Annotated in this window: 54 protein-coding genes and 2 pseudogenes (1 of these 56 running past the window's edge); 30 read left to right on the plus strand and 26 right to left on the minus strand. The window is 71.5% G+C overall.

Annotated features, from left to right (window positions below):
* The 3 genes from XM48_RS18280 to XM48_RS09465 form a co-directional block, all read left to right on the plus strand.
* Positions 1–573 (plus strand): DUF6264 family protein (locus tag XM48_RS18280; RefSeq protein ID WP_046455569.1); only part of this gene is annotated, 573 nt, incomplete at its 5' end.
* A 129-nt stretch (positions 574–702) separates the two neighbouring features.
* On the plus strand, positions 703–2,112 hold the full coding sequence (locus XM48_RS09460) for an MFS transporter (protein ID WP_084821093.1): 1,410 nt from the start codon (positions 703–705) through the stop codon (positions 2,110–2,112).
* A complete protein-coding gene (locus XM48_RS09465; RefSeq protein ID WP_046455570.1) occupies positions 2,109–3,602 on the plus strand; it encodes an aminotransferase class V-fold PLP-dependent enzyme in 1,494 nt (497 codons plus the stop codon). The genes XM48_RS09460 and XM48_RS09465 overlap by 4 nt, the downstream gene beginning before the upstream one ends.
* A 57-nt stretch (positions 3,603–3,659) precedes the next feature.
* Here the strand turns inward: XM48_RS09465 and XM48_RS09470 are convergent, their stop codons facing one another.
* Positions 3,660–4,316, minus strand: a complete 657-nt coding sequence (locus XM48_RS09470; RefSeq protein ID WP_046455571.1) for a M15 family metallopeptidase — start codon at positions 4,314–4,316, stop codon at positions 3,660–3,662.
* Positions 4,317–4,395: 79 nt separating this feature from the next.
* Positions 4,396–5,430 carry a 4-hydroxy-3-methylbut-2-enyl diphosphate reductase gene (locus tag XM48_RS09475; RefSeq protein WP_046455615.1) on the minus strand — a complete coding sequence of 345 codons (1,035 nt, stop codon included), beginning with the start codon at positions 5,428–5,430 and terminating at the stop codon, positions 4,396–4,398.
* Between the two features lie 141 nt (positions 5,431–5,571).
* Here XM48_RS09475 and xseA point away from each other — a divergent pair, with 141 nt between their 5' ends.
* Positions 5,572–6,846: an exodeoxyribonuclease VII large subunit gene (gene xseA / locus XM48_RS09480; RefSeq protein ID WP_046455572.1), complete on the plus strand. Its 1,275-nt coding sequence runs from the start codon at positions 5,572–5,574 to the stop codon at positions 6,844–6,846.
* A gap of 74 nt (positions 6,847–6,920) precedes the next feature.
* Here xseA and XM48_RS18510 read toward each other — a convergent pair.
* Both XM48_RS18510 and XM48_RS09490 read right to left on the minus strand, forming a co-directional pair.
* A pseudogene (locus XM48_RS18510) lies at positions 6,921–8,312 on the minus strand (APC family permease); the annotation flags it as partial.
* Entirely contained in the window at positions 8,279–9,679 is a 1,401-nt protein-coding gene (locus XM48_RS09490; protein WP_052961425.1) for an amidase, read from the minus strand. The pseudogene XM48_RS18510 and the gene XM48_RS09490, both read right to left, overlap by 34 nt.
* A gap of 78 nt (positions 9,680–9,757) precedes the next feature.
* Here XM48_RS09490 and XM48_RS16980 point away from each other — a divergent pair, with 78 nt between their 5' ends.
* The gene (locus tag XM48_RS16980) at positions 9,758–10,426 is read left to right on the plus strand and encodes a TetR/AcrR family transcriptional regulator (protein ID WP_052961421.1); all 669 of its coding nucleotides are present in this window, start codon (positions 9,758–9,760) and stop codon (positions 10,424–10,426) included.
* A 12-nt stretch (positions 10,427–10,438) separates the two neighbouring features.
* Here XM48_RS16980 and XM48_RS09500 read toward each other — a convergent pair whose 3' ends face one another.
* Together XM48_RS09500 and XM48_RS09505 are read right to left on the minus strand one after the other, a co-directional pair.
* Entirely contained in the window at positions 10,439–10,873 is a 435-nt protein-coding gene (locus XM48_RS09500; protein ID WP_046455574.1) for a type II toxin-antitoxin system VapC family toxin, read from the minus strand.
* Positions 10,870–11,103: a toxin-antitoxin system gene (locus XM48_RS09505; protein ID WP_046455575.1), complete on the minus strand. Its 234-nt coding sequence runs from the start codon at positions 11,101–11,103 to the stop codon at positions 10,870–10,872. Before XM48_RS09505 ends, XM48_RS09500 begins: the two co-directional genes overlap by 4 nt.
* Before the next feature lie 145 nt (positions 11,104–11,248).
* On the opposite strand from XM48_RS09505, the gene XM48_RS09510 reads away from it, so the two are divergent.
* From XM48_RS09510 to XM48_RS09525, 4 genes are all read left to right on the plus strand, one after another.
* Positions 11,249–11,491, plus strand: coding sequence for an exodeoxyribonuclease VII small subunit (locus XM48_RS09510; RefSeq protein ID WP_046455576.1), 243 nt, complete (start codon positions 11,249–11,251; stop codon positions 11,489–11,491).
* An 8-nt stretch (positions 11,492–11,499) separates the two neighbouring features.
* The gene (locus XM48_RS09515; protein ID WP_046455577.1) at positions 11,500–12,177 is read left to right on the plus strand and encodes a DUF4245 domain-containing protein; all 678 of its coding nucleotides are present in this window, start codon (positions 11,500–11,502) and stop codon (positions 12,175–12,177) included.
* Positions 12,174–12,848 (plus strand): carbonic anhydrase, encoded by a 675-nt coding sequence (locus XM48_RS09520; protein WP_046455578.1) that lies wholly within the window; start codon positions 12,174–12,176, stop codon positions 12,846–12,848. Before XM48_RS09515 ends, XM48_RS09520 begins: the two co-directional genes overlap by 4 nt.
* A gap of 71 nt (positions 12,849–12,919) precedes the next feature.
* Positions 12,920–14,329, plus strand: coding sequence for a class II fumarate hydratase (locus XM48_RS09525; RefSeq protein ID WP_197074184.1), 1,410 nt, complete (start codon positions 12,920–12,922; stop codon positions 14,327–14,329).
* Between the two features lie 87 nt (positions 14,330–14,416).
* Here XM48_RS09525 and XM48_RS09530 read toward each other — a convergent pair whose 3' ends face one another.
* Positions 14,417–17,152 carry a metallophosphoesterase family protein gene (locus XM48_RS09530; RefSeq protein ID WP_046455580.1) on the minus strand — a complete coding sequence of 912 codons (2,736 nt, stop codon included), beginning with the start codon at positions 17,150–17,152 and terminating at the stop codon, positions 14,417–14,419.
* A gap of 137 nt (positions 17,153–17,289) precedes the next feature.
* Positions 17,290–18,510 carry an MFS transporter gene (locus XM48_RS09535; protein WP_156175004.1) on the minus strand — a complete coding sequence of 407 codons (1,221 nt, stop codon included), beginning with the start codon at positions 18,508–18,510 and terminating at the stop codon, positions 17,290–17,292.
* A 56-nt stretch (positions 18,511–18,566) separates the two neighbouring features.
* Here XM48_RS09535 and XM48_RS09540 point away from each other — a divergent pair, with 56 nt between their 5' ends.
* From XM48_RS09540 to XM48_RS09550, 3 genes are read left to right on the plus strand one after another with little or no spacing between them, the layout of a single operon-like run.
* Positions 18,567–19,244: a FadR/GntR family transcriptional regulator gene (locus XM48_RS09540; RefSeq protein WP_046455582.1), complete on the plus strand. Its 678-nt coding sequence runs from the start codon at positions 18,567–18,569 to the stop codon at positions 19,242–19,244.
* A 10-nt stretch (positions 19,245–19,254) separates the two neighbouring features.
* On the plus strand, positions 19,255–20,094 hold the full coding sequence (locus XM48_RS09545) for an SGNH/GDSL hydrolase family protein (RefSeq protein ID WP_084821095.1): 840 nt from the start codon (positions 19,255–19,257) through the stop codon (positions 20,092–20,094).
* Positions 20,091–20,603, plus strand: a complete 513-nt coding sequence (locus XM48_RS09550) for a tetratricopeptide repeat protein (protein WP_046455583.1) — start codon at positions 20,091–20,093, stop codon at positions 20,601–20,603. The genes XM48_RS09545 and XM48_RS09550 overlap by 4 nt, the downstream gene beginning before the upstream one ends.
* Before the next feature lie 4 nt (positions 20,604–20,607).
* On the opposite strand, the gene XM48_RS09555 is transcribed toward XM48_RS09550, so the two are convergent.
* On the minus strand, positions 20,608–21,795 hold the full coding sequence (locus XM48_RS09555; protein WP_231580856.1) for an acyl-CoA dehydrogenase family protein: 1,188 nt from the start codon (positions 21,793–21,795) through the stop codon (positions 20,608–20,610).
* Between the two features lie 86 nt (positions 21,796–21,881).
* Positions 21,882–23,177, minus strand: a complete 1,296-nt coding sequence (locus XM48_RS09560; RefSeq protein ID WP_231580860.1) for a PhoH family protein — start codon at positions 23,175–23,177, stop codon at positions 21,882–21,884.
* 444 nt (positions 23,178–23,621) lie between these two features.
* On the opposite strand from XM48_RS09560, the gene mtnA reads away from it, so the two are divergent.
* From mtnA to XM48_RS09620, 14 genes and pseudogenes are all read left to right on the plus strand, one after another.
* Positions 23,622–24,665, plus strand: coding sequence for an S-methyl-5-thioribose-1-phosphate isomerase (gene mtnA / locus XM48_RS09565; RefSeq protein WP_046455585.1), 1,044 nt, complete (start codon positions 23,622–23,624; stop codon positions 24,663–24,665).
* A gap of 24 nt (positions 24,666–24,689) precedes the next feature.
* Positions 24,690–25,742: a BMP family ABC transporter substrate-binding protein gene (locus tag XM48_RS09570; RefSeq protein WP_046455586.1), complete on the plus strand. Its 1,053-nt coding sequence runs from the start codon at positions 24,690–24,692 to the stop codon at positions 25,740–25,742.
* Positions 25,743–25,816: 74 nt separating this feature from the next.
* Positions 25,817–27,391, plus strand: coding sequence for an ABC transporter ATP-binding protein (locus tag XM48_RS09575; protein WP_046455587.1), 1,575 nt, complete (start codon positions 25,817–25,819; stop codon positions 27,389–27,391).
* Positions 27,388–28,644, plus strand: a complete 1,257-nt coding sequence (locus XM48_RS09580) for an ABC transporter permease (protein WP_231580857.1) — start codon at positions 27,388–27,390, stop codon at positions 28,642–28,644. Before XM48_RS09575 ends, XM48_RS09580 begins: the two co-directional genes overlap by 4 nt.
* Positions 28,641–29,555 carry an ABC transporter permease gene (locus XM48_RS09585; RefSeq protein WP_046455588.1) on the plus strand — a complete coding sequence of 305 codons (915 nt, stop codon included), beginning with the start codon at positions 28,641–28,643 and terminating at the stop codon, positions 29,553–29,555. Before XM48_RS09580 ends, XM48_RS09585 begins: the two co-directional genes overlap by 4 nt.
* Positions 29,552–30,046, plus strand: coding sequence for a cupin domain-containing protein (locus tag XM48_RS09590; protein WP_084821096.1), 495 nt, complete (start codon positions 29,552–29,554; stop codon positions 30,044–30,046). Before XM48_RS09585 ends, XM48_RS09590 begins: the two co-directional genes overlap by 4 nt.
* A gap of 14 nt (positions 30,047–30,060) precedes the next feature.
* A pseudogene (locus XM48_RS18515) lies at positions 30,061–30,354 on the plus strand (response regulator); the annotation flags it as partial.
* 116 nt (positions 30,355–30,470) lie between these two features.
* The gene (locus tag XM48_RS18520) at positions 30,471–31,103 is read left to right on the plus strand and encodes a PIG-L deacetylase family protein (RefSeq protein WP_231580858.1); all 633 of its coding nucleotides are present in this window, start codon (positions 30,471–30,473) and stop codon (positions 31,101–31,103) included.
* On the plus strand, positions 31,103–32,092 hold the full coding sequence (locus tag XM48_RS09600; protein WP_046455589.1) for an ATP-grasp domain-containing protein: 990 nt from the start codon (positions 31,103–31,105) through the stop codon (positions 32,090–32,092). The genes XM48_RS18520 and XM48_RS09600 overlap by 1 nt, the downstream gene beginning before the upstream one ends.
* Entirely contained in the window at positions 32,089–32,814 is a 726-nt protein-coding gene (locus XM48_RS09605) for a PHP domain-containing protein (RefSeq protein WP_046455590.1), read from the plus strand. The genes XM48_RS09600 and XM48_RS09605 overlap by 4 nt, the downstream gene beginning before the upstream one ends.
* Positions 32,811–34,298, plus strand: a complete 1,488-nt coding sequence (locus XM48_RS09610; protein ID WP_046455591.1) for a glycosyltransferase — start codon at positions 32,811–32,813, stop codon at positions 34,296–34,298. The genes XM48_RS09605 and XM48_RS09610 overlap by 4 nt, the downstream gene beginning before the upstream one ends.
* Positions 34,295–34,426, plus strand: coding sequence for a hypothetical protein (locus XM48_RS18605; RefSeq protein ID WP_255350854.1), 132 nt, complete (start codon positions 34,295–34,297; stop codon positions 34,424–34,426). Before XM48_RS09610 ends, XM48_RS18605 begins: the two co-directional genes overlap by 4 nt.
* Entirely contained in the window at positions 34,423–34,767 is a 345-nt protein-coding gene (locus tag XM48_RS09615) for a response regulator (protein ID WP_046455592.1), read from the plus strand. The genes XM48_RS18605 and XM48_RS09615 overlap by 4 nt, the downstream gene beginning before the upstream one ends.
* Positions 34,764–36,584, plus strand: a complete 1,821-nt coding sequence (locus tag XM48_RS09620) for a cell wall metabolism sensor histidine kinase WalK (protein ID WP_046455593.1) — start codon at positions 34,764–34,766, stop codon at positions 36,582–36,584. Before XM48_RS09615 ends, XM48_RS09620 begins: the two co-directional genes overlap by 4 nt.
* Positions 36,585–36,647: 63 nt before the next feature.
* On the opposite strand, the gene XM48_RS09625 is transcribed toward XM48_RS09620, so the two are convergent.
* From XM48_RS09625 to XM48_RS09640, 4 genes are all read right to left on the minus strand, one after another.
* Positions 36,648–37,406 (minus strand): nucleoside phosphorylase, encoded by a 759-nt coding sequence (locus XM48_RS09625; RefSeq protein WP_084821097.1) that lies wholly within the window; start codon positions 37,404–37,406, stop codon positions 36,648–36,650.
* An 88-nt stretch (positions 37,407–37,494) separates the two neighbouring features.
* Positions 37,495–38,814 (minus strand): amidohydrolase, encoded by a 1,320-nt coding sequence (locus XM48_RS09630; RefSeq protein ID WP_052961422.1) that lies wholly within the window; start codon positions 38,812–38,814, stop codon positions 37,495–37,497.
* 32 nt (positions 38,815–38,846) lie between these two features.
* Entirely contained in the window at positions 38,847–39,626 is a 780-nt protein-coding gene (locus XM48_RS09635) for an SDR family NAD(P)-dependent oxidoreductase (RefSeq protein WP_046455624.1), read from the minus strand.
* A gap of 75 nt (positions 39,627–39,701) precedes the next feature.
* Positions 39,702–40,487: an isoprenyl transferase gene (locus XM48_RS09640; RefSeq protein WP_046455594.1), complete on the minus strand. Its 786-nt coding sequence runs from the start codon at positions 40,485–40,487 to the stop codon at positions 39,702–39,704.
* Positions 40,488–40,570: 83 nt separating this feature from the next.
* Between XM48_RS09640 and XM48_RS09645 the strand changes: the two genes are divergently transcribed.
* The gene (locus tag XM48_RS09645; protein WP_084821098.1) at positions 40,571–41,320 is read left to right on the plus strand and encodes a hemolysin III family protein; all 750 of its coding nucleotides are present in this window, start codon (positions 40,571–40,573) and stop codon (positions 41,318–41,320) included.
* Between the two features lie 6 nt (positions 41,321–41,326).
* On the opposite strand, the gene XM48_RS09650 is transcribed toward XM48_RS09645, so the two are convergent.
* Entirely contained in the window at positions 41,327–42,775 is a 1,449-nt protein-coding gene (locus XM48_RS09650; RefSeq protein ID WP_046455595.1) for an MFS transporter, read from the minus strand.
* Between the two features lie 115 nt (positions 42,776–42,890).
* Here XM48_RS09650 and XM48_RS09655 point away from each other — a divergent pair, with 115 nt between their 5' ends.
* The gene (locus tag XM48_RS09655) at positions 42,891–43,553 is read left to right on the plus strand and encodes a TetR/AcrR family transcriptional regulator (protein WP_046455596.1); all 663 of its coding nucleotides are present in this window, start codon (positions 42,891–42,893) and stop codon (positions 43,551–43,553) included.
* Positions 43,554–43,574: 21 nt separating this feature from the next.
* Here the strand turns inward: XM48_RS09655 and recQ are convergent, their stop codons facing one another.
* Genes recQ through mca form a run of 3 tightly spaced genes read right to left on the minus strand, consistent with a single transcriptional unit; the run spans position 43,575 to position 46,602 of the window.
* The gene (gene recQ / locus XM48_RS09660; protein ID WP_046455626.1) at positions 43,575–45,401 is read right to left on the minus strand and encodes a DNA helicase RecQ; all 1,827 of its coding nucleotides are present in this window, start codon (positions 45,399–45,401) and stop codon (positions 43,575–43,577) included.
* Entirely contained in the window at positions 45,398–45,736 is a 339-nt protein-coding gene (locus XM48_RS17905; RefSeq protein ID WP_046455627.1) for a hypothetical protein, read from the minus strand. The genes recQ and XM48_RS17905 overlap by 4 nt, the downstream gene beginning before the upstream one ends.
* Positions 45,733–46,602, minus strand: a complete 870-nt coding sequence (gene mca / locus XM48_RS09670; protein WP_084821100.1) for a mycothiol conjugate amidase Mca — start codon at positions 46,600–46,602, stop codon at positions 45,733–45,735. The genes XM48_RS17905 and mca overlap by 4 nt, the downstream gene beginning before the upstream one ends.
* Positions 46,603–46,687: 85 nt before the next feature.
* On the opposite strand from mca, the gene XM48_RS09675 reads away from it, so the two are divergent.
* Together XM48_RS09675 and greA are read left to right on the plus strand one after the other, a co-directional pair.
* Entirely contained in the window at positions 46,688–47,104 is a 417-nt protein-coding gene (locus XM48_RS09675) for a DUF4307 domain-containing protein (RefSeq protein WP_046455597.1), read from the plus strand.
* A 139-nt stretch (positions 47,105–47,243) separates the two neighbouring features.
* A complete protein-coding gene (greA, locus tag XM48_RS09680) occupies positions 47,244–47,732 on the plus strand; it encodes a transcription elongation factor GreA (protein WP_046455598.1) in 489 nt (162 codons plus the stop codon).
* A 72-nt stretch (positions 47,733–47,804) separates the two neighbouring features.
* Here greA and XM48_RS09685 read toward each other — a convergent pair whose 3' ends face one another.
* The 8 genes from XM48_RS09685 to XM48_RS09720 form a co-directional block, all read right to left on the minus strand.
* Positions 47,805–48,725: an amino acid ABC transporter permease gene (locus XM48_RS09685; protein WP_046455599.1), complete on the minus strand. Its 921-nt coding sequence runs from the start codon at positions 48,723–48,725 to the stop codon at positions 47,805–47,807.
* Positions 48,722–49,378 carry an amino acid ABC transporter permease gene (locus tag XM48_RS09690; protein ID WP_046455600.1) on the minus strand — a complete coding sequence of 219 codons (657 nt, stop codon included), beginning with the start codon at positions 49,376–49,378 and terminating at the stop codon, positions 48,722–48,724. The genes XM48_RS09685 and XM48_RS09690 overlap by 4 nt, the downstream gene beginning before the upstream one ends.
* A gap of 69 nt (positions 49,379–49,447) precedes the next feature.
* Entirely contained in the window at positions 49,448–50,353 is a 906-nt protein-coding gene (locus XM48_RS09695) for a glutamate ABC transporter substrate-binding protein (RefSeq protein WP_046455601.1), read from the minus strand.
* A 91-nt stretch (positions 50,354–50,444) separates the two neighbouring features.
* A complete protein-coding gene (locus XM48_RS09700; protein ID WP_046455602.1) occupies positions 50,445–51,191 on the minus strand; it encodes an amino acid ABC transporter ATP-binding protein in 747 nt (248 codons plus the stop codon).
* 235 nt (positions 51,192–51,426) lie between these two features.
* A complete protein-coding gene (locus tag XM48_RS09705; protein ID WP_052961423.1) occupies positions 51,427–52,395 on the minus strand; it encodes a TAXI family TRAP transporter solute-binding subunit in 969 nt (322 codons plus the stop codon).
* On the minus strand, positions 52,395–53,732 hold the full coding sequence (locus tag XM48_RS09710) for a HAMP domain-containing sensor histidine kinase (protein WP_231580859.1): 1,338 nt from the start codon (positions 53,730–53,732) through the stop codon (positions 52,395–52,397). The genes XM48_RS09705 and XM48_RS09710 overlap by 1 nt, the downstream gene beginning before the upstream one ends.
* Before the next feature lie 39 nt (positions 53,733–53,771).
* Entirely contained in the window at positions 53,772–54,443 is a 672-nt protein-coding gene (locus XM48_RS09715; RefSeq protein ID WP_046455604.1) for a response regulator transcription factor, read from the minus strand.
* 98 nt (positions 54,444–54,541) lie between these two features.
* Positions 54,542–55,310, minus strand: partial view of an APC family permease gene (locus XM48_RS09720; RefSeq protein WP_046455605.1) — the 3' portion only. It continues 644 nt past the right edge of the window; only the last 769 of its 1,413 coding nucleotides appear in the window; its start codon lies off the right edge, out of view — the gene reads right to left on this strand; the stop codon is at positions 54,542–54,544.

Consider the following 55,310-nt stretch of genomic DNA (forward strand, 5'->3'; position numbering starts at 1 on the left):
GCGGTCGCGGCTCCCCCGGCGGTGCACCAGGCCGGCGCGCAGCACTCGGCCGCGCAGCTGCCCACCAGCGCGCCCGGCCAGCAGCAGGTGCAGCAGCACCCGCAGCAGCCGGCTCCCGCCCAGGCCCCGCTGCCGCAGCACGCTCCTCCGCAGCCGACCAAGCCGCGCACCGCGGATCGCGTGATCACGGTCTTCCTGCTCGTGATCGGCGCGTTCGGAGCGCTGAATACGGCGTTCGAGCTGTACCGGTTCCCGCAGGCGCAGCAGAAGACCGCCGAGATGCTCGGCCTCTCGGACTACACGCCGCCGAGCTGGCTCGGCCCCGTCGGCATCGTCTGCGCGATCGTCGTGCTGGCGATCTACGCGGTCAGCCTGATCCTCTCGGTCCGGCGGCTCCGCGCGAACAAGCTCACGTTCTTCGTGCCGCTCATCGCGGGCGTGGTCGCGTTCCTGCTGTTCTTCGTCCTCGCGATCGCCGCCGTGGCGTCGTCGCCGGAGCTCCTGCAGGCATCGCAGGATCCCGACGCGATCAGCAAGCTCCTCGAGAGCATGCGCTCGACCACCTCGAACTAGCACCGGCTCCGACGCCGCAGGCGAATCGCGGGCCCGGGAGCTTCGGCTCCCGGGCCCGCGTCGTTCCCGTCCGCGCGTTCGACCCGTTCGCCGTGCGGCTCACGGCTCCGATCCCGCTACGCTGAGCGCATGGTTTCAGCGACGAATCCCGGCACCGGCGCGGGCTCCGGCCCGAGCGATCGCCTGCCCGGCTCCACCGTGATGCGCTACGCCGCGGGGTCGCTCGGCACGGGCGGCTTCGCCACGCTCCCGGGCCTGGTGCTCGTCTACTACCTGACCGACTCGCTCGGGGTCACCGCGCTCGCAGCCGGCGCCATCGTCACGCTCGCGAAGGTCTGGGACGTGCTGATCGACCCGCTCATCGGCGGGCTCAGCGACCGCACCCGGCAGCGCACCGGCTCGCGCCGCGGCCCCATGCTGCTCGGCGCGATCGGGCTGCCGATCGCGTTCGCGCTCACCTTCGCCGTGCCGGCCGGCACGCCGCCGGCGCTCGCCGCGCTCTGGGTGCTCATCGCCTTCGTGCTCGCGGCGACCTGCTTCAGCCTGTTCCAGGTGCCCTACATCGCGCTGCCCGCGGAACTCACCTCGGGGTACCGCGAGCGGACCCGGCTGCTGACCTGGCGGGTGATCGTGCTGACGATCGCGATCCTGCTGTTCGGCGCGGGCGGTCCCGAGCTGCGCGGCCTGTTCCCCGAGCATCCGCTCGTCGGATACCTGGTCATGGCGGTCGTCGCCGGGCTCGTGCTCTCGGCGGGCATGCTCGTCGCCGCCCGCGTCGCGCCGCGCGGCGCCCCGATGCCCGCGGCGCCGACCGCACCCCGCGGGCGCTTCGGATCCGGTCTGCTCGAGCACTACCGCGAGGGGCTCGCCGCGCTGCGCGAGAGCCAGCCGTTCCGTGCGCTGCTCGGCACATTCGTGCTGCAGGGTCTCGCGACCGGGCTCATGCTGGCCGGCGCGCAGTTCGTCGCGCGCTGGATCCTGGGCGACGAGGGAGCGGTCACGCTGCTGTTCGTCGCGCTGATCGCGCCGGCGCTGCTCGTCTCCCCGCTGTGGCGGATCCTCGCGGATCGGATCGGCAAGGAGCGCGCCTTCCGGCTCGCGAGCGTGGTGTTCCTGCTCGCCTCGGTGCTGCTCATCGGCATGACCTGGGCTCCCGGCTGGTGGATCCTCGCCCCGGTCGCCCTGGCGGGCGCCGCCTACGCGGGCATGCAGACCCTGCCCATGGCGATGCTCCCCGACGTCATCAGCCACGACCGGGCCGGCGGCGCGGACCGCGCCGGGATCTTCGGCGGAGTCTGGACCGCGGGCGAGACCACCGGCATGGCCCTCGGTTCGACCGTGCTGACGGTCGTGCTCGCCCTCACCGGCTACGTCGAGTCGACGGCCGGGGTCCGCGTCGAGCAGCCGGGCTCGGCGATCTCGGGCATCGCGCTCTCGTTCAGCTTCCTGCCCGCGCTGCTCATGCTCGCCAGCCTCGCGGTGCTGGCGCGCTACCGGCTGCGCGAGCACGACATCACCGCGAGCGAGGAGCCCGCATGACCTCCGAACCCCGCCTCGACCCCGCACGGGTGCTCGACCGTCTGCGCGAACTGCGCGAGCACGATGCGCCGACCCACGGCGGCCGGATCCTCGCCTACGTCTACGATCCGGGCCGACCCGAGATCGATGAGCTCGCGCACCGCGCCGCCGAGATCGCGCGGCCGCTCAACGGACTCGACCCGACCGCCTTCCCCTCGATCGCGGCGATGGAGCGCGACCTCGTCGCGTTCGTCCGGTCCGCCGTGCACGGGCCGCGCTTCGGCCCGGGCCGGGTCGTGGGCAGCGTCACGAGCGGCGGCACCGAGAGCTGCCTGCTCGCGGTGAAGTCGGCTCGGGATCGCTGGCGCGCCGCGTCTCCGGATCGCGCGCTCGCCCGACCGCGGCTCCTGGCACCCGCGACCGCGCATGCCGCGTTCCAGAAGGCGGCTCGCGCCTTCGACCTCGACTGGGATCCGGTGCCGTGCGCCGCCGACGGCTCGGTGAGCGCCGAGTCGATGCTGTCGCGCCTCGACGACGATGTCGCGCTCGTCGTCGTCTCGGCCCCGGCGTACCCGAGCGGAGCGGTCGATCCGATCCGCGAGGTGTCAGACGCCGCGCGGGCTCGGGGCATCGACTGCCACGTCGACGCCTGTTTCGGCGGCCTCGCCCTGCCCTGGTGGCCGGGCGTTCCGGTCTGGGACTTCCGGCTGCCGGGGGTCACGAGCCTGTCGGCCGACCTGCACAAGTTCGGGTTCGCCCCGAAGGGCGTCTCGGTGCTGCTGCACCGGGGTCGGGCACGGCACCGCTCGCAGTTCTTCGCGACGACCCGCTGGCCTGGATACCCCGTGGTCAACCCGACGCTGCTCGGCTCCCGCTCCGCCTCGCCCCTCGCCGCGGCCTGGGCGATCGTGCAGCACCTCGGAGCCGACGGCTACGCCGAGCTGACCGCGCGCACCGTCGCCGCGACCCGCGGAATCGCCGCGGCGGCCGCCGCGATCGAGGGGATCGCGGTGATGGGCTCGCCCGTCGGCCCCGCGATCGCGCTCGTCGCCGACGTGTCGGTGCCCGAGGCCGAGCGGGTGGATCCGCACCATCTGGCCGACGCGATGGCCGAGGAGGGGTTCCGGATCCAGCATCAGCCGGGATACGTCCAGGCCGACGGGGTCCGGATCCCGCACAGCGCGCATCTCACGATCACGCCGGTGCTCGACGCGGTCGTGCCCGAGTTCGGCGCGGCCCTGCGCCGCGCCGCCGAGCGGGTGCGGGGCCGCGCTCCCGCGAACCCCGCGGCCGCTCTCGCGGCGATGCGGCTGCTGGGTTACGGCCCCGGCGGCCGGGTCCCGGGCCCGGCGGCTGCCTGGCGGATCCTGCGTCTCGCGGGGGCCGGCGGCGGATCGGGCAGCGCCGTCCCGAGCCGGCTCGCCCCGCTCATGGCGCTCGTCGAGCGGCTCCCCGCTCCCGTGGCCGAGGCGCTGCTCAGCGAGCTGATCGCCCGGGTCAGCGAGCCCTGACGGCGGTCGGGCGCCGGCCGACGCCCGACCGGACCTGCCGGTTCGCACGCCCCGACGTCAGCGCCGGAACGACGGGTCCGGCAGCAGAGCCGGGCACTGACCGGTGCCGCCGTCGGGTGCGAGCTCGAAGTGCCAGCGCTCGTTCTCGAACGCCCGGCAGAGGCCGAAGCGCTGCCCGTTGTCGCCGAGCCAGATCGAGGCGTCGAGCATCCCGACGTCGACCGCGTCCCCCGTGACGTGCAGCGATCGATCGGGGGTGTCCACCCACTTGCTCGCCTCCGCTTCGCTGCCGTACTGCTGCACGGCGGCGTCGAGGAGCTGCTGCTGCAGCTCGCGGCTGCGCCACCCCGAGGTGACCCGCAGCTCGACGCCCGCCTCCTTCGCCCCCTCGGCGGCGCGCAGGAGTGCGGCGTGCAGCTCGGGCTTCAGCCCGGTGATCGCGGCGTGATCGGCGTCGACGGCGATGCCGTTGTCGCCCTGGATGGAGCCGTCGCCCTCGGGCTTCTGCGGTTGCTGCGACTGCTGCGACTGCTGCGACTGCTGCGGCTGCTCGGTCCGCTGCGCAGCGCTGGGTCCGCCGACGGGCATCGTGGTGCCGCCCGGCGCGTGCAGCTTGCCGGAGCAGCCGGCGAGCGCCACGGCGGTGACGGTGGCCGCCGCCGCGATCAGCGCCAGCAGGATCGGGATTCGATTGCGTCGTGCTTCGGTGTGCATGCTCCGATTCCATCGGAGCGGGTGTTGCCGCGGCGTAGCGCACGGAGCATACGCGGACGATACGCCGGAGGAACGGCCGTCAGCCGCGGACGCGGCCGCCGAGCGCGCGCTCGTCGCGCTTGCCGGAGGCGTCCTGGCGCAGCTCCTTCGGCAGCGAGAAGACCAGGTCCTCCTCGGCGGTGACCGTCGCGCGCACGTCGGCGTACCCCGCGTCGGCGAGATCGTCGAGCAGCTCCTGCACGAGCACCTCCGGAACCGAGGCGCCGCTCGTCACGCCGACGGTGCGCACCCCGTCGAGCCACTCCTGCCGCACCTCGCTCGCGAAGTCGACGCGGTACGCGGCCTTCGCCCCGTACTCGAGCGCGACCTCCTTGAGCCGCACCGAATTGGAGGAGTTCGCAGACCCGACCACGATCACGAGATCGGCGCGCGGCGCGATCTGCTTGATGGCGACCTGCCGGTTCTGCGTGGCGTAGCAGATGTCGTCGCTCGGCGGATCCTGCAGCTTCGGAAACTTCTCGCGGAGACGGCGCACCGTCTCCATCGTCTCGTCGACCGAGAGCGTGGTCTGCGACAACCAGACGAGCCGTTCGGGATCGCTCACCTCGAGGGTGTCGACGTCGTCGGGCGAGTTCACGATCGTGATGTGCTCGGGTGCTTCGCCGGCGGTGCCCTCGACCTCCTCGTGCCCCGTGTGCCCGATGAGCAGGATCTCGAGGTCCTGCTTCGCGAAGCGCACGGCCTCGCGGTGCACCTTGGTGACGAGCGGGCAGGTCGCATCGATCGCGTGCAGTCCCCGATCGGCGGCAGCCTCGACCACGGCCGGGGAGACGCCGTGCGCCGAGAACACGACGTTCGCGCCCTCGGGCACCTCGTCGACCTCCTCGACGAAGATCGCCCCCATCTGCTCGAGCGTGCGCACCACGTGGACGTTGTGCACGATCTGCTTGCGCACGTAGACGGGAGCGCCGAATCGATCGAGCGCCTTCTCGACCGCGACCACCGCGCGGTCGACGCCGGCGCAGTACCCCCGTGGAGCCGCGAGCAGCACCTGCTTGGCCCCGTCGACGGGCAGATCCTTCAGCCGTCCGACCTCGCGACGCAGGCGCGGCATCGCGAGGCTCACCACCGGGGCTCCGATGGTGCGCTGGTCCGGCATCTGCGGCGCATCCGCGGTGGTCGCGTTCATGCTCCCCAGTGTAAATGCCCGCCCTGCGCGGAGGCTCAGCGGTGCCGGTCCGGCTAGGCTGGCCCCATGTCCGAGCCCACCGCACCGGCGACGCGAGAGGCGCCCTGGCCCGTCGGCCTGATGAGCCAGAAGATCCGCGACTGGATCGAACGCCTCGGCACTGTGTGGGTCGAGGGCGAGATCACGCAGTGGCAGGTGCGCGGCGGGCACGTCTACGGCAAGCTCAAGGACCTCTCGCAGGACGCGACCGTGAGCTTCACGATCTGGCAGTCGGTCGCGCGGGGTCTGACCGGCGACTTCGCGCAGGGCGACCGCGTCATCGCGCTCGTCAAGCCGAACTTCTGGGTCAAGGGCGGGTCCCTCACGATGCAGGTGTTCGAGCTGTCGCACGTCGGCATCGGCGAACTGCTCGAGCGCCTCGAGCGGCTGCGCAAGCAGCTCCAGGCCGAGGGGCTGTTCGACGCGGAGCGCAAGCGCCCGCTGCCGTTCCTGCCGGGGCTCATCGGACTCGTCACCGGCCGCGACTCCGACGCCGAGAAGGACGTCGTGCGCAACGCGACCCTGCGCTGGCCCGGGGTCCGTTTCAAGATCCACTACAGCGCCGTGCAGGGCGACCGCGCGGCGGCCGAGGTCGCCGCGGGGATCCGCGCGCTCGACGCCGACCCCGAGGTCGAGGTCATCATCGTCGCCCGCGGCGGCGGCGATTTCCAGCACCTGCTGCCGTTCAGCGACGAGGGCGTGCTGCGCGCCGCGGCCGAGGCGACGACGCCGATCGTGAGCGCGATCGGGCACGAGGCCGATCGTCCGCTGCTCGACGAGGTCGCCGATCTGCGCGCTTCGACCCCGACCGACGCGGCGAAGCGCGTGGTGCCCGACGTCGGCGAGGAACTGGCCGGCATCGACGGCGCACGCAGCCGCATGAGCTCGCGTCTCGGGCACCTGCTGGCGCACGAGACGGATCGGATCGCCCAGCTGCGATCCCGTCCGTCGATGCAGCAGCCCGAGCGCATCGTCGACGAGCGCGCGGAGGAGCTGGTGCGCTGGATCGCGCGCGGCACGGAACTCGTCGACCGTGCGGTCGAGGAACGCGACCGCACGATCCTCGAGCTGCGCGCACGCCTGACGACGCTCTCGCCGCAGGGCACGCTCGACCGCGGCTACGCGATCGCGCAGCTGGCCGACGGATCGGTGCTGCGCGACCCCGCCGACGCGCCCGCCGGCGCAGCGCTCAGGCTGTCGCTGGCCGGCGGCCGCGTCGCCGCGACCTCGGACGGCGTCGCTTCCTGGCCCTCCTCGGCAGATTCGGGAGACGCCTCTTCGCCGTTCCCGAGCCTCGCGTAGCGAGCGGGATCCCTGCGCCGCATCCGCACGGCCCACGCGGTACCTGCGAGGCCGAGCACGATCATCGGCGCGACCAGCCAGGCGTTCGCCCACCCGTCCATGCCGGTGAGCAGCTCGAAGTTGCCGAGCATCAGCCAGAGCCCCACCGCCAGACCGACGGCGCCGAGAGCCGGTGCGATGAACACGCGGAACACCCCGTGCCCGCGCCGATCCCTGCGGAAGAACCGGATCACGGCGATCATGCAGAGCAGCTGCAGCAGCACGATGCCGACGATGCCGACCCCGTTGGTCCAGAGCAGCAGGTGCAGATACGGGTCGCCGTTCAGCAGCACCGTGACGAGCACCAGCGCCGCGGCCCCGATCGTGACCGCGAGGCTCGCTCGGGCCGGCGAGGCGAAGCGCGGGTGCGCTGCGCCGAAGAAGCGGGGCATGATCCGCTCCCGCCCGAGGGCGAAGAGGTAGCGGGAGGTCGCGTTGTGGAACGCGAGGGTGGCCGCGAACAGGCTGGTGATCATCAGCACGTCCATGGCCGCTTTGGCCCAGGGACCGAGGTAGTCGCTCGCGAACAGGAAGTACATCCCCTGGAACGCATCGGAGCCCGCCAGCTCCTCGAGGCCGTCGACCCCGAGCGCCGCGGTGGCGATCCAGGTCACGAACCCGTAGAAGATCCCGAGGAAGGCCACGGCGAAGTAGGTGGCGCGCGGAACGGTCCGCGCGGGGTTCTTCGCCTCCTCCGAATAGATCGCCGTGCTCTCGAAGCCGAGGAACGCGCCCAGCGCCATCACGAACATGCCGCCGGCCCCGGAGTCGAACACCCGCGCCGGGGAGAACGGTTCGAGGCTGAAGTGGCTCGTCCCCTCGGTCGCGAGCACGGCGACCGAGATCGCCAGGAGGATCAGCACCTCCGCGCACATCAGCACGCCGAGCACCTTCGCGCCGATCGTGATCTGGCGGTACCCCAGCACCCCGACCACGGCGACGCCGATGAACGCGTAGACCGACCAGTGCAGGTCGATCCCGGTCAGGTCCGCGATCGACGACTGCGCGTAGAACCCGAGGAAGCCGAAGAAGCCGAAGCAGATCAGCGCGTACGAGATGAGTGCGACGATCGCGGTGCCGACCGCGGGCGGACGCCCGAGCCCGCGAGCGACGAAGGCGTAGAACGCCCCGGCGCTGCGCACGTGCCGAGCGAAGGCCGTCAGCCCGGCAGCGCACGCCAGGTAGACGAGACCCGAGAAGACGTAGGCGCCCGCGGCGCCGACCCCGCCCAGACGGAACGCGAGCGGGGCCGCGCCGGCCACGACCGCGAGCGGAGCCGCGGCCGCGACCACGAAGAAGACGATGTCGGCGACGCCGAGCGAACCGCCCCGCAGGCCGCCGGATCCGCTCGCGGAAGCGCTCTTCGCGGGCACCCGCGCCGTCGTGCTCTCGGTCACAGCGCCGGCCACCACTCGGCGCGGGTCCACAGGTCGAGCTCCGCCTCGGCGGCCGCGCCGATGCGGAACACCGTGGCGTCGTCGAAGGTGCGGCCCACGATCTGCACGCCGGTCGGCACCCCGTTCGGCGCGCGGCCCGACGGCACGGCGAGCACGGGAACCCGGCCGACCACGTTGAACGGCAGCGTCATGAGTTCCGAGAAGATCGCGGCCGAATCGGTGCAGGGTTCGTCGGCGGCGAAGCCGGTGTTCGCGATCGTCGGGCACAGCAGCGCGTCGTAGCGCTCCAGCAGTTCGCCGAGGGGCCGGTAGAACGCGCTCTCGGCTTCGAGACCCGGCACGTATCCCCCGGCGCCCGCGGTGGAGGCGATGAATGCGCGGGTGTAGGGCATGAGCTGGTCGACGGTGTCGGGATGCGCCTGCCCGACGCTCTCGATGAACGGCCCCATGACGGCCCCGAAGTGCGCCCACGCCGTCTCGAGCACCCGGTCGGGGCCCCAGGGCAGCAGCGCGTCGTCGATCTCGTCGACGATGGCGCCCCGCGCGCGCAGGGCCTCCGCGAACGCCGCGGTGTTCGCGACGACCGCGGGATCGGGGCGGTACCCGCCGAGGGTGTAGCTCAGCGCGATCCGGACCCCGGCGAGCGACTCGACCGCCCCCGACACGGTGATCGCGGGCCGCAGGGAGGCCGGATCGCCCGCCCACGGGCCCGAGATGACGTTCTGCAGCATCGCGACATCGGCGACGCTGCGTCCCATCGGGCCGTCGGCGCAGTAGGTGTCGCTGTTGAACGGCGCGAGACCGGGCACGCGGGCGAACGGCGGCTTGAAGCCGACGACGCCGCAGTAGGAGGACGGGATGCGGATCGAGCCGCCGATGTCGGAGCCCGTCGCGAGCACGGTTGATCCCGCGGCGAGCACGGCGCCCGAGCCGCCGGAGGAGCCGCCGGGCGTCATCTCGGGGTTGTGGGGGTTGCGGGTGACCCCCCAGAGCTTGGTGTGGGTGACCGGAGCGCAGCAGAACTCGGGAGTGGTCGCGCGCCCGTGCACCACGGCGCCGGCATCGAAGATCCGCTCGACGATGGGGTGGGTGACGTCGGCGATCGTCCCCCGTTCGAGCAGCGATCCCTCTTCGGCGAGCCGGCCGGCGATGGGCTGCTCCTCCTTCAGGACCAGGGGAACGCCCTCGAGCGGGCGCGCCTCGCCCCGCGAGTAGCGGGCCTCGGAAGCGCGAGCCGCGTCGTAGGCCTCGTCGAGGAACTCCTCGGTCATCGCGTTCACGACCGGTTCGGTCGCGGCGGCCCGGGCGACGACCGCGTCGAGCAGCTCGACCGGTGAGAGCTCGCGCCGTCGGAACCGGCCGACGGCCTCGGTCGCGGTCAGGTGGTGCAGATCCATGAGGTCTCCGTTCCCGAGGCGCTCCATCGCACCCCGTACTGCGTACCGTACATTGTACGACCCGTTACGATAGCGCACATGCCCCCGAAGCACGAGCCCCCGTCGCCCCGCCGCAGCACGCGGGCCCGCGGCGCCCTCGACCGCGCTTCGATCGCCGCAGCGGCGATCGAGCTGGTCGAGCAGCTGGGGATCGAGCGGCTCACGATGCGCGCACTGGCGACCGAGCTCGACTGCGGCACCATGACCCTCTACACCCACGTCCGCAACCGGGACGACCTACTGACCGCGATCGTCGAGCAACTGATCGCCGAGGTGGACGCCGACCGGATCGCCGCGGAGAGCGACGGCGCCTGGCGCGGCCTGCTCTCGGGAGTGCTCGACTCCTACCGGGCTCTCGCGATGCGGCACCCGCGCTCCTTCGAGCTGCTGGCACTCGCCCCCTACGACCTACCGCCGGTCGCCCCGCACCTCGAAGGGGTCGTCGCCGCGCTCGAGCGCACCGGGCTGAGCGCGGACGAGGCGCGCACCGCCCTCGGCCTCGCCGACGCCTTCGCGACGGGCTTCCTGGTGGTGTGGGCGCGCACGACGACCCGCGAGGAGACGCCCGGATCAGCGCGCACCGCGGCGGCGCTCGGCGATCTCCGCGCGCCCGAGATGTACGACCGCGGCGTCGCGGCGGTGCTGCTCGGCTTCGAGGCGACCCGGGCCGGATCCGCCCGGGATTCCGCCGAGGGCGCGGCGGACTGAGGGCGACCCCGGTCAGCTCAGCGCGAACTCACCCGACCACGGATCGAAGACCTCGACGCCCGTGCCGACGAAGTCCCGGGTGTTGCGGGTCGCGCAGATCGCGCCCTTCGCCGCACAGATCGCCGCGATCTGGGCGTCCGCCGTCGCGATGGGAAGCCCCGCGCGCTCACGCATCGCGAGGATCTCGGCGTACTCCGCCGCCGCGTCCTCGTCGAACGCGAGCACCGCGCCGGATCCGCGATATTCGGAGACCACGGCCTCCACCCGGTCGCGGAGCGCGATCTTTCGGTGCCCGTCCGGAAGTCTGCGCAATCCGGCGAGCAGTTCGGCGAGCGTGACCGCGGTGATCGCGACACGCTCCTCCGTAGTGACGATCCACGTGAGCACCCGTCCGTCCGGTTCGACCCGCATGAGCTCCGAGACGACGTTCGTGTCGAGGACGATCATTCGAACTCCACCACGCGCGCGACGTCATCGCGCCGTGGGAGGACGAGGTCATCGACCCCGCCGGCTTCGCGAGCCGCGTCCGCCAGCGCGACGCCGATGTTCGGTCGGGCGACGGCCCGCGTCAGGATCTCGCGCACCTCGGCCTCCATCGACCGGCCGTGCAGCCGAGCCTGCGCCGCGAGGCGGAGCTTGACCGACTCGTCGAGCGATCTCACCAGAATCGTGGACATGAGCTCCCCCTCTCGATAGCATGGATGATATCACTTCGATAGCGTTTTGGCTATCACCGCCGGTCGGCGGGCATCGAGCCGCGGAGCGGATCGCTCCCGAGCAGCCCGAGCCCGCCCCCAGCGCGCCACGGGTAGACTGACAGGCATGGCCGCTTCCGACAGACCGGATCCCGACGCGCTCAGCTATGAAGAAGCGCGCGACGAACTCGTTCAGGTGGTGAACCGACTCGAGCAGGGCGGCAGCACCCTCGAGGAGTCCCTCGAGCTCTGGGAGCGCGGCGAACGCCTCGCGGCCCGCTGCGAGGAATGGCTGCTCGGTGCGCGCCGTCGCCTCGAAGCCGCTCGCCGCGGCGGCGACGCGGCATCCGCAGAGAGCCCGGAGGCCTGATCACCCCGATGGCGAAGAAGACCAAGGCACCCGTCGTCGTCGCGGAGCTCGGCCGCCCCGAGACCCCGTCCGAGACCGCGGCGCGCAAGGCGCGCGACAGCCGCCTCTACCGGCAGCGCAAGACCGTCAACAACCTCGTGTTCTCGCTCATCGTGAGCGTCGCCGTCGTGTTCGGCATCTACCTGATGGTGCCCCACGGCACCGGCGGCGACTTCGCCGACCGATCGGTCGACGTCGCGCAACTCGCCTCAGAGGCGTCGCCGACGGCCGGGCAGCCGCTCGTCGCACCGAAACTCCCCGACGGCTGGAACGCGAAGCAGGCCGAGCTGCGCTCCTCCAAGACCGGCGGCATCACCTACTGGTACATCGGATACACGACCCCCGACAAGCAGTACGCCGCGGTCGTGCAGGCCTTCACCGCCGACGGGTCGCCCGTCAACGAGACCTGGATCGCCGAGCAGCTCGAGAACACCTCCGCGACCGGCACCCAGTCCATCGGCGGGGTCGACTGGACCGCGTACGTGCATCCCGACCGCAGCCCCGACAAGAGCAACCTGCGCACGGGGTACCAGACCGTCATCGACGCCTCGACGTTCCTCGTCTACGGCACCGCACCCACCAAGACCATCGAGCAGCTGGCCGACGCCGTCGCGATGCAGGCCGCGCAGAACGGAGCCGCGAAGTGAGCACGCCGCGCGTCACCCCCCAGCAGGCCTGGGACGCCTTCATCGCCGGGAACGAACGGTTCATCAGCGGCGTCTCGAAGCATCCGAACCAGGACGTGGAGCGCCGCTCCGAGCTCGTCAACGCGCAGTCGCCCGACGTCGCGCTGTTCGGCTGCTCCGACTCCCGCCTCGCCGCCGAGATCATCTTCGACTGCGGCCTCGGCGACCTGTTCATCGCACGCAACATGGGCCACGTCGTCGCCGAATCGATCACCGCCTCGATGGAGTACGCGGTGTCGGCGCTGGGCGCCTCGCTCATCGTGGTGCTCGCGCACGACTCCTGCGGCGCCGTCGCCGCAGCGATCGACCAGTCGAGCCGCACGCCGTCGCCGGTCACGGATTCGGTGCGGAACACCCTGGCCCCGATCCAGCCCTCGGTGCAGCAGTTCTGGCTCCGCGACCGCCACGACACCCCGTACGCCGACGCGAGCGAGGTCGACGCGAACGCGATCGGCCGGATCCACCTCGCGGCGACCGTGAACGAGCTGCTGCGCACCTCGCGCACGATCAGCGATGCCGTCGATCGCGGCGAGCTCGGCATCGTGGGCTGCCAGTACCGCCTGACCGAGGGCCGTGCCGTGCCGTACACCGCCGTCGGGCCGCTCGCGCTCGAGCTCGCACCCCTCAGCTGACCGTTCCGACCCCACCAGACCGGTCCTGCGGCGCGGCAGCTCCCGCGGGCAGGACGACGAGAAGAAAAAGGATGACAGTGACCGAAACCGAGTACCGCATCGAGCACGACACCATGGGCGAGGTCCGCGTTCCGAAGAACGCGCTGTACGCCGCGCAGACGCAGCGCGCCGTCGAGAACTTCCCCATCTCGGGCAAGGGCCTCGAGCCCGCGCAGATCGTCGCCCTCGCGCGCATCAAGCGCGCAGCGGCCATCGCCAACAAGGATCTCGGGATCCTCGACGCCGCGATCGCGGACGCGATCGTCGCCGCGGCCGACGAGATCATCGCGGGCGATCACCACGACATGTTCCCGGTCGACACCTACCAGACCGGCTCGGGCACCTCCTCGAACATGAACATGAACGAGGTCCTCGCGACCCTCGCGACGAAGCACCTCGGCGCCCCCGTCCACCCGAACGACCACGTCAACGCCTCGCAGTCGTCGAACGACGTGTTCCCCACCTCGGTGCACATCGCCGTGACCGGCGCGCTCATCGAGCAGCTGAAGCCGTCCCTCGCGCACCTCGCCGAGGCGTTCGAGGCCAAGGCCGAGCTGTGGAAGACCGCTGTCAAGTCCGGCCGCACCCACCTCATGGACGCCACCCCCGTCACCCTCGGCCAGGAGTTCGGCGGCTTCGCCGCGCAGATCCGCTACGGCATCGAGCGCATCGACGCGGCCCTCCCCCGCGTGGCCGAGGTCCCGCAGGGCGGCACCGCCGTCGGCACCGGCATCAACACCCCGCTCGGCTTCCCCGAGAAGGTCATCGCCGAGATCGCCCAGTCGAGCGGCCTGCCCATCACCGAGGCGCGCAACCACTTCGAGGCGCAGGCGAACCGCGACGGCCTCGTCGAGGCCTCGGGCGCGCTGCGCACCATCGCCGTGTCGCTGACCAAGATCAACAACGACATCCGTTGGATGGGATCGGGCCCCAACACGGGCCTCGCCGAGCTCCACATCCCCGATCTGCAGCCGGGCTCCTCGATCATGCCGGGCAAGGTCAACCCCGTCGTTCCCGAGGCCGTGCTCATGGTCTGCGCGCGGGTCATCGGCAACGACGCGACCATCGCCTGGGCGGGCGCTTCGGGCTCCTTCGAGCTGAACGTGCAGATCCCCGTCATGGGCACCGCGCTGCTCGAGTCGATCCGCCTGCTCGCGAACGCGTCGACCGTGCTCGCCGACAAGACCGTCGCCGGTCTCGAGGCGAACCTCGAGCGCGCCGCAGCCCTCGCCGGCATGAGCCCGTCGACCGTGACCCCGCTGAACCGCCTCATCGGTTACGAGGCCGCGGCGAAGATCGCGAAGCACTCCGTCAAGAAGGGCATCACCGTGCGCGAGGCCGTCATCGACCTCGGCTACGTGGAGCGCGGCGAGGTCACCGAGGCCGACCTCGACAAGGCCCTCGACCTGCTCTCGATGACCCACCCGGGCGTCGCGAAGTAACGCGCCGACACCGCAAGAGGACGGGCCCCGGGATCGAAGATCCCGGGGCCCGTCCTCTGTCCTGCGGCCGTTCCGACCGCGCGATCCCTACTGCTGCGCGGCCGCCCGGCGGCGCGCCAGCACGAGGATCGCTCCCGCGGCGAGCAGCCCGGCGCCGACGATGCCGAGCGGCAGCCAATCGGCGCCGCCGGTGGTGGCGAGACCGTCGGTCTTCCCCCCGCCCGGCTTCGAGCCGTCGGCGTTCCCCTTCGTCTCGATGGTCGCCTCGGAGCTCGCGGTCCCGGTGACGTCCGACGAACCGGATGCTGCGGCGTTCGCCCCGGCACCCGCGTCCGATCCGGCTCCGGTGTTCGCTGAGCCGTTCGCGGCGCCGGACGATCCGCCGTCCGTTCCGGCCGCGGCACCGCCGTCGACCGCGGTCACGCTCAGCGGCGCCGAGACCTCGGCCCCGTTCGGCAGCTTCGCGACGATGCGGTGCTCGCCCGCTTCGGCGTTCGCCGGGATCGCGACCTCCTGCGAGAAGGCGCGGTCGTCGCCGACGGTGGCCTCGCCGAGCGCGACCGGGGTCGAGTGCAGCTCGATGCCGACCTTGGTACCCGGGACGAAGCCCGAGCCCGACACGGCGATCTTGCCGCCCTGCTGCACCGAGGCCGCGCCGAGCGACAGCTTCGGACCGGCGGGCGTCTCGACGCCGGCTTCGGTGACCCACTTCTCCCCCGTCGCGTACTTGGTGACGGTGAACTGGTCGTAGAGACCGCCGACCGCGGGGACCTCGTTCGGGGCGTAGACGGGGCGCTCGCCCGCGGCGTCCGGCACGAGCTTGAAGCTGCGGGCGCCGTCGACCTTCTCCGCGAGGTAGGAGCGGTAGACCAGCTGATCGCCGCTCACGTCGATCACCTGGTAGGTGGTGACGTTCTCGCCGCGGAGCACCTGCGTGGCGCCGTTGTTCGTCCACACGTTCTTCTCCTCGGTCGCGAGGTCGTAGTGCTTCGCGCCCGAGTTCGAGACCGCGTACACGGGCCCGGTGGTGAGGCCGGTCGTGCCGGTCTTGTCGGAGTTCTTGTATCCCCGGCCGTAGGTGTGGTCGTGGCCCATGAGCACCAGGTCCACGCCGTTCTCCTCGAACACCGGCACCCAGTACTTGCGGAGCACCGGCTCATCGCGTCCCGACGAGGTCGAGTAGACGGGCTGGTGGAACGTCACGACGTTCCACTTCGACGGGCTGCTCTTCAGCACGTGGTCGAGCCACGCGGCCTGGTACTGGGTCCAGAGCTCCTGCACCTTGGTGCTCGGGCACTCGGCGCCGGTGCAGGCGGGCAGGTTCGCCGGCTTCAGGAACGCGGTGTCGCGGGTCGCGTTCAGCGTGATGAACCGGACGTTCTGGTAGTCGGTGTAGTAGACCGTCTCGGCCGCGAACTCGGTCCAGTGCGCGAAGTACGCCGCGTACTGGCGCGCGACGTCGGAGTCGCCCTGCGCGAGCTTGGCGAGCTCGCCGATGGTTCCGGTGTTCGGCTGGTTGAGGGGGTACTCGAAGTGCGCCTTCCACGACTTGAGCATGTTGTCGCCGCCGGTGTACTCGTGGTTGCCCGGGGCCGCCATCACGTTCGTGCGGGTGGCGGACTGCGCCATCCCCTTGAACCAGTTGTTCCACTCGGTGTCGTTGGTGCCGGTGTTGATGAGGTCGCCGGCGTGCACCGAACCGATCGAGCGGGTCGCCTTCGCCTCGGCCTGCTTGACCACGCTCGGCCAGGTCGTGTCGAGGCCGACCTGCGCGTCGCCGTAGTAGACGAACTGGAAGTCGGTGGCCTTCGGGTCGGCGGTGGTGAACTCGTACCACTCGCTCCAGCTGCCGGGCAGGCCCACGCGGTAGCGGTAGGCCGTGGCCGGGGTCAGCCCGTCGACGGTCGCCGAGAAGTGCTGCTTGGCGTTGTTGTTCACCGTGCCCGCCGCGTAGCCGTCGACGGTGCGGGTGTCCCCGCCGCCCGCCGGACCGATCTCGACCTTCCCGACGGTGTGAGAGACGTCGCCCGCCTGCCAGGAGAAGGCCTGCGAGGTGGTCGGGGTCGCGGTCGGCGTCAGGATCACGCGGCCGGGCGCGGCCTGCACGACCTCGCCGGGCACGGTGCTCTTCACGGCGGTGAGGGACGGCATGTCGAAGTAGGCGTCCGAGGAGCTGTCGCGATCCTGGTAGAGCGCCACGGCGATCGTGTTGGTGCCGTCGTTCAGCAGCTTGCCGTCGACCGAGAACGCGCTCGTCTGGGGGTCGCCCTTGCCGGAGCCCGCGTACTCGAGGTTCGTGGTCTCGGTGATGCGGTCGCCCTCGAAGGTCGCGACCTTGGTGCCGTTGACCCAGACGACGAGCGCGTCGTCGTAGACGACGGTGCTCGCGAGGGACTCGATCTGCTTCGCGACGCCCTGGTCGAGCGAGAAGGTCGTGCGGAAGAAGTAGGTGGGGATCGTCGGCTTGGCGGTGCCGTCGATGTAGTGGCTCAGCTTCGTGGCCGGGGTGAAGGGGCCGACCGGGACGAGCGCGTTGTTCTTCACGCCGAAGCCGGTCGGTGCCGACTTCCAACCCCGGTCGTCGTAGTTCGGTGTCGTCCAGACGCGGAGGTTCGCGTCGCCGCGCGCCGGATCGGTGTTGTCGTCGAGGTACTTCCAGGTGGTGCCGGTGGACACCAGCGGGGCGGTCGGCACCTCGGGCGCCGTCGGAGCGGCGGAGGCTGCGGACACGGCGGCGGGCGCGACGAGCCCGCCGATCAGCGCCGCGACAGCGAGCGCGGTGGCGGTGCGTCTCGTTCGAACTGCAGGGAATGACCGAGTCATTGACTTCCTTCGAATATGCGGGATTCTCCCAGCCGATGGGCGGGGTCCCCGATACTCCACCAGCTAGGAGTGGCCGCACCGTCTCCCCCCGGTGGCCCTGCGGTAGCCGCCGGGTGTCCATGGGGTGTCCCGGCTCGTCAGCTCGGCGCGGCCGCTCCCCGACGGCGCGCCACCACGCGGGTCAGCGCGAGGCCCAGGGCGCCCTGCAGCGCGGCGCAGCAGCCGAGCGCGATCAGCACGATCGACCAGGTGCCGGTGGACTGGTGCAGTGCGCCCGCCCCGAGCGGGCCGAGGGTCGCGATCGAGTAGCCCGCCGACTGCACGACGCTCGACACCCGCGCCGTCTCCTCCGGGCCGTCCCCGAACCCGGCGATGAGCGCGAGCACGAGGGGGAACGCGCACATGCCGAGCCCGATCAGCGCCGCCCAGACCTCGGGTGCGGCAGCGGGTGCGAACAGCAGCCCGGCGAGCGCTCCGACGCTGGACGCGGCGACCAGGACGAAGCCGACGCGCATGCGGCGCGGGCTGCCGGCGAGCGAGACGACCACGACGGTCGCGGGCACCCCGACCGCCATCGCGATGCCGAGGAGCAGTCCGGACCGCTCGGCCGGGATCCCGGCGTCCTGCGCGATGCTCGGCAGCCATCCCATCACGACGTAGCTGAGCAGCGCCTGCAGCGAGAAGTAGGCGGCGAGGAGCAGCGTGCCCGCGGGCAGCGGGATCCGACGACCGCCGACCTCGGCGCCTCCGGCAGCGGCGGGCGCAGGCGGCCCGGGCAGATCCCGCGGACGCGGCATCGCGAGCAGCCAGGCGATGAGCCCGATGAGCGCGGGCAGCGCCCAGGCGGCGAGCCCCAGCGATGGCGATCCGAGCGCGGTCGCGATGGGCACGGCGGTCGCGGCGGCGGCCGCGGAGCCGAGGGACATGAGCGTCGAATAGGCGGTGGTGACCGGACCGATCCGCGTGCCGAAGTGGACTCGGACGACCGCGGGAAGGAGGATGTTCACGATGGCGAGGCCGCCCGTCGCGATCACGGTTCCGGCGACCACGACCGCGGGATCGGGGATCCCGCGGATCGCGAGACCGATCACGAGCGCGACGAGTCCGGCCAGCAGGGTCCGCTCGACGCCGAGCCGTGCCGAGAGACGGGCGGTGCCGAACCCGGCGATCGCGAACACCGCGGTCGGCAGCGACGGCACGATGATCGCGGCGACCGGGGTCAGCGCCCCGCTCGCCGTGAGCGCCGTCAGCAGCGCGCTGGCGCTCGTGACGCCGAGGCGCAGGTTGACCGCGACGAGCAGCAGCGCCACGAGCAGCATGACCGGCCTGCCCGACGCCGGGGATTCCGAACTCCGCACCGCTCCTCCTGAAAGGTCAAACGTCCAACCATTGGACCTCGACTATCCTGTCATACATGACTCTCGACCCGGTTCACCAGTCCTCGCTGAGCGATCAGGTGGTCGACCGGCTCCGCGCCGAGATCGTCGAGGGCCGCTGGCCCCTCGGCGAACGGATCCCGCCCGAGCCCGAACTCGTGGCGGCGCTCGGCGTCGCCCGAGGCACCCTGCGCGAGGCCCTTCGCGCGCTCCAGTACACCGGAATGATCGAGATCCGCCGCGGCGACGGCACCTTCGTCCGGGCCCGCAGCGAAGTACCGGGCGCGCTGGCGCGATCCGGAGCGAGCCTCGCGGAGGTCCTCGAGGCGCGCGCCGCACTCGAGCCCGAGCTCGCCCGCCTGGCGGCGATGCGCGCCGACGCCGACGATCGACGGCGGATCGAGGCCGCACTGCGGGTGCGCGCCGCGGCCGATGACGCGCACTGGGTCGAGGCCGACGTCGCCGTGCACGAGGCGATCGCGAGCGCCGCCCACAACCCGATCCTGTTCGAGGTCTACACCGCGCTGCTCCCGCGGCTCAGGGAGTCCATGGGAGCGGTGCTGACCCGGGAGGGCTTCCGCCGCGACGAACCGCGCGGGCACGACGGGGTGCTCGCCGCGATCCGAGCCGGCGACCCGGAGGCCGCGGCGGCGAGCGCACGGGCCAACCTGACGGCCACGGCGGAGTGGGATCTCGGGCAATCGCCCGCGGAGTAGGCTCGTTCGCATGATGCCCGCACGATCCCCCATCGACGGTGCTCGCGCGCTCTCGACCGCCGCGGTCGCGGGCGTCGCGCGCATGACCGGCTGGCAGCGCGCGCTCGACTGGGCGAACCGTCCGGTGATGGCGCTCTCCGACATGCAGCCGGTCACGGCGAACTGGTGGCGGGGTCGCCGGAAGCAGCCGGGCCGGTTCCACTACCTGGCGCTCGGGGACTCGACGGGTCAGGGCATCGGCGCTTCGGTGCCGGGCCGGAGCTACGTCGGGCAGCTCGCCGACCGCATCGAGGCCGAGCTGGGCGAGCCGATCCGGGTGACGAACCTGTGCGTCTCGGGGGCGACCTCGTTCCTGTGCGCGCGGGACCAGCTGCCGAAGGCCGTCGAGCCGCTGCGCGAGGCACCTGATCTCGTCACCCTCGACATCGGCGCGAACGACATCGCCGAGTGGGATCCGGTCGCGTACCACCGCAATCTCTCGCGGATCCTCGACGCGCTCCCGGACCATACGGTGCTGGGCGAGGTCCCCTGCTTCCACCTGCCCTGGAACGACCGCAAGGTGCACGAGGCGAACGCGATCCTGCGCCGGGTCGCCGAGGCCCGCGGGCTCGCGGTCGTGCCGATCTACGAGGCCACCCGTGCCCGGGGCCTGCGCGGTATCCTCACGGAGTTCGCCGAGGACGCGTTCCATCCGAACGACCGCGGCTACGAGATCTGGGCCGACGCCTTCTGGCCGACGATCGCGGCCCGCGTCGACGCGGTGCGGTCCTCCTCGGCCGAGCGGTTCGGCACGGCCGATCCGTCGGAGTCTTCCGCGACCACCCCCGAACAGCTGGAGCGCAGCGCATGAGCACCGGAACGCACGACGACTGGCAGGACCGCGTCGACGCGGTCTGGAACGATGCGGACGCCGACGAGGCGACCGTGATCGAGCGGATCGCGGCCCTCGCCGCGGAGCTCCCCGCTGAGGATCCGCGCGGGCCGTTCGAACTCGGCGGAGCCTTCGATTCGGGCGGCCGCGAGGCCGAAGCGGCCGAGCAGTACGCGCGAGCGGTCGAGCTCGGTCTGGCGGGTGACGCGCGCGCCCAGCTCGACATCCAGTACGCGTCGACCCTGCGCAACCTGGGCCGCTTCGACGAGGCGGTCGCGATGCTCCGCGAGTCCGAGCGGGACCCCGAGCTCGGCGCGTCGACCGACGCGTTCCTCGCGCTCGCGCTGCACTCGGCCGGTCGCCCGGACGAGGCGCTCGCGGTCGCGATCGAGGCGCTGATCCCGACGCTCCCCCGCTACCAGCGCTCCCTGCGCGGCTACGCCGCGGAATTGCGGTCCGGCGCCGCTGGCGCGCCCGCCGGCGACTGAGCGCTCAGCCGGCGAGACCGCGTAGCGCCGTCGCGGTGAGCGCGCGCGAGCTCGACGGGTGGAACATCCCGGCGAGCACGTCGCGGTAGAGTCGCGCGAGTTCGGAATCCGCTTGGAAGCCGCTCGCCCCCGACGCCCGCATGGCGGCGTCGACCGCGCGGCGGGCCTCGTCGGTGACGCGGTTCTTCGCGGCGGCGAGCGCGAGGAACCAGTCGTCCCGGGAGCGCTGCCCGTCGACGTCGCGGGCGAGGAGCTCGATCGCGTCGAGCGACGCCCGGTGGTCGAGCACTGCCGCCGCGAGACGGGTGCCGGTGTCGGGGTCGTCGAGGCGGATTCCGTCGCCGTCGCCGGCCGGGCGCCGGGCCGCCGCGGTCGCGAGCTCGAGCGCCCGGTCGGCGAGGCCCGCGTACACCGAGGCGGTCAGCAGCGAGAACGACGAGAAGATGCCGAGCACGAGCGGCTGCGCGCCGTCGAACGGCGCGAAGCGGGCGGCCACGTCGGCTTCGGCGACCCGGACCCGGTCGAGCCGGGTGGTCCAGCTCTGCGTCGCGCGCATGCCGAGCGGGTTCCAGGTGCCGGGGTGCTCGATGCGCCCCTCGCTCAGTCCTGCGGAGGCCTGCTCGGGGGAACGGACTCCGACGGCGTCACGGCGGACGAAGCCGAACATCAGCTCGGGATCCTCCCCGGGCGCCTCGCTGCGGGCGTGCAGGCCGAGCCGGGTCCAGACCGGCGAGAGGGTCGTGAAGATCTTGGTGCCCGAGACGAGGTAGCCGGCGCCGTCGCGCTCGGCGGTCGCGCGGGCGTCCATCAGCACCGCGTCGTTGCCGGCCTCCGAGACGCCGAAGGCGAAGACCTCGCCCGCCGCCGCGTCGCGCAGCACCCAGTCGAGGCTCGTGTCGCCGCGATCGTGCAGGAAGCGGGCGACCTGCACCCAGACGAGGTGCATGTTCGCCCCGAGCGCCGTCGCCGGGGCGTGGGCGGCGAGGCGTCGCTGCGCGCGCAGCAGCTGCTCGAGCCCGAGACCGGCACCGCCCAGTTCGACGGGAACCGCGGCCGCGAGATACCCGGATCCTCGCAGCTCGTCGAAGTCCTCGGCGAAGAAGCGGTTGTCGGCGTCGAAGCCGGCCGCCCGTTCGCGGAACCGCCGGAGCATCGGGGCGGGCAGGAGGTCGTCGATCGTCTGAGCGCTCACGATCTCAGCCTACGCCGGGGTGGGCGGGCACCCCGTCATCCTGCGACTCGCAAGCTCGCGCAGGATGACGGGGCCGGCTCCCGCCCTCAGTCCTCCAGCAGTTCGGTGACGAGCGCGGCGATGTCGCTGCGCTCCGATCGGGTGAGGGTCACGTGCCCGAACAGGGGGTTGCCCTTCAGCTTCTCGATCACCGCGGCGATGCCGTCGTGGCGGCCGACCCGCAGGTTGTCGCGCTGCGCGACGTCGTGCGTGAGCACGACGCGGGAGCGCTGCCCGATGCGGCTCAGCATGGTGAGCAGCACGTTGCGCTCGAGCGACTGCGCCTCGTCTACGATCACGAAGGCGTCGTGCAGGGAGCGTCCGCGGATGTGGGTCAGCGGCAGCACCTCCACGATGCCCCGCGCCTCGACCTCGTCGAGCACGTTCTGCGAGACGATCGAGCCGAGGGTGTCGAACACCGCCTGCCCCCAGGGGCCCATCTTCTCCTGCTGATCGCCGGGCAGGTAGCCGAGCTCCTGGCCGCCGACCGCGTAGAGCGGCCGGAACACCATCACCTTGCGGTGCTGCTGCCGCTCGACCACGGCCTCGAGCCCCGCCGCGAGCGCGAGCGCCGACTTGCCGGTGCCGGCGCGTCCCCCGAGCGAGACGATCCCGACCGACTGGTCGAGCAGCAGGTCGATCGCGAGCCGCTGCTCGGCGCTGCGGCCGTGCAGCCCGAAGACCTCCCGGTCGCCCCGGACGAGACGGACGGCGCCCTCGCGCCCATCGACCCGGCCGAGCGCGGATCCCCGCGGCGAGGTGATCACGAGCCCGGTGCCGAAGGGCAGCTCGCGCGCCTCCGCGACGCCGTCGAGCCGCTCCGCGTCCCACAGGTCCGCCATGCGCTCGTCGTCGAGCTCGAGCTCGGCGATGCCCGTGTACGCGTCGTCGTGCGCGAGCTCGGCCCGGTACTCCTCGGCTCCGAGCCCGATCGCAGCGGCCTTCACCCGCATGGGGAGGTCCTTCGAGACGACGGTCACGTCGAGCCCCTCGGCCGCCAGGTTCTGCGCGACGGCGAGGATCCGGGTGTCGTTGTCGCCGAGCCGCATACCGCTCGGCAGCGTCTGCTGGTCCGAGTGGTTGAGCTCGACCCGCAGGGTACCGCCCTGGTCGCCGACGGGGACCGGGAAGTCGAGCCGCAGGTGCTGCTCGCGCAGCCCGTCGAGCAGTCGGAGCGCGCGCCTCGCGAAGAAGCCGATCTCGGGATCGTGCCGCTTCTTCTCGAGTTCGGTGATCACCACGACCGGGAGCACGACCGCATGCTCCGCGAATCGGAAGAGCGCGCCGGGATCGCTCAGCAGGACCGAGGTGTCGAGCACGTAGGTGCGCTCGGCCTGCGGCAACCGCTCGTGCGTGTCGGCCGCGGGTGCTTCCGCGGTCCGGACGGCGTCGGCGCTGGTGGAGTGGATTTCGGCCACGGGGGCTCCCTTGCTCGGGGATCTGCGGATCCCGTCTGCGCGGAGGCCGTTGCCACCGAGGGGGAATTGGCCTCCTCGACCGGGCGCTTTGCCCGATGCACCACACAGTACGCTCGTACGCCGCGAAGCCGCTCCACGACACGCATCGCGCCGGGTGAACGTTTCGAGTCCGGGGCGCGTCCGGAGCGCGAACGGCGGACTTCGCCGCCACGCTCGCGACCCGGCGGATCGCCTGCGCGTACGTATCCCACAACCGTGCCCGGAGACGGCTGGGAATCAGATATTCTGTCGTGGTTGCGCTCCCCGCACCGCATCAGGTCGCGGCGGGCGCGTCACACCGACGACACGCACACAGAAACGGGGTCCTCCGTGCGCACGATCGACTGGATCGATGGAGCCATCGAACTGATCGACCAGACGCTCCTTCCGCATCAGGTGGAGGTGCACCGCGTCACCGAACTGCCCGAGTTGATCGACGACATCAAGCGGTTGGCCGTGCGCGGGGCTCCCGCCCTCGGCGTCGCCGGTGCTCTGGGCGTCGCGCTGATCGCCGCGAGCGTGCAGCGCTCGGGCGGCGATGAGGAGCTCGACACCGTCGAGGTCCGCCGGCAGGCGGCGCTGCTGCGCGAGGCGCGCCCCACCGCGGTGAACCTGTCGTGGGGCGTCGACCGTGCGCTCACCGCACTCGACGCGGGCGCCGACGCCGTGCTCGAAGAGGCCCTCCGGATCCGCGACGAGGACATCGCCGCGTGCATCTCGATGGGCCTGTACGGCGCCGACCTGACGCGCGAGCTCACCGGCAAGGACCGGGTCCGCGTCATGACCATCTGCAACACGGGCAGCCTCGCCACGGTCGAGCGCGGCACCGCGCTCGGTGTGATCCAGACGCTGCTCGAGCAGGGCTCCCTCGAAGAGGCGTTCCCGCTCGAGACCCGTCCGCTGCTGCAGGGCGCCCGCCTCACCGCGTGGGAGCTGCAGCGCATGGACGCACCGTTCCGCCTGCTCGTCGACTCGGCCGGTCCGTTCCTGCTCTCGCGCGGGATCGCCGACGCCGTGTTCATCGGCGCCGACCGCATCGCCGCGAACGGCGACACGGCCAACAAGGTCGGATCCTTCTCGCTCGCCCTCGCAGCGAAGCACGCCGGGGTCCCCTTCATCGTGGTCGCGCCCGAGTCCACGGTCGACATGAGCACCGCGAGCGGCGCCGATATCGAGATCGAGGACCGCGGCGTGGACGAGGTCGCCGGCTTCGGCGGCGTCCGCACGGCCCCCGAGGGCATCGCGGCCGTCAACCCGGCCTTCGACGTCACCCCGAACGAACTGATCACTGCGATCGTCACCGAGCGCCGGGTCATTCTCCCGGGCCGCGGCGAGACCCTGCGGGACACCCCGCTGGGCGAGCTGCGCGCCTGAACCATGCAACGAAAGGAACCCTGCATGTTCTTCACCAAGCGCCGCGCCACTGCGGCTCTCGTCGCCGGCGCCGCCGCCGGCGCCCTGCTGCTGAGCGGCTGCTCGGGCAACGCCACCGATTCGGGGAGCTCCTCGGCCGACGGCCCCTCGTTCGTCTACATCACGAGCGATCCCATCGGTCAGAACGAGTTCCTCAAGTCGGGTAAGACCGGCATCGAGAAGGTCGCGAAGGACAACGACGGCACCGCGAAGACCTTCGAGTCGAAGGACGAGGCGAACCGCCGCTCGAACCTCGAGTCGGCCGTCGCGCAGCAGCCGAAGGTCATCGTCATGCTGGGCTTCCAGTTCGGCGACATGGCGAAGGAGTTCGCCACGCAGTACCCCGAGCAGAAGTTCCTGCTGATCGACACCACCGTCGAGAACGCGCCGAAGAACCTCTACCAGGCGACCTTCCGCGAGCAGGAGCCCTCGTACCTCCTCGGTTACGAGGCCGGCCTCCTGACCAAGACCAACACCGTCGGCTCGGTGCTGTCGCTCGACATCCCGCTGCTCAAGAAGTACTCGGGCGGCTTCGACGAGGGCGCCAAGGCGGCCAAGCCGAGCGTCAAGACCGTCGCACCGCAGATCATCGGCGGCGACAACCCGTTCGCCGACACCGCGCGCGCCAAGGAGCAGGCGATCGCGTTCGCCGGCACCGGCGCCGACCAGGTGTTCGCCGTGGGCGCGGCCGCCAACGGCGGCATCTTCGACGCCGCGAAGGAGAAGAACTTCTTCGCCTACGGCGTCGACGCGAACCAGTGCCAGATGGCCCCGGGCAACGTGGTCGACGGCACCGTCAAGGCGGTCGACAAGGTCGTCGAGACCGTCGTCGGCGAGATCATCGACGGCAAGAGCACTGCCGACGCGACCTCCTCGTTCGGTCTGAAGGAGCAGGGCATGTCGATCGTCAGCCTCTCCGACGGCGCGAAGGACTCGGGCTGCGTGGTCATGGAGCACGCCGACGTCCTGAAGAAGGTCACCGAGGTGCGCGACCAGATCGTCGCCGGCACCATCAAGGTCACCGACCCCACCAAGTAGCACGCTGCGGCGCCGTTCCTCGCGGGGAACGGCGCCGCTCCGTCATTCAGCACCACCCCTTCGAAGGAGCGAGCATGATCCCCGAGGTCGAGATGCGCGGCATCACCAAGCGCTTCCCCGGCGTGCTCGCCGACGACGACGTCCACTTCGAGGTCGCCCCGGGCGAGATCCACGCCCTGATGGGCGAGAACGGCGCCGGCAAGTCGATCCTCATGTCGATGCTCGCCGGCGTCTACCAGCCCGACGAGGGCGAGATCCTCATCCGCGGCGAGAAGCAGCACTTCGCCTCGCCCCTCGACGCGATCGATGCCGGCATCGGCATGGTCTTCCAGTCGTTCAAGCTCTTCCCCTCCCTCACGATCGCCGAGAACGTCGTGTTCCGCAGCGAGCCGACCAAGCGCGGCCTCATCGATCGTCGTGAGGCCAACCGTCTCGTCTCCGAGATCGCCGACCGCTACGGCCTCGCCCTCGACCCGGCCGCCCGCGTCGACTCGGTCCCGGTCGGCGTCCTGCAGCGCGTCGAGATCGTGAAGGCGCTCTACCGCGAGGCCAAGGTCCTCATCCTCGACGAGCCCACCGCCGTGCTCACCCCGCAGGAGACAGAGCGGCTGTTCGACGTGCTCCGCGCGCTCAAGGCCGACGGCCGCACCATCATCCTCATCACCCACAAGCTGAACGAGGTCATGGCGATCTCCGACCGCGTCACCGTGCTGCGCGACGGCCGCAACGTGGCGCAGCTCGTCACCGCCGACAGCTCCCCCGCCGAGATCACCCGCCACATGACGGGCCGCGACGTCGACCTCACCACGCCGCCGCCCGCGCAGGAGCCCGGCGACACCGTGCTCGAGGTGCGCGACCTGACCGTCTCGGGCGACGGCGGCCGCGACAGCGTCGCCGACGCCGCCCTCGCGGTGCGCGCGGGCGAGGTCGTCGGCATCGCGGGCGTCGCGGGCAACGGCCAGGTCGAGCTCGCCGAGGCGATCATCGGAATGCGGCCGGTCGTGACGGGATCCGTCTCGGTCTCGGGCGTCGATCTGAGCCGCGCTTCGATCGCCGCGCGGCGCGACGGCGGCATCGCCTACGTGCCCGAGGACCGCCACGCGGTCGGCAGCGCCGGCACGGCCGACGCGATCGACAACCTCGCACTCGGCCACCACCGCAGCGCCCCGATCATGCGCCGAGGCCTGCTGTCGCGCAGCGCGATGACGGAGCACGCGAAGCGTCTCATCGCCCGTTTCGGCGTCAAGATCGCGAGCCCGACCACCCCGGTCGGTACGCTCTCGGGCGGCAACCTGCAGAAGGTCGTCGTCGCGCGCGAACTCGACTACCGCTCCCCCGTGCTCGTCGTCGAGCAGCCCACCCGCGGCGTCGACATCGGCGCCATCGAGTCGATCCACCGCGAGCTCTGCGAGTACCGCGACGCCGGCGGAGCGCTGCTGCTCATCTCGGCCGAGCTCAGCGAGATCATGTCGCTCTCGGGCCGCATCCTCGTGATGTTCGAGGGCCGCATCGTCGCCGAGGTGCCCCGCGCCGAGGCCGACGAGGCGCTGCTCGGCCTCTACATGGCCGGCCACGAGCCCGAGGAACGGCACCGCCCCGCGGGCGCAGCAGTCCGCGTCAGCGGCGCACAGAACGGAGACGCGCAGTGACCCAGGCAGTGAACGATCGGCCGGGCTCGGGCGTGCTCCCGCGCGTCGGCCGCTGGCTCGCGGGCCCGATCCCCGTCTCGGTGGTGCTCGCGCTCGTCGTGGGCGCCGTGTTCATGCTCGTCGCCGGCGTCGACCCGATCTCGGGCTACCGCGCCATGGTGTCGGGCTCGTTCGGCACCGGCATGGGCCTCGCGAACACGCTCGGCCGCGCCATCCCGATCATCGGCATCGGCATCGGCATCGCCCTCGCCTTCCGCGCCGGGATCATCAACCTGGGCACCGAGGGCCAGGCCGTGCTCGGCGCGCTCGCAGGCGGCTTCGTCGCGGTCTACATGCCCGGCCCCGGCCCGCTCGTCGCGCTCTGCGCGATGGTCACCGGCGTGCTCGCGGGCGCCGCGTGGGGCCTGCTCGCGGCGCTGCTGCAGAACTCGCTCGGCGTGCCGATCCTGCTCGCCACGCTGCTGCTCAACTACCCGGCCCGCTACTTCTCCTCGTGGGTGATCCGGTTCCAGCTGAAGGATCCGTCGACCGACCTCGTCGCGAGCAAGCAGATCGACCCCGGTGTGCAGCTGACCGCGCTCGTGCCCGCCGGCCCCGCCGCCGAGGCCGTGCGTCGCACGTTCGGCCCGATGAGCCCCGTGACCATGATCCTGACCCAGGTCAACTGGTCGCTCGTGATCGTCGCCGTGCTCGTGATCGGCGCGATCTTCGTGAACCGCCGCACCCGCTACGGATTCGAGGCCGGGCTCGCAGGCCAGAACCCGGAGTTCACGCGCTACGGCGGCGTGAAGCCGGGCCCGCTCGTGCTGCGCACCATGGCGCTCTCGGGCGGTATCGCCGGACTCATCGGCGTGCTGATCGTCATCGGCGCCCCGAACACGCGCATGATCGAGGGCCACATCGTCCAGACGAACTACGCCTGGACCGCGCTGCTCGTCACCCTGCTCGCGCTGTACCGCCCGCTCGGCGTCGCGATCGCCGGCCTCTTCTTCGGCGCCATCATCGTCGGCAGCGAGGCCATGGGCCGCGACCTCGGGCTGTCGCCGCAGATCGCCGCGGTGATCCAGGCGCTCGTCATCATCCTGCTCGCCTACCGTGTGGCGCTGCCCCGGTTCCGCAGGAAGCGGCAGGATGCCGCCCCGGAGGATCCGCCGGGACCCGAGCCGCAGAGCCCGGCCGCACCGGCCGCCGTCGCGGCCCGGACCGCTTCCGCCCCCACCGCTGAGACCACCGAGACCGGAGGCGAACGATGAACCTGCTCGCCATGTTCGACCAGGACCTGGTCGCCTCCGTCCTCCGCTCGCTCATCCCAATCCTGCTCGCCGCGCTCGGCGGCATGATCTGCGAGCGGGTCGGCATCTTCAACATCGGTCTCGAGGGCATCCTGCTCATCGGCACGTTTACCGGTGTCGCGGTCTCCTACGGCACCCACAGCTGGATCCTCGGATCGCTCGCGGCGATGGTCGCCGGCATGCTGTTCTCGATGATCCTCGGCTACGGCGCCGTGTACCGCAAGGGCGACCCGATCGTGCTCGCCGTCGCTATGAACATCCTCGCCGTCGGCATGACGAGCTTCCTGCTCCTCGCGATCTTCCACGTCCAGGGCGTGTTCAAGGATCCGAAGATCGACGGGATCCCCACCTGGCGTATCCCCGGCCTCGCCGACCTCCCCGGCATCGGCCCGCTGTTCTCGCTGACGCCGATCGGCTACCTCGCGCTGCTGCTCGTCCCCGTGCTCTGGGTCGTCCTGTTCCGCACGCCCGTCGGTCTGCGCCTGCGCGGCGTGGGCGAGCGCCCGCTCGCCGCCGCCACGCTCGGCGTCAACCCGCAGCGCTACCAGCTGCTCGCGGTGCTCGCCTCGGGTGCCCTCGCGGGTCTCGGCGGCGCGCAGCTCGCGCTCGGCAACGTCGTGCAGTTCACCGAGAACATGTCGGCCGGCCGCGGCTGGATCGCCGTCGTCGTGGTCATGCTCGCCCGCGCGCACCCCGTGGGTGTTCTCGGCGCGGCGCTGCTGTTCGGTTTCGCAGATGCGATCGGCTTCCGCCTGCAGTCCTTCGGCCTGCCGCAGCAGCTGACCGACGCCGGCCCGTACATCGTGACCCTGATCGTGCTGATCCTCATGAGCCGCCGGTTCAAGCAGGCACGAACGGCGCAGCTCGCATGAGCGGGTCCGAGGTCGCGGGCGCCGCGGTGCAGGATCCCGGGATCCCCGCCGAGGCCGCCCGCTGGGTCGCCGCGCTCGGCCTCGAACCCCTCCCCCACGAGGGCGGGCTGTTCCGGCAGGCCCACCTCGACGCGCACTCGACCGCGATCTACTTCCTGCTCGCCGGCGACGACTTCTCGGCGCTGCACTCGCTCGAGTCGGTCGAGATCTACCACTGGTACGCGGGCTCCCCGCTCCGCCTGCTCCTGCTGCACCCCGACGGGCGCGCGGAGGAGCAGCTGGTCGGCGCGGATCCCGAAGCCGGGCTGCTGCCCCAGTTCGCAGTGCCCGCGGGCGTGATGCAGGGCTCGTCCTCGACGGGCGACTGGACCCTGGTCGGCACCACCATGGCGCCCGGTTTCGACTGGGAGGGATTCCGGCTCGGGGATCGCGCCGAGCTCTCGGAGCGATACCCTGAGTTCTCGAACAGGATCGCCGAACTGACCCGCTGAGGAGACCGCCGCCGATGGCCAACGACGCCCCCCGAGTGCTCGTCGTCGATGACGATCCGGACGTCGCCCTGCTGGTGCGCACGATCCTCGAGCGGCGCGCCGGATGCACGGTCGACGTCGCAGCGGACGGCCTCCGCGCGGTGGAGCAGGCGGCCGCGGTCCGGCCCGACGTGGTCGTGACCGACATCGAGATGCCGGGTCTGAACGGGATCGAGCTGCTCACCGAGCTGCGCCGCAGCATTCCGGGCGTCCCCGTGGTCGTGATGACCGCGCACGTGTCGGTGGAGTACGCGGTGTCGGCGCTGCGCGCCCAGGCCGACGAGTTCCTCACCAAGCCGCTCGACAACACGGTGCTCGTCGAGACCGTGCAGCGGCTGGCGGTCGAGGGCCGCGCGCGCGCGGGGCGGAACGTCCGACGGAGACGGTGCTCGCGATCGGCGCGCACCCCGACGACGTCGAGATCGGCGCGGGCGGGATCCTCGCAGCCCACGCCGAGGCCGGCGACCGCATCACGATCCTCACGATGTCGCGCGGCGCCCGCGGCGGCGACGCCGACAGCCGGCAGCACGAATCCCTCGCCGCGGCGGAGCTGCTGGGGGCCCGGCTGTTCCTGCAGGATCTCGTCGACACCGAGATTCCGAGCAGCGGGCCGACGGTGCGACTCATCGAGGAGGTCGTGCGCGAGGTGCAGCCCACCGTCGTCTACACCCACTCGGGGCATGACCGGCACCAGGACCACCGCGCGGTGAGCGAGGCGACCATCGCCGCGACGCGACGCGTGCCGACCGTCGCCTGCTATCAGAGTCCCTCGGCCACCATCGACTACCGGCCGACGCGGTTCGTCCGCATCGAACGGTTCCTGGAGCGCAAGCTCGAGCTCTTGCGCTGCTTCGATTCCCAGACCTCGAGCCGCGACTACCTCTCGCCCGAGTTCGTCACTGCTACCGCGCGCTACTGGACCCGTTTCGGCGGCGGCACCGCCGTCGAGCCCCTCGAGGTGGTGCGCGAGAGCACCGAGCTCGCGCGCACCACCGAGCACCTGCGACTGGAGAGCTGATGACCGCCCGCGTTCTGGTGACCGGAGCCGGCGGCCCCGCCGGTGTCGCCGTGATCCGCTCACTGCTCCGCCGCTCCGACGTGACCGTGTTCGCGGCCGACATGGACGGCTGGGCCAGCGGCCTGTACCTGGTGCCCGCCGAACAGCGCCGCCTCGTTCCCCCGGGACGCGACGATGCGTTCGTGCCGACGCTCGCCTCCCTCGTCGCCGACGACCGCCTCGACCTCGTCGTCTCGACCGTCGACGTCGAGCTGATCGCCCTCGCCGAGCGCCGGGGCGAACTCGCACCCGCGGTGCTCGCGGCGCCCCCGGCCGAAACGCTGCGCGTCTCGCTCGACAAGCTCGCTCTCGCCGACCGCTGCGCTCCCACGGGCCGCTCCCCGCGCACCGTCCTCGCGGGACCCGACGCGCTCGCCGTGGACTGGGAGTTCCCGGTCTTCGCGAAACCCCGTCAGGGCGCCGGGAGCCGCGGGATCCGCCTGGTGCCCGACCGTCAGGCGCTCGAGGCGCTGCCGACCGACGAGGGCCTGATCGTGCAGGACCTGCTGCCGGGCGAGGAGTACTCGGTCGACGTCATCGCCGACGCGAACGGCGGGATCGTCGCAGCCGTCCCGCGCACGCGCGCCCGCGTGGACTCGGGCGTCGCCATCGCGGGCCGCACGGTGCGGGATCCCGAGCTGGAGGACACCGCGGCGGCCGTCGCCCGCGCGATCGGGCTCGTCGGCGTGGCCAACGTGCAGCTCCGCCGCGACCGGTCGGGCCGCGCGATGCTGCTCGAGGTCAACCCCCGCTTCCCGGGAGCCCTTCCCCTGACCATCGCTGCGGGCGTAGACATCCCCTCGCTCGTGGTCGATCTGTTCCTCGGCGAGACGCTGCCGGATCGGGTCGGATTCCGCGAGGTCGCCTCGGTGCGGTTCCTCGAGGACGTGATCGTCGAGGTCGACGAGGTCCTCGAGTCGGCGCACGCCGGACACCAGGACGACGCATGAGCACCGCATCGGCGGCGATGCTCCGCGGCGACCACCACGTCCACTCGACGTTCTCCGACGACGCGGTCTCGTCCCTCGAGCAGAACGTCGCCGCGGCCGCGGCCGCCGGGCTCGATACGCTGCGGCTGGTCGACCACGTGCGCCGCAGCACCGACTGGGTCCCCGAGTACCTCGCGGCGGTCTCGGCGCTGCACGTGCCCGACGGGCTCACCGTGCTGACCGGTGTCGAGGCGAAGATCCTCGACCGCTCGGGCGCGCTCGACATCCCCGCGCTTCCCGCGGGCATCGACCGGATCCTCATCGCCGACCACCAGTTCCCCGGCGCCGACGGCCCCCTCGGCCCGTCCGAGGTCCGCGCGCGCCTCGCCGCGGGGTGGAGCGACGAGGACGCGCTCGACGACCTCGTGCACGCCCTCGTCTCGGCGATGGAGCGCCACCCGGGCAACCAGCTGGCGCACTGCTTCTCGATCCTGCCCAAGATCGGCCTGAGCGAGTCCCGTCTCGGTGCGGAGCGCCTCGCGGCCTGGGCCTCCGCCGCGGCCGCGACGGACACGCTCGTCGAGGTGAACGAGAAGTGGGGCTGCCCCGAGCCGACCGCGCTCATCGCCCTGCGCGAGGCCGGTGCCGGGATCGTCGCATCGACCGACAGCCATGACGCGGCCGAGGTCGGCCGCTACCTGCGGGTGCGCGAACTGCTCGACGCCGCGGAGGACCTCGCGTGAACGCACCGAACGGCTTCGAGATCGCGCTGATCGTCTTCCTGCTGATCTGCGTGCTGCTCGGAACCACCCCGGTGTTCAACACGGCGTTCCAGTTCCTGGTGCTGCCGATCCACGCCTTCAAGAACCACTACCGGCGCGCGGCCCCGTACACGCCGAACATCGCGGTGGTCGTTCCCGCGTGGAACGAGGGGCTCGTGATCGGCGCGTCCATCGACCGCCTCCTCACGCTCGAGTACCCGCCCGAGCGACTGCGCATCTACGTGGTCGACGACGCCTCGACCGACAGCACCCCCGACGTCGTGCTGCGCAAGGCCGCCGAGCACCCGGGACGCGTCGTGCACCTGCGACGGGAGCAGGGCGGCGAGGGCAAGGCGCACACGCTGAACCACGGCCTCGAGCGCGTGCTCGCCGATCCGTGGACCGAGGCGGTGCTCATCATGGACGCCGACGTGATCTTCGCGCGCGACTCGCTGCGCAAGATGAGCCGGCACCTCGCCGACGAGCGTGTCGGCGCCGTCACCGCGTACATCGCCGAGGGCAGTCACGACCGCAACTACCTCACCCGGTTCATCGGCATGGAATACGTGCTGGCGCAGCTCGCCTCCCGGCGCACGCAGAACGTGCTCGGGGCGATCGCCTGCCTCGCGGGAGGCGCGCAGCTGCACTCGCGGGCCAACCTCGAGGCCATCGGCGGCCGGATCCCCACCGGAACCCTCGCCGAGGACACCATGACGACGTTCGAAGGCCAACTGCGCGGCCGCCGCATGGTCTTCGAGCCGCACGCGGTCGTGCTCGCCGAAGAGCCGCGCACGGTGGACGCGCTCTGGAAGCAGCGGCTGCGCTGGGCGCGCGGCAACGTGCAGCTCACCTCCATCTACCGGCGGGTCTGGTTCCGACCGAGCCGGGTCCACCGGCTGGGCAGCCTGTCGTTCGGGCTCAGCTGGTTCAGCATCCTGCTGCTGCCCGTCTGGCTGCTGCTCGCCTCCGTCGCGCTCTTCTCCCTCCTGATCCTGCACAGCGGGATCGCCGAGGCCGTGTTCCGCTTCATGTGGATCCTCGCGGCCTGCACCTACCTCTTCTCGATGCTGTACGCCGTGCAGCTCGACGGACGCACGGGGCGACGGTCCTGGCGCGAAGCGCTGCTCTTCCCGGGGCTCGGCGCGATGATCCTGATGGCGATCGCGCTCTTCCCCCGGTTCTCCGACGCGCTGCTCACCGACTGGCTGGGCACGCTCACCCGCGAGGACCGCTTCGTGTACGCCTCGATCCTCTATCTGTGGGGCCCGATCTCGATGCTCGGCGCGTGGGCCGCCCGCTGGGTCGAGCGCCTGCCCGGCGGGCGCTTCGTCGCGGGTCTCTGCATCTACGTCTTCGGGTACGGTTCGCTGCTCTGCGCCATTACTGTGGACTCGTACATCAAGGAGTGGCGCCGAGCCGACGCATCCTGGGTCAAGACCGAGAAGGTCGGAAGGGTCGTCTCATGAGTCCAGCACCGGAGCTCGACGAGATCGCGCGCGATGCACGGCGCGAACGCCGCCTCGTCCCCCAGGCCCTGATCGCCCTCGCGGTGGTGGCCGCCATCGTCGTCGTCCGAGAGCTGTTCCTGCGATGAGCGCGCCGCTCGCCCTCACGGTCGAGGACAGCACGGACCAGTCCGCCCTGCTCCGCCTGCTGCTCGAGCGCGAGGGCTTCGAGGTCTTCGCGACGGCCGATGCCGAATCCGCCATCGCGGCCTTCGCCGAGATCTCCCCGTCGCTCGCGATCATCGACCTCCGTCTCCCCGGCCTCACGGGCGAGGAGTGCTCGCAGCGCCTGCGCGAGCGGTTCCCCGACTGCTTCATCGTGATCAGCTCGGTGCTGGACCCCGCCGACTACCCCGAGGCCGACGCCGCGCTCCCGAAGCCGGTCACCTCTGCGGCCATGCACGAGCTCGTCGTCGGACTCGCGGCATGAGCGAGGCTCCGCGGAGCCGGCTGCTCCGCTTCTTCGACCGTCCCGGGCCTCTGCTCAAACAGGCACCGACCACGATCGCGCTCCTCGTCGCGCTGGCGCTCGTCCACCTGGTCCCCGGTCTGAAGCCGGTCTCCGAGGGCGCGGCCCTCGCGGGCACCGCGGTGATCCTCGCGGCGACCGCGTACGCCGCCCTGCTGCGCGCGCACCGCGGGCACGAGGGATTCGCGGTGCTCCTGATCCCCATGATCGACATCGTCGGGCTGGGGCTGTTCCGCGCGGGCACGGGCGGCGCGCACTCGATGTTCGGCGCCCTCGTGCTGCTCCCGGTGGTGTGGCTCGCGACCGCCCCGAAGTTCCGGTACGTCGTCGCCGCGGTGCTGCTCAGCTCGTTCACCATCCTGATGCCCTACCTCGCGACCCCGCCCGACAGCCCGGCGGACTGGCTCCGCGGCGTCGTCTCCCCGCTCGTCTACGCGGCGGTCGCGGCCGTGATCCACGATCTCTCGCGTCAGCAGCGGATCCGCATCGAGCAGGCGGAGCGGCTCGTCTCCGAGCGCACCCGCGCCCTCGAGCAGAACGCCGAGATGATCGCCCAGCTGCGCGAGAGCGAGCAGCGGTACCGTGCGCTGCTCGAATCGTTCGAGAGCCTGTGGGCGGCGATCACCGCCCAGGCCGTCATCGCGACCGACTGCCGCGGCACCGTCGAGGCCTGGAACCCGGGAGCCGAGCGGCTCCTCGGACTCACCCAGGCCGAGGCGCTCGACGGCTTCCGCATCGATCGGTTCTTCCCCGCCGACGTGCTCGCGATGCTCGGCGAGGAGCACCCGGATCTGCCGCACCCGCATGCGCCGGAGGATCTGCCGCAGGGCGTGCGAGCGCTGTTCGCCCGGGCCGACTCCGATTCGACGGTCGACGCCGACCTCGAGATCTCGACGGCGACGGGGCTCACCGTGCCCGCGAGGATCACGGTCACCCCGCGCAAGGACGGAACGGGGCAGCAGCGCGGCTACCTGCTGGTCGTCACCGACGAGACCCGCGCCGTCGAGGTCGCGCGCATGAAGGACCAGTTCGTCGGAATGATCTCGCACGAACTGCGCACTCCGCTCAGCGCGATCATCGGGTTCCTGGATCTGCTGCGCAGCGACCCGGAGCGTCCCCTCGCCGAGGAACAGCGCGAGTTCGTCGACATCATCGAGCGCAACGCCCAGCGGCTGCTCGCGCTCGTCGGCGATCTCCTCTTCACCGCGCAGGTCGAGTCCGGCCGGTTCCCGCTCGAGTGCTTCGATTCGGATCTCTCCGAGAGCGTGCGATCCGCGGTCGAGTCCGCGGCACCGCACGCGCAGCGCGAGGGCGTCGAGCTGCGCACCGAGCTCCCCGACCGTCCCGTCATGGTCTCGATCGATGCGCGGCGCATCGGCCAGGCGCTCGACAATCTGCTGTCGAACGCGATCAAGTTCACCCCGCGCGGCGGCCGGGTCACGGCCGAGGTCCGGCCCGTCGACGGTGCGGTCGTGCTCGCCGTGCGCGACACCGGTATCGGGATCCCCGAGGACGAGCAGGGCATGCTCTTCACCCGGTTCTTCCGGGCGTCGACGGCGACCCGCAACGCGGTCCCCGGGATCGGCCTCGGGTTGAGCATCACCCGCGCGATCGTGATCGCGCACGGCGGGCGCATGGAGGTCGCGAGCCGCGAGGGCGAGGGGACCGAGTTCCGCATGACCCTGCCGATGGCGCCGCCTACCGAGGCAGTGCCGAAGGTGCGGATCCGCGCCGGCCGCGGGGAGCGCCCGGACGCTCGGGTCCGATCCCGCTCCTAGGGACGCGAAACGGCGCGTCCCGGACGGATCCCGGACGCGCCGCAGCGGGTGGAGAGCCGACGGCTAGTCGGCGATGAGCACGTCGAGCGCGGTGTCGAGCGCGCCGTCGACCGCGCGGGTGACGATCTCCCGGTAGGGGTCGTAGCCGTCCATCGCGTCGTCCTTCGCGGCCAGCGGGTTGCCATCGATGGCGAAGACCGCGCCGGCCTCGATGCCGTGCAGCGAGGCGATCACGAAGAGGGCGGAAGCCTCCATCTCGACTGCGACGATACCGGCGCGCTGCCACATGCGGTGGTCGATCCCGGTGATCACGTCGCTCGGGTAGAACATGTCGCCCGTGAGCACGATGCCCGAATGCACCTCGAGACCGGTCTTGGCCGCGGCGGCCTTGAGCGCGACCGCGAGCTCGGGGGTCGCGATCGCGGGGAACTCGGTGGGCACGAGCTGGTGGCTCACGCCGTCCGCGCGCACGGCGCCGGTCGCGACGACGATCGCGCCGTCGACGACCTCGGGCTGGATGCCGCCGGCGGTGCCGGAGCGGATGATGCGGGTGACGCCGCCGCGGGCCAGCTCCTCGAAGCAGACGGCCGCGCCGGCCGCGCCCACGCCGTGCGAGGCGACGGTGACCGGCACTCCGCGGTGCGTGCCCGAGTACACGTGGTACTCGCGGTTCGCGGTGAGCTGCTGCACGTCGTCGAGGCGCTCGGCGACACGCGCCGCGCGTCCCGGATCGCCCACGACGAGCGCGCGGTCGGAGAGGTCGGCGACGCGGGCGCGGAGCAGCGGGAGTTCGGCATCGGCGGGGAGACGGACGGGCGCCATTGCGGTCACCTTTCGGTTCGGAAGCGGAGGTCGGCCCGGTGCGTGGCGCACCCGGCCCGATCCTTCAATCGTAGGGGCGGAACGCGGCTCAGGACGCCCGCAACCGGGCGGCCGCAGCGGCGGCCCGGTCGCGGATGCCCGCGGCGTCGAGGGTGAGGTGCTCGCCGTCGGCGTAGACGTGGCGCCCGCCGATGAAGACGTGGCGCACGTCGGTGCCCCGGGCGGAGAAGCCGAGGTGCGAGGTGAGCGACGCGTGCGGGATCCCGGAGGCGCCGCGCACGTCGAGCGCGATGACGTCGGCCAGGCGTCCGGCTTCGAGCGCCCCGGTCTCGGGGAACCCGACCGCCTCGGCGCCGCGTCGGGTGGCGATGTCGAGCACGGTGGAGGCGCGCACCGCCGCAGCGTCGTGCCGGACCCCTCGGTGCACGATGGTGCCGGTCTTGATCTCTTCGAAGAGGTCGAGGGTGTTGTTGCTCGCGACGGAGTCGGTGCCGAGCGAGAGCCGGACCCCGGCCTCGAGCATCTCGGGCAGGCGGGCGACGCCGTTGCCGAGCTTGAGGTTCGACACGGGGTTGTGGCTCACCGCCACCCCGGCCTCGGCGAAGCGCTCGATCTCGCGGTCGGTGAGGTGGACGCAGTGGGCGGCGAGCACGGAGGCGTCGAAGAGGCCGAGCGCGTCGAGGTGGTCGCCCGGGGTCGCCCCGTACTGCTCGCGGATCTGCTCGACCTCGGCCGGCGATTCGGAGACGTGGATGTGGATCGGCAGCCCGGTGCGCTGCGCGCGCTCGGAGATCTCGCGGAGGAACTCGGGCGGCGAGGTGTAGGGGGCGTGCGGGCCGTAGGCTAGTCGGATCTGGGGGTCTCCCGCGAACACCTCGGCGAGGCGCTCCGTCTGGTCGAGCGCCTCGGCGCCCGTCCAGGGGGCGACGCCCGGGAACCCGACGGCCTCGGCCGTGAAGGCGGCCGGAGCCGCGAGGACCCGCATGCCGCTGGCCTGCACCAGTCGCAGCAGCTCCTCGTCCCAGTGGTACATGTCGGCGAAGGTCGTGGTGCCGCTCTCGATCATCTCGACCAGGGCGAGCTCGAGGCCCGCGGCGACGTCGGCGTGGACGAGGTGCTGCTCGAGCCCCTGCACCGCTGCGAGCCAGGGCATGAAGCCGTCGTCGTCGGAGGCGCCGCGCAGCAGGGTCATGGCGGAGTGCGTGTGGCCGTTGACGAGGCCGGGCATGAGCACGTGGCCGCTCAGGTCGTGCGTGGGGGTCGAGTCCGGCCGTGCCGGACCGACGTAGGCGATGCGGCCGTCGGCGTCGAACTCGAGCTCGACGCTGCCGGGCTCGCCGCCGACGGCGCCCTCGGGGCTCAGCAGGGCGTCGGCGCGCAGGATCGCGGCCTCGATCGGGTTGCTCATCGGAGTCCTCTCGCTCAGGTGTCGGGTGTCGGCTACCAGCCGGGGGTGGCGAGCATGCCGCCGTCGACCGCCAGGTCCTGCCCGGTGATGAACGCGGCCGCGTCGGATGCGAGCAGCACGCAGGAGTCGCCGACGTCTCGCGGTGTCGCGAGGCGCCCGAGCGGCGCGTGCGCGAGCCAGCTGGCCACGCCCTCGGGCCAGTTCTCGGCCAGGCCCGGCACCTCGACGAGGCCCGGCGACACCGTGTTGACCCGGATGCCCGCGGGCCCGAGCTCGAGCGCGGCCGCTCGCGCGTGCATGAGCAGCGCGGCCTTGGCGCTGGCGTAGTGCGCGTGCCCGGCCGCCGGCCGGTGCGCTTCGACCGAGGCGATGTGCGTGATCGATCCGCCGCCCTCGAACACCTGCGCCGCCGCCTGGCTCAGCGAGAACACCACGCCGACGTTGGTCGCGAACATCGCATCCCACGACTCGCGGCCGAGTTCGGAGAGCGGTTCGACCGGCTGGATCCCGGCGTTGTTGACCAGGGCGTCGAGCCCACCGAGTTCGACCGCGCTGCGCGCCACGAGGTCCTGTGCGGCACCGGGCAGAGACAGGTCGGCGCCGACCGCGACCGCCCGGCCCCCGATCGACTCGATCTCGGCCACCAGCTGCTCGGCGGCGGCGGCGTTCGAACGGTAGTGGACGGCGACCGCCGCACCCGCCTCTGCGAAGCTGCGCGCGATGCCGCTGCCGACCCCGCCCGTGGCGCCGGTGACGAGCACCCGGCGGCCTTGGAGCGACGGCAGGCGTGCGGCGTGATGCGTCTCGTTCATGCCCGCAATCGTATCGGCGACCGCCGACATCCGCCCGCGATCCGGCGGAGCCGGATGGACCGGCGGAGCGCTCCGCTATTTGCCGAGGCGGCGCTGACGGCGCGAGTAGTCGCGCAGCGCGCGCAGCAGATCGACCTCGCGCAGGTCGGGGTACAGCGCCTCGACGAAGTAGAACTCGGAGTGCGCGGACTGCCAGATCATGAAATCGCTGAGCCGCTGCTCCCCCGAGGTGCGGATGACGAGGTCGGGATCGGCCTGCCCCCGCGTCCAGAGGTGCTCGCCGATGGTCTCGGGCGTGAGCCGTTCGGCCAGGGTGTCGAGCGTGCCGCCCGCGGCCCGGTGCTCGTCGATCACGCTGTGCATGGCCGCCGTGATCTCGCTGCGTCCGCCGTATCCGACGGCGAGGTTCACGTGCAGCCCGGTGTGGTCCTGGGTGCGCACCTCCGCCTCGTGCAGCGCTCCGGCCAGCTCCGGCGGGAGCCCGTCGCAGCTGCCGACGTGCTTCACCTTCCAGTCGCCGTGGGATCCGAGGTGCCTGGCGAGGTCGCCGATGATCTCGAACAGGTCGGTGAGCTCCTGTTCCTGCCGACCCTTCAGGTTGTCGCTCGAGAGCAGGTAGAGGGTGACGACGCGGATGCCGGCGTGCTCGCACCAGCGGAGGAACTCGGGGATCTTGCGTGCTCCGGCGCGGTGCCCGAATGCGACGCGCTCCTGCAGGCGCTGCTTGGCCCAGCGCCGATTGCCGTCGACGATCACCGCGATGTGGTGGGGCGAGCGCTCGGGATCGATCTCGCGGCGCAACCGTCGCTGGTAGAGCCGATAGAGGGGCCCGGGTCGCGGAGCGGTTCGTTCGGGCGTCACTCGTCGATTCTATCTGCGGCTCGGCTTTGCAGGTGGTCGACATATATGCAGCTTCCGCGCTGTCGGCTCCGTACACTCGGAGCATGAGCCAGCGAGCCAATTCCTCGTCCGGTCGCGAGCGTCGTCTGCCCGATCCGGATCGCCTCTCGCTGCCGCTGCTCGAGGACGCCCTCGAGCACCCGCTTCCGGCCGAGGCGAAGCCCACGTGGCGCGGCTGGATCCACGCCGGGACGTTCCCCGTGGCGGTGGCCGCGGGGATCGTGCTCATCTGCCTCGCGAAGGGCCCCGTGGCCAAGTGGGCCGCGGCGGTCTACCTGCTGACGAGCGCGCTGCTGTTCGGGGTGTCGGCCCTCTACCATCGCTTCAACTGGAAGCCGGAGACCAAGCAGGTCTTCCGCCGTCTCGACCACGCCAACATCTTCCTGCTGATCGCCGGGACCTACACGCCGCTCGCGCTGACCGCGATGCCGCTCGACAAGGGGATCCTGCTGCTCGTCCTCGTGTGGGCGGGCGCGCTGCTCGGGATCGGGTTCCGCGTGTTCTGGATCTCGGCCCCGCGCTGGCTCTACGTCCCCCTCTACGTGGCGCTCGGCTGGGCGGCCGTCGTCTACCTCGGCGACATCTGGCAGGCGAACCCGGCGACCATGGTCCTCGTCGTCGTGGGCGGCCTGCTCTACACGGTCGGATCGGTCGTCTACGGCCTCAAGCGGCCGAACCCCGTGCCCGGGGTCTTCGGATTCCACGAGATCTTCCACACGCTCACGGTGCTCGCCTTCCTCTGCCACTGGGCGGGAGCGCTGCTCGTCTCGCTCGACCCCGTCTACCTGCGCTAGCGGCGGCTACGGCTCGACGCGCCTCCGCGCCGGGATCGCGAACGCGAGGGCGACTCCCGCCGCCGAGACTCCCGCCGCGATCAGGAAGAGCGCTCGGAACGTCTCCTCCCCGGGAGCGCCGCCCGCGGCGATCCCGATCGAGGTCAGGATCAGCGTCGCGACGGGGGTCCCGAACGCGGACCCGACCGTGCGGAGCACGCCGTTGACGCCGAGCGCGGCGCCGAGCCCCGCCCGATCCACGTGGCCGGCGATGAGCTCCGCGACGACCGCGAAGCCGATGCCGTTGCCGAGACCGACGAGGGCGAAGAACAGGATCACGGCGAGCAGCGATCCCGGCCGCAGCGCGATGCCGATGCCGCCCGCGCACATCGCTCCGAGCGCGATCGCTGCGACGGCGCGACCGCTCAGTCGGCCGAGCAGCCAGGGCGTGAAGCGTCCGCCGAGGAAGACGAGCACGGCGCCCGGCAGCAGCGCCGCACCGGTCGCGGTGACCCCGAGGCCCTGCCCGATGGCACCGGTGCCGCTCGCGGGCGACTGCAGTAGCACGGGGAGGCCGACGTAGAAGGCGTAGGGCACGAAGCCGAGGAAGAGGGTGAGCGCGTTCGTCGCGGCGAGCGCTCGATCGGTCACGAGCACGGGGTCGATCAGCGGGTGCGTGAGCCGGCGCTCGACGAGCACCAGGCCGATGAGACCGAGCAGGGCGAGACCGGCGAGCGCCAGCACCGCGGGCGAGGTCCAGCCCCAGCGCGCGCCCTGCGAGATGACGAGCAGCAGCGGGAGCAGCGTGAGGACCAGCAGGCCGACGCCCGCCCAGTCCTGCGGCGCCGCGCTCCCCCGCTCGCCCGCGGGCACGCGCCACGCGATCAGCAGCACCGACAGGAGACCGAGCCCGGCGCCGAGCGCGAAGAGCCACGGCCAGCTGAGCAGGTCGGTGACCGCACCGCCGCCGACGAGCGCGAGGCCGGCGCCGAGCCCCATGGTGCCCGAGAGCCAACCGATGGCGACGGCCTGCTGCCGGCCGACGAGCCGATCGCGCACGATCGCGACGGCGAGCGGGAACGAGGCGGTGGCCGCGCCCTGGAGCACGCGCCCCGCGAGCATCACGGGCAGGGAGCCCGCGAGGCCCGCGACCGCTCCTCCCAGGACGAACACCAGCATCGCGATCATGAGCACCCGTCGGTGCCCGTGCCGGTCGCCCAGCGCACCGATCACGGGGGCCGCCACCGCACCGCTGAGCAGGTACGCGGTGAGGATCCACCCGGCGGTCGCGCCGTCGAGCCCGAGTTCGGTCGAGAGCACCGGGAGGGCCGGGACGAGCAGCGTCTGCATCATCGAGAAGGCGAGGACGGCCGAGGCGAGCGCGGCGGTGAACCCGGCGGGCGCGGCGGGGATCGTCGTGCGTGCGACGGGGACGGACGCGGTGTCGGGCCCGGAGGCCTGGGTCTGGACGGTCACGCGGCTCCTCGGGTCGGATCGATGGCTCTGCAGGGGATCGGCTTTGGCGATCTTTCGGAACGGAATGCTTCGTTCCGTTCAAGATGCTAACAGCCCGATCGCTACGATGGAACCCATGACCGGTGAGGAGCGCCTGCGCGGCCGTGAGCGGGAGGCGCGCGACAACGACCGCATCCTGCTGCAGGCGGCGCGCGAGGTGTTCGTGCAGCGCGGCTGGCAGGCTCCCATGTCGGCCATCGCCGAACACGCGGGCATCGGCATCGCGAGCATCTACCGGCGCTACCCCAGCAAGGAGGAGCTCGTGCTCCAGCTGCGGATCATGGCGCTCGGCGACGTGATCCGCATCGCGGACGAGAGCCTCCAAGGCCCCGGATCCAGTGTCGCGCGATTCCTCCGCCGTCACATCCGCGAGGCTGCGACACCGCTCATGATCACCTTCGGACGGCACGTGCGCACCTCGCACGAGATCGACGAGCTCGCCGAGGAGCTCCGCGCCGCGCTGGACGCGCTCATCGCGCAGGATCTCGCCGCGGGGCTCGTACCTCGGGGGTACACGGCCGCCGACCTCATGCTCGGCGTGACCCACCTGCGCCCGAACCTGCCGACGAGCCGCGAGCGGACCACCGAGATCCACCTGCGGCACCTCGACTACTACCTGCTCGGGCTCGCAGCGGCGATCGGTCACCCCGAACGCGTCAGCGGCACGGGCGCCACCTGGGAGGAGTGGCTCGCCTTCAACGCCGTCGACGAGGACGCGCTGGAGGCCGGGCCCGCCTGACCCGGAGCGGCGCGAGCGGGATCACTCCGCCGACAGCACCTCGAGCACGGCGTCGCCGTAGCGATCGAGCTTGGCCTGGCCGATCCCGCTGATGCCGAGCAGCGCGTCGCGGCTGCCCGGCGTGTGCACGGCGAGCGCCCGCAGGGTCGCGTCGCCGAACACGATGTAGCCGGGCACCCCCTGCTCCTTCGCCTCGGCGCTGCGCCAGGCGCGCAGGCGCTCGAAGCGGTCGAGCTGCTCGGGCTCGAGATCCTGCGCGGCCTTCGCCTTCGCACCGCCGGAACCGCCGGTCTTCCGCGCGAGCACCTCCTCGCGCATCTCGACCTTCTCGCCGCCGTAGAGCACGCCCCGGCTGGCCTCCGTCGGCGCGAGCACGCCCCACTCGCCGCGGCTCTCGAGGAGCCCAGTGGCGATGAGGTGCCGTACGACGCCGCGCCACTGGGCGACCGAGAGGTCCTGCCCGATGCCCCAGGTCGAGAGCTCGTCGAGCCGCATCTGGCTGGCCCGTTCCGAACCGACCCCGCGGAGCACGTCGATGTGCTGCCCGGCGGCGTAGGTGCGGCCGCGCTCCTTCGAGATGCGCACGATGGTCGAGAGCAGCTTCTGCGCGGGGATCGTCGCGTCCCAGAGCTTCGGCGGGTCGAGGCAGACGTCGCAGTTGCCGCACGGCTGCCCCGCCTCCTCGCCGAAGTAGCGCAGCAGGTAGACCCGACGGCAGTCGGTTGTCTCGCACAGGGCGAGCATGTGGTTCAGGTGCTCGATCTGGTTGCGCTGCGCCGCCGCGTCGCCGTCCGACGACTCGATGAACTGGCGCTGCTGCACGACGTCGGCGAGGCCGTAGGCCATCCAGGTCTCCGAGGGCAGGCCGTCGCGCCCCGCGCGGCCCGTCTCCTGGTAGTACCCCTCGACCGACTTCGGCAGGTCGATGTGGGCGACGAACCGCACGTCGGGCTTGTCGATGCCCATGCCGAAGGCGATCGTGGCGACGACGACCACGCCGTCCTCGCGCAGGAACCGGGTCTGCGCGGCGAAGCGCTCCTCGGCCGGCAGTCCCGCGTGGTACGGCACCGCGTCGATCCCGGCCTCGCGCAGCTGGGCCGCCGTCTGCTCGACCCGCTTACGGCTCAGCGCGTAGACGATCCCGGCTTCGCCCGCGTGCTCCTCGCGGATGAACCGCACGAGCTGCTGGCGCACCTGCGCCTTCGGCTCGATCCGGTAGCGGATGTTGGGCCGGTCGAAGCTCGACACGAAGTGGCGGGCCCGGTCAAGGTGCAGGCGCTCGGTGAGCTCGCGGTGGGTGGCTGGGGTCGCGGTCGCCGTCAGCGCGATGCGGGGCACGTCGGGCCAGAGCTCGGCGAGCGCGCCGAGGCGCAGGTAGTCGGGCCGGAAGTCGTGGCCCCACTGCGAGACGCAGTGGGCCTCGTCGATGGCGAAGAGCGCGATGCGGCCCTGTCGCAGCAGCTCGACGGTGCCGGGCGCGCTCAGGCGCTCGGGCGCCAGGTAGAGCAGCTCGAGCTCGCCCTCGCGGTAGGCGCGTTCGACCTCGCGGCGCTCCTCGGGATCCATCGCCGAATTGAGCGCACCCGCGCGCACCCCCGCCAGCCGCAGCGCGGCCACCTGGTCGTGCATGAGCGCGACGAGCGGGGAGAGCACGATGCCCGTGCCCTCGCGGCAGATCGCGGGGATCTGGTAGCACAGCGACTTGCCGCCGCCCGTCGGCATGAGCACGACGGCGTCGCCGCCCGCGGCGACGTGGCGGATGATCTCCTCCTGGTCGCCGCGGAACGACTCGTAGCCGAAGACCTCGGAGAGGACGGCCCGCGGATCGCGCTGCGTCACCCGGTTCAGCTCCGGGGCCCGGGATCCTGCGGAGCGGACCCGGCCTCGGACCCGTCGCCCGCGTCGGTTCCGGCGGCCTCGTTCGCGGCGCCCGATCCGCCCGTCGCTCCGGCGGCCTCCTCGGCCTCGGCCGCCTCGGCGGCCAGCTGCGCCTGCACCTCGCCGCGGATCCGACTGCGGCGCAGTCGGCGGTTCAGATCGAGCAGCAGCAGGATCACCGCGACCGCGAGCACCGCGACCGCGATGAATCCCGCGACTCCGGGAGACGCGGTGTTCGGATCGAACTCCTTCTCCTTCTCGGCAAGGGTGATCGCTGCCGTGAGAACGGTGGCGAGCGTGGTCATGCGGTCTCCTCTTCGACGCCCTGGAACAGATCGGCCTCGAACTCGCTCGTCGCGACGCGCGAGGCGGCGAGACGGTAGTCCTCGTAGGGCCAGGCCTCGCGCTGCAGCTCGTTCGGCCAGAAGAAGAACGGGCTGTCGGGCGGGACCTGACTGGCGTGCGCGCGCAGCGCTGCGTCGCGCTGCTCGAAGAAGGCACCGACATCGACCTTGGCCGTGCCGTTGTAGGGGCGCTTCGCCATCCACTCGGTCATCTCGGCGAACTGCGTCGCGAGCTCGGACCCCGGCTCGCGCTCGAGCAGCGTCTCGTAGACGGCGCGCACCCGGTCGGCGTTGAAGATCTCCTCGTAGTACAGCTTGCGGATCGCCCACGGCGCCCCGGCCTCGGGGTACGACTCGGCGTCGCCCGAGAGCTCCCACGCGCGCTTGCTGATCTCGTGGCAGCGGATGTGGTCGGGGTGCGGGTATCCGCCCTGCTCGTTGTAGGTGATCATCACGTGCGGACGGAACTCGCGAACCACGCGGACGAGCGCCTCGGCCGAGACCTCGACCGGGATGTCGGCGAAGGACCCCGCCGGGATCGGATCGCCCTCGTCGGGCAGCCCCGAGTCCTGATAGCCGAGCCAGCGGTGCTCGAAACCGATGATCCCCTGCGCGCGCGCCATCTCGTCGCGGCGCAGGCCCGCGAGATCGCGACGGCTCTTGGGATCGCGCTGCACCAGCTCGTTGAGCACGTCGCCGCGTTCGCCGCCCGTGCAGCTGACGATCAGCACCTCGACGCCGCGGTCGAGGTAGTGCGCGTACGTCGCGGCGCCCTTGCTCGATTCGTCGTCGGGGTGCGCGTGTACCGCGATCAACCTGAGCGTCATGGCGTCCTTTCGCATCTGCGTCCGAGGGAGCCCCGGTACGCTTGCATCGGGCACACAGTCTAGTTGCCCGAGATGAGGAGGATCCGTGTCCGAGGCGGCAGCGAGCGCGCAGACGCTCGAAGATCGCTACGGTCGCGGCACCCAGCGCCGGTTCGACCGTCGCTTCGCGTGGATCATCGCCGGTGTGCTGCTGCTCGCGGGGCTCGGCGTGCTCCTCTTCAGCGGTTGGCAGTCCGGCTCGCAGGTCGAGTACCGCGACATCGGCGCACCGCACAAGGGCGGCAGCACCGTCACCGTCCGATTCGAGGTCACCGCGCCCCCCGGCGCCCGTGTCGCCTGCGCGGTCGAGGCGCTCTCGCCCTCGTTCGCGACCGTCGGCTGGAAGGTCGTCGAACTGCCCGTGTCCCAGGAGCGCACCCGCCGGTTCAGCGAGGAGCTCGCCACCACCTACGCGGCGACCGCCGGCCAGGTGAAGGAGTGCTGGGTCCTCGACGCGGCCTGATCGCACCGGCTCGGCGTCCCTCCGTGCGGCTCCTGGGCAGTGTCGGACCCGGCTGCTAGGCTGCTCAGAACCCGCGCGGGAGTTCCGTGCGCACTCGTGGGCCGAGTCGGGCCCGCGCATCCAGAGAAGAGGATCACGCATGGCCGCAGCGACCACGCAGACCTGGCTGACCCAGGAGGCGTTCGACCGTCTCAAGGGCGAACTCGACGAGCTGACCGGCCCCCGCCGGAAGGAGATCGCGTCCCGCATCGAGGCGGCTCGTGAAGAGGGCGATCTCAAGGAGAACGGCGGCTACCACGCTGCGAAGGACGAGCAGGGCAAGATGGAGGCGCGCATCCGCGACCTCGAAGAGCTGCTGAAGCACGCCGTCGTCGGCGAGGCCCCGAAGGCCAGCGGCGTCGTCGAGATCGGCACCATCATCACCGCGGAGATCTGGGGCGACGAAGAGCGCTTCCTGCTCGGCAATCGCGAACTCGCCGACGGCTCCGACCTCGACGTCTACAGCGCCGAGAGCCCCCTGGGCGCGGCGATCCTCGGCCTCTCGGTCGGCGACACCACCAGCTACGCCGCCCCCAACGGCAAGCAGATCGAGGTCAAGGTGCTGGCCGTCGACACCTACGCGGGCTGACCGCACCGCGCGAACGTACGACGGGGGCCGGGATCGATTCGATCCCGGCCCCCGTTCGCGTTCCCGCTCCGGTCAGCGCTCGCCCTGCACGGCGATCACCTCAGTGACGGTGCCGTCGCGATGCAGGCGGGGGTCGTCGGGCTGCACCGGGATCGTCGCCGTCGTCGCGGCGGGGCCGTCGGGACGCTTCGGGGTCCGGCGGGTCCGCCCTTCGAGCCACTTCGCCACGGCCGACAGGATCAGGCACATCACGATGTAGATGCCGCCGATCACGAACGCCGACTGCAGCAGGGGGCGCCCGAACTGGACGTTGCTGCTGAGCTGCTTCGCGAGGTAGAGCAGCTCGGGGTAGGTGATGATGAACCCGAGCGCGGTGTCCTTCATGGTGACCACGAGCTGCGAGACGATCACGGGCAGCATGGCCCGCACCGCCTGCGGCAGCAGGATCAGTCGCATCACACCGCTCTTGCGCAGACCGATCGAATATCCGGCCTCCTTCTGACCGCGCGGCAGCGACTCGATCCCGGCCCGGAGCGCCTCGGCGAGCACCGATCCGTTGTAGGCGACGAGCGCGATCACGACGGCCGCGTAGGGTTCCATGCTGATCCCCGTCGAGGGCAGGCCGTAGTAGAGCAGCATCATCATGACGAGCACGGGGACCGCGCGGAAGAGCTCCGTGACGGTCGTGATCGGGATCCGTACCCAGCGATGATCGGACAGTCGACCGATCGCGAGCAGGAACCCGAGGGCGACGCTCAGCACCGCGGCGAGCCCGAAGGCCGCGAGGGTCTTGCCGAGCGCGGCGAGGATCTGCTCCCAGATCGTCGCGTAGGTGAACAGCCCCCACTTCGTCGCCGAGAACTGCCCCGAGAGGGCGAACCGGTACACGATGAAGGCGATGAGCGCCCCGACACCCACCACGGTCACGACCGCGAGCACGCGGTTGCGCGCGATCGCCCGGGGGCCGGGGACGTCGTACAGCACAGAGGTCATCGCACGATCCTCCATTTCTTCTCGAGACGGTTTTGCACGAGGCTCAGGAGCAGCACGAGCACCACGAACACGAAGGCGACCCAGAGCAGCACCTCCATCGGGCTGCCCGGACGCCCCGCGGCGTCGTTGATGGTGGCCCGCAGTGCGGCGAGCTCGGCGACGGAGAAGCCGGCCGCGACGGTGGTGTTCTTCAGCAGCGCGATGAACACGCTCATCATCGGCGGTACCACCGAACGGAAGGCCTGCGGGAGCACGACGAGGCTCATGACCTGCGCGAACGGCAGGCCGATCGCCCGGGCCGCCTCGGCCTGGCCGACGGGCACGGTGTTGATACCGGCCCGCAGCACCTCGGCGACGTAGGTCGCGGTGTAGATGCCGATGGCGAGGATGCCGAGCAGCAGCGTGCTCATCTTCGGCAGCCCGAGCGCCGGGTAGCCGAGCACGAAGAAGAAGAACACGAGCGTCAGCGGCGTATTGCGGATGAGGTTCACGTAGAGCGTCCCGACGCCCCGCGCGATCGGGACGGGCGACACCCGCATGGCCCCGACGAGCACGCCGAGCACCAGGGCGAGCACCCCTCCCCCGAAGAACACCAGCAGGGTGTTCGTGATAGCGGTCCCCCAGAGATCGAGGTTCCCGAAGATGACGTCCATCCGTCTTCCTCTCGTGCGGGCGGCTCGGGGCGGGTGCGGGCACCGCGCCCGCCCCGAGCGCCTCAGCGGTTAGTAGGCGTCCACCTTGGGCTGATCGACCTTGATCCCCGAGTTGCCGAGGTTCTTGTCGAAGATCTTCTTCCAAGTCGCGCCGCCGTCGGTGAAGAGGGTGTTGATGTGCGCGCGGAGCGCGTCATCGCCCTTCGCGAGTCCGACCCCGTACTTCTCCTCGGTGAGCAGCGGGCCCGTCGTCACCATCAGGTTGTCGGGATCCTGTGCGGCGTAGCCGATCAGGATCGCCTGGTCGGTCGTCACCGCGTCGACCTGGCCGTTGACCAGGCTCTCGACGCAGGCCGAGTACAGATCGAACTCCTGGGTCTTGATCTTCGGGAAGTTGTCCTTGATGTTCTGGATCGGAGTCGAGCCGGTCGCCGAGCACACGGTCTTGCCGTCGAGCTGCTCGAGCGACTGGTAGTCGGTCCCGCCCTTCTTGACGAGGAGGCCCTGGCCCGTGATGAAGTAGGGCCCCGCGAAGTCGATGTCCTTCTTGCGCTTGTCGTTGATCGAGTAGGTGCCGACGTAGTAGTCGATGTCGCCGTTCACGATCGCCTGCTCGCGGTTGGCCGACGCGATCGCCTTGTACTCGATCTTGTCCTCGCCGTAGCCGAGCGAGGCGGCGATCCAGCGCGCGATGTCGACGTCGAAACCGCTGCGCTCCTTCGTCACGTTGTCGAGGTACCCGAGTCCCGGCTGGTCCTCCTTGACGCCGATGACGACCTTGCCGCGCTTCTGGATCTTCTCGAAGGTCGGGCTGCCGTCGATCTTCACGTTCTCGGCGGGCTTCGGGATCACGGATTCGGTACCGCTCCCGCCGCCGCCCGAGGGGTCGGTGGGGCTGCCGCTGTTGCAGCCGGTGAGCGTCAGCGCCGCGGCGGCGATCAGCGCGCCGGTCACGAGGAGCTTGTGGGTTCGCATGGTGGATTCCTTTCGATGGGTCGGTGATTCGGGTGCGCCGAAGCCTCGGCACCGCGGAACGGCGGAGCCGAGTCGGCACGACCCGAGCGGGTCAGTTGGTGATGAGCTTCGAGAGGAAGTCCTTGGCGCGGGTGCTCTGGGGATTCGTGAAGAACTCCTCGGGCGTCGCCTGCTCGACGATCTGCCCGTCGGCCATGAACACCACCCGGTCGGCCGCGCGGCGCGCGAATCCCATCTCGTGGGTGACGACGATCATGGTCATGCCCTCCTTGGCCAGGCCGACCATCACGTCGAGAACCTCGTTGATCATCTCGGGATCGAGGGCGCTCGTCGGCTCGTCGAACAGCATCACCTTGGGGTGCATCGCGAGCGATCGGGCGATCGCCACGCGCTGCTGCTGCCCGCCGGAGAGCTGGGCGGGGAGCTTCGCGGCCTGCTTGTCGACGCCGACCCGCGCGAGCAGCTCCATCGCCTCTCGCTCGGCCTGCTCGCGTCCCACTCCGTGCACCTTGATCGGGCCGAGCGTCACGTTCTCGAGGATGGTGAGGTGGGCGAACAGGTTGAACGACTGGAACACCATGCCGACCTCGGCCCGCAGCTTCGCGAGCGCCTTCCCCTCGGCCGGCAGCTCCCTGCCGTCGACGCGGATCGATCCGCTCGTGATCGTCTCGAGCCGGTTGATCGATCGGCACAGCGTCGACTTGCCGGAGCCCGACGGGCCGATGATCACGACGACCTCGCCCGCGTCGATCGAGAGATCGATATCGGTCAGGGCCTGGAACTCGCCGTAGTGCTTCTGCACGTTCTCCACGACCACCAGCGGTTCGCTCGCACTCATCTCGTCTCCGTCTCTGGATCGCGACCCGCTCCGCGAATCTCGCGTCCCGGGCCTGCTGCCTGTCTGAACGATCCGGGGTGCGTTGCCGCCCCGAGACGGAGTGCGGCAAGCGCGTTCGCCGTCGAACCGCTTGGCCACTCAAGCTAGGTGCGGCGACGGCCCGGGGGCAGCGCTCTTGAGCGCTTCTTGAGCATCCGCTTGAGCGCTTCTTGAGGTTCGGCCCCCGGAAGCGGGATCAGCTTCGCGCGTCGACGTAGTACTTCGCCGCGCCGGGGTGGAGCTCGAGCGGAGCGGTGAAGATCGCGTCGCGCCGATCCAGCAGCTCGGCGGCCGGCACCTTGCGCGCGATGGTCGCGCGCGACGCGAAGAGCGTCCGCGTCGCATCGGTGATCAGCGCTTCCGGGGCGTCCTCGGCGGCGACCAGGTAGTTCGGCACCGTCATGGTCGTCGTCGGCGTCTCGGATCCGTAGGTGCCGACCGGGAACTCGGTGAGCCGGTAGACCCCCGAGTGCCGGGCGTTGACCCGCGAGACGGTCGCCGCGTCGATGGGCAGCAGGCGGATCCGCTGCGTCCGAGCCAGCCGTTCGATGGACGGGGTCGGGAACCCGCCCACCCAGAAGAACGCCGCGATCTCGCCGCGACGCAGGGCCGCGATGGACTCGTCGAGGCCGAGCGCCGGATTCTCGATCCGGTCCGGCGCGACCCCCGATGCGGCGAGCACCCGGGACGCGATCACCTGCACCCCCGAGGTCGCGGACCCCAGCGAGACGGTGCGTCCCGCGAGGTCCGAGATCTCGCGCACCTCCGAGTCCGCGGGGACGACGACCTGCACCGACTCGTCGTAGACCCGGGCGACGGCGCGCAGCGGGAGCGGGGTGTCGAAACTGCCGGTCCCGGTGATCGCGTCGGCCGCCGTGTCCGCCTGCGCGAAGCCGAGGAGCGCCCGCCCCGAGGCCACCCGCTGCAGGTTGTCGACCGATCCGTTCGTCTCGGAGACCGAGACGCTGATCCCGAGCTCCCGGTGCAGCGCCTGCGCGTACTGATCCCCGTAGTTGAAGTAGATGCCGGCGATGCCGCCGCCCGCGATGAAGTACTGCTGCGTCCGGTCGTAGCCGGGGCCGGCGCACCCCGTCGCGCCGAGCAGCACGGCGAACGCCGCGAGCAGCAGCCCGAGGATCCGCGCGCGCGGTGACCCGTTCCGCATCAGCGCTCCTCTCCGGGCAGGCGCAGCACGACCCGCAGCCCCCCGCCCTCGGGCGACTGCACCTGCACGCCGCCGTTCAGATCGCCCAGCAGATCGGATGCGATGGCGAGGCCGAGCCCCGATCCGGGTACGTTCTGATCGCGGGGACTGCGCCAGAACCGGCTCGTCACCAGTTCCAGCTCGTCCGGTTCGAGGCCGGGCCCGTGATCCCGGACCGCGATGCCGCAGCCCGCCGCATCGCGCTCCACCGTCACTTCGACCGCGGAGCCCGTCGGGGCGAACTTCAGCGCGTTGTCGAGCACCGCGTCGAACGCGCTCTCGACGGAGGTCCGATCCGTGAGGCTCAACACCCGAGCGCCTCCGCGGAGCTCCACCGAGACCCCGCGGTCGGCCGAGACGGGCGCCCAGGCTGCGATCCGGCTCGCGACGAGATCGACGAGGTCGACCGCGGCGAACGACGAATCCTGCCGCCCGGATCGGGCCATCCCGAGCAGCGCATCGAGGATCTGCGTCAGGCGGCGTCCCTCGGCCCGGGTCTTCTCGACGTCCTCCTCCCACGAATCGTCGAGGCCCGTCGCGAGGTACTCGACCCGCATGAGCAGGGCACCGAGCGGGTTGCGCAGCTCGTGCGAGGCGTTCATCGCGAACGCCTCCTGCCGCTGGATCACCCGCTCGATCTCCTCGGCCATCTGGTTGAACATCCGGATCATCCGCCGCATCTCGGGCGGGCCCGTGTCGTCGGAGACGCGCGCGTCGCGCTCCCCCCGTTCGACCGCCGCCATCGCGCGGTCGACCCGCAGCATGGGGCGCAGCACCCAGTTCGCGAGGCGGACCACGGCGAACAGGAGCAGGAGGATGGTGAGGGCGCACGCCGCGGCGAGCACGCTCCAGTGCGTGAGGATCTCGGCCCGGACCCGGTCGGCGTTCGCCGAGATGAAGAGGGCCCCGATCACGTTGCCGTCGTCGAACACCGGCTCGACCGCGACCAGCTCGCCCATCGACCAGGGCAGCACCGGCGGTCCGGGATCGCTCCGCCGCCCGGAGAGCGCGAGTTCGATCTGCCCTCGGAGGTCACCGCCGAGGTCGTCGAACCGGCCCCCGCCGGAGGCCCACAGCGCACCGGAGCGGTCGAAGACCGCGATGCTCGTGCCGTAGAGCTCGCTGTAGCGGGTCATCTCGCCCGCGACGACATCGGGGCTGCCCGCGCGCAGCGCCTGGCGCACGCCGCTCTGGAAGTAGCTGAGATCGCCGAGCTGCTGGCCCGACACCTCCTCCTGGACCGCGCGGGCCACGCTCCACGCGTACGCGCCCGCGAGGACGAGCAGGACCACGGTCATCGGGATCAGGAGGACGAGGATGAGCCGTTGCCGCACGGGTCAGACGCCCGTCAGCCGATAGCCGACCCCGCGGACCGTCGCGATGAGCGAGGGGCGTTCGAGCTTGCGTCGGACCGATCCGACGTGCACTTCGAGCGAACGGCTGAAGCCGTTCCAGTCGCTGCCCCAGACCTCTCGGATGATCCGGTCGCGGGGAACGACGACCCCCGGGTACCGCACGAGGACCGCGATGATGTCGAACTCCTTCGGCGTCAGATCGATCGGAGCCCCGTCGACCAGCACCAGGCGGTTCGCGAGGTCGATGTACACCCCGTCGACGGAGAACCCCGAGCTGTGCTCGGCGTCCGTCGGCAGCGTGCGCGAGCGTCGGGTCACCGCCTCGATGCGCGCCACGAGCTCTCGGACGTCGTAGGGCTTCACGACGAAGTCGTCGGCGCCCGCGTGGAAACCCTTGATCCGCTCCTCGACGTGGCTCCGCGCGGTGGCCACGATGATCGGCACTCCGGAGAGGCCGCGGATGCGGCGGCAGACGTCGAGGCCGTCCATATCGGGCAGGCCGAGGTCGAGCAGCACGGCATCGGTGTCCGCGCCGAGCGCCTCCAGCGCGGCGGCACCGGTACCGACCCGGTCGATGTCGAACCCGGCCTGCCGCAGGAACGCACCCAGCGCGTCCGCAACGCGCTCGTCGTCTTCAACGATCAGGATCTTCATGCCGGTCTTCTCCGCCCGCTCGGGAGCACCCCCAGACTAATCCAGGGCGGAGAGGGCGGCGAATCAGCCGGCCCCGGGGAGAACCCCGGGGCGGACCGCTACTCGTACATGCCGATGTTGATGGGCCCCGTCAGGTCCGGTGCCGGGGTCCTGAAGCCGCGGGTCTTGATCAGGAGGTAGACCAGGCCGATCGCGGCCCAGATCCCGCCGACGATCATCGACAGGCCGTCGAGACTGAACCAGAGCCAGACGTTGATCGCGACGCCGATGGCCGGCACCACGACGAACGCGAGCCAGGGGCCCGGGCCGCGGCGCCTGAGGAATTTGAAGAAGGTGAAGATCACCGACAGGTTCACGAAGGCGAAGGCGACGAACGCGCCGAAGTTGACCATCGCGGTCACCTGTACGAGGTCGATGAACAGCGCGCCGAGCGCAATCACCGCAACCAGCAGCACGTTCGCCACGGGCACGCCGGTGCGCGCGTTGACCCCGCCGAAGAGGCGCTTCGGCAGCGCGCCGTCGCGACCCATCGCGTAGAGCAGGCGAGCCGCGCTCATCTGCTGCGTGAGCCCGCAGCCGAGCACCGACATCATGTAGCCGCCGACGAAGAAGGCCTGGAACGCGGCCCCGCCGATGTACTTCGCCATGGTCGGCGAGGCGCCCACGATGTTGCCGAGCTCCGTCACGTCGGGGAACAGCGTCTGCATCACGTAGGTCACGGTCATGAAGAAGGCACCGGCCGCGATCACGATGATGAAGATCGCGCGGGGCACGTCCCGGGTCGGCCGCTCGGCCTCCTCGGCCAGCGTCGAGACGGCGTCGAAGCCGAGGAACGACACTGCGAGGATCGCGGCTCCCGCGGTGATC

Source organism: Leucobacter sp. Ag1 (assembly GCF_000980875.1).
GTDB lineage: Bacteria > Actinomycetota > Actinomycetes > Actinomycetales > Microbacteriaceae > Leucobacter > Leucobacter iarius.

What these genes read in the sequence shown, in the direction of transcription:
- XM48_RS09710 (WP_231580859.1), bottom strand. Translation starts at nt 53,732, where the DNA reads ATGACCGTGGTCCTGCTCGTCCTCGCGGGCGCGTACGCGTGGAGCGTG.
- XM48_RS09590 (WP_084821096.1), top strand. Translation starts at nt 29,552, where the DNA reads ATGAGCGGGTCCGAGGTCGCGGGCGCCGCGGTGCAGGATCCCGGGATC.
- XM48_RS09570 (WP_046455586.1), top strand. Translation starts at nt 24,690, where the DNA reads ATGTTCTTCACCAAGCGCCGCGCCACTGCGGCTCTCGTCGCCGGCGCC.
- XM48_RS09465 (WP_046455570.1), top strand. Translation starts at nt 2,109, where the DNA reads ATGACCTCCGAACCCCGCCTCGACCCCGCACGGGTGCTCGACCGTCTG.
- XM48_RS09540 (WP_046455582.1), top strand. Translation starts at nt 18,567, where the DNA reads ATGACTCTCGACCCGGTTCACCAGTCCTCGCTGAGCGATCAGGTGGTC.
- XM48_RS09700 (WP_046455602.1), bottom strand. Translation starts at nt 51,191, where the DNA reads ATGAGTGCGAGCGAACCGCTGGTGGTCGTGGAGAACGTGCAGAAGCAC.
- XM48_RS09470 (WP_046455571.1), bottom strand. Translation starts at nt 4,316, where the DNA reads ATGCACACCGAAGCACGACGCAATCGAATCCCGATCCTGCTGGCGCTG.
- XM48_RS16980 (WP_052961421.1), top strand. Translation starts at nt 9,758, where the DNA reads ATGCCCCCGAAGCACGAGCCCCCGTCGCCCCGCCGCAGCACGCGGGCC.
- xseA (WP_046455572.1), top strand. Translation starts at nt 5,572, where the DNA reads ATGTCCGAGCCCACCGCACCGGCGACGCGAGAGGCGCCCTGGCCCGTC.
- XM48_RS09475 (WP_046455615.1), bottom strand. Translation starts at nt 5,430, where the DNA reads ATGCCGCGCCTGCGTCGCGAGGTCGGACGGCTGAAGGATCTGCCCGTC.
- XM48_RS09545 (WP_084821095.1), top strand. Translation starts at nt 19,255, where the DNA reads ATGATGCCCGCACGATCCCCCATCGACGGTGCTCGCGCGCTCTCGACC.
- XM48_RS09460 (WP_084821093.1), top strand. Translation starts at nt 703, where the DNA reads ATGGTTTCAGCGACGAATCCCGGCACCGGCGCGGGCTCCGGCCCGAGC.
- XM48_RS09685 (WP_046455599.1), bottom strand. Translation starts at nt 48,725, where the DNA reads ATGACCTCTGTGCTGTACGACGTCCCCGGCCCCCGGGCGATCGCGCGC.
- XM48_RS09625 (WP_084821097.1), bottom strand. Translation starts at nt 37,406, where the DNA reads ATGGCGCCCGTCCGTCTCCCCGCCGATGCCGAACTCCCGCTGCTCCGC.
- XM48_RS09615 (WP_046455592.1), top strand. Translation starts at nt 34,423, where the DNA reads ATGAGCGCGCCGCTCGCCCTCACGGTCGAGGACAGCACGGACCAGTCC.
- XM48_RS09620 (WP_046455593.1), top strand. Translation starts at nt 34,764, where the DNA reads ATGAGCGAGGCTCCGCGGAGCCGGCTGCTCCGCTTCTTCGACCGTCCC.
- mca (WP_084821100.1), bottom strand. Translation starts at nt 46,602, where the DNA reads ATGACGCTCAGGTTGATCGCGGTACACGCGCACCCCGACGACGAATCG.
- XM48_RS09585 (WP_046455588.1), top strand. Translation starts at nt 28,641, where the DNA reads ATGAACCTGCTCGCCATGTTCGACCAGGACCTGGTCGCCTCCGTCCTC.
- XM48_RS09630 (WP_052961422.1), bottom strand. Translation starts at nt 38,814, where the DNA reads ATGAGCAACCCGATCGAGGCCGCGATCCTGCGCGCCGACGCCCTGCTG.
- XM48_RS09690 (WP_046455600.1), bottom strand. Translation starts at nt 49,378, where the DNA reads ATGGACGTCATCTTCGGGAACCTCGATCTCTGGGGGACCGCTATCACG.
- XM48_RS09505 (WP_046455575.1), bottom strand. Translation starts at nt 11,103, where the DNA reads ATGTCCACGATTCTGGTGAGATCGCTCGACGAGTCGGTCAAGCTCCGC.
- XM48_RS09500 (WP_046455574.1), bottom strand. Translation starts at nt 10,873, where the DNA reads ATGATCGTCCTCGACACGAACGTCGTCTCGGAGCTCATGCGGGTCGAA.
- XM48_RS09635 (WP_046455624.1), bottom strand. Translation starts at nt 39,626, where the DNA reads ATGAACGAGACGCATCACGCCGCACGCCTGCCGTCGCTCCAAGGCCGC.
- XM48_RS09490 (WP_052961425.1), bottom strand. Translation starts at nt 9,679, where the DNA reads ATGGATCTGCACCACCTGACCGCGACCGAGGCCGTCGGCCGGTTCCGA.
- XM48_RS18605 (WP_255350854.1), top strand. Translation starts at nt 34,295, where the DNA reads ATGAGTCCAGCACCGGAGCTCGACGAGATCGCGCGCGATGCACGGCGC.
- XM48_RS09645 (WP_084821098.1), top strand. Translation starts at nt 40,571, where the DNA reads ATGAGCCAGCGAGCCAATTCCTCGTCCGGTCGCGAGCGTCGTCTGCCC.
- XM48_RS09705 (WP_052961423.1), bottom strand. Translation starts at nt 52,395, where the DNA reads ATGCGGAACGGGTCACCGCGCGCGCGGATCCTCGGGCTGCTGCTCGCG.
- XM48_RS09600 (WP_046455589.1), top strand. Translation starts at nt 31,103, where the DNA reads ATGACCGCCCGCGTTCTGGTGACCGGAGCCGGCGGCCCCGCCGGTGTC.
- XM48_RS09575 (WP_046455587.1), top strand. Translation starts at nt 25,817, where the DNA reads ATGATCCCCGAGGTCGAGATGCGCGGCATCACCAAGCGCTTCCCCGGC.
- XM48_RS09550 (WP_046455583.1), top strand. Translation starts at nt 20,091, where the DNA reads ATGAGCACCGGAACGCACGACGACTGGCAGGACCGCGTCGACGCGGTC.
- XM48_RS09525 (WP_197074184.1), top strand. Translation starts at nt 12,920, where the DNA reads ATGACAGTGACCGAAACCGAGTACCGCATCGAGCACGACACCATGGGC.
- XM48_RS09530 (WP_046455580.1), bottom strand. Translation starts at nt 17,152, where the DNA reads ATGACTCGGTCATTCCCTGCAGTTCGAACGAGACGCACCGCCACCGCG.
- XM48_RS09515 (WP_046455577.1), top strand. Translation starts at nt 11,500, where the DNA reads ATGGCGAAGAAGACCAAGGCACCCGTCGTCGTCGCGGAGCTCGGCCGC.
- XM48_RS17905 (WP_046455627.1), bottom strand. Translation starts at nt 45,736, where the DNA reads ATGACCACGCTCGCCACCGTTCTCACGGCAGCGATCACCCTTGCCGAG.
- XM48_RS09655 (WP_046455596.1), top strand. Translation starts at nt 42,891, where the DNA reads ATGACCGGTGAGGAGCGCCTGCGCGGCCGTGAGCGGGAGGCGCGCGAC.
- XM48_RS09510 (WP_046455576.1), top strand. Translation starts at nt 11,249, where the DNA reads ATGGCCGCTTCCGACAGACCGGATCCCGACGCGCTCAGCTATGAAGAA.
- XM48_RS09605 (WP_046455590.1), top strand. Translation starts at nt 32,089, where the DNA reads ATGAGCACCGCATCGGCGGCGATGCTCCGCGGCGACCACCACGTCCAC.
- XM48_RS09715 (WP_046455604.1), bottom strand. Translation starts at nt 54,443, where the DNA reads ATGAAGATCCTGATCGTTGAAGACGACGAGCGCGTTGCGGACGCGCTG.
- XM48_RS09695 (WP_046455601.1), bottom strand. Translation starts at nt 50,353, where the DNA reads ATGCGAACCCACAAGCTCCTCGTGACCGGCGCGCTGATCGCCGCCGCG.
- greA (WP_046455598.1), top strand. Translation starts at nt 47,244, where the DNA reads ATGGCCGCAGCGACCACGCAGACCTGGCTGACCCAGGAGGCGTTCGAC.